Raw genomic sequence first — 56,287 nt, 5'->3', positions numbered from 1 at the left:
CCCGGCCATCTCCCCGGCGTCCGCCGCCGCGGCGGTGACCACCCGGATCTCCCCGCCCACCGGGCAGGCCGCCGCCGCCCAGCCGGGCGGGGCCACCGGATGGTGCAGTCCGGCGGCCAGGGCCACCGCCGCGGCGAGCCCGGCGGCCCCGGTGGCCCCGGCGACCGCCCGGGGCCGGGCCAGGAAGGCCGCGAAGGCGGCGCAGACGGCCAGGGCCCCGGTGAGGCCGCCGCCGGCGCCGCCGCCGGCCAGGTCGGCGGCGGCCCCGCCGATGGCGTGCACCCACCAGGCGAAGGGCGCGGCCAGCCACACCAGCACCGTCGCCGGCCAGGTGGCGTGCACCCCCACCAGGGCGGCGGCGGCCATGCCGAACACGGTCACCGGGGCCACCGCCGGGGCGGCGAGCAGGTTCGCCGCGACCGCGATCTGCGGCACCCGGCCCACGGTGGCGGCGAGCACCGGGGCGGTGGTGACGTGCGCGGTGAGCGCCACCGCCACCGCCCGCACCGCCGGGGCCGGCCAGCGGGCCACGGTGGGCAACGTGACCAGCCGGGCGGCCACCGGCTCGGCGAGCAGTACCAGCCCGGCGGTGGCCGCCACGGAGAGCATGAACCCCGGCGCGACCGCCAGATCCGGGGCCGCCACGAGCAGGACCACCACCCCGAAGGCGAGGGCGGGCACCGCCTGGCCGCGCCGCCCGAGCAGCACCGCGAGCAGGCCCACCACCCCGGTGACCATGGCGCGCAGCACACTGGGCTCGGTGCCGACCACGGCGGGGAACCCGGCCAGGGCCACCATCCCGGCGGCCACCCGGGCCCGGGGCCCGGCGCCGCCGGCGGCCCAGGCCGCGGCCCCGGCGACCAGGGCCACGTTCGCCCCGGAGACCGCGGTGAGGTGGGCCAGGCCCGAATCGGCCATCATCCGCCGGTAGCCGGGGCCGAAACCGCGCTCGTCGCCGAGCACCATCGCCGGCACCAGGGCATCGGGGCCGGCGGGCAGCCCCGCGGCGATGTCCGCCAGGCCCTCGCGCACCCGGGCGGCGAAACCCGCCGGCGGCGCCGTCCAGGCCGGCTCCCCGCGCAGGGTGAGCGCCAGCCCGTTCACCGAGTCCCGGGCGCCCTCCCGGACGGCGACGAGGGCGCCCATCCGGGTGCCCTGGTCGTGGGCGAGCAGCCCGGCGTCGCCGAAGAGCGGCACCCGCCCGGGCAGGCCGGGCACGGCCGCCTCGGCGGCGGCGCCGTGCTCGGTGGCCCGGGGCGCCCCGGTGAGCTCCAGGGTGAGCCGCGCCAGGCCCCCGGCCCGGCCGGTGAGCGGATGCCGGGCGGCGGCCCATTGGCGCAGCCCCGTCGAGGCCGCGCCCGCGGCGGCGGTGACCGCCGCCATCGCCGCGGACAGCCGCGCCGCCGCCCCGCGGCGCATCCGGATCACCCGGCCCACCCGGCCGGCGGCGCCCCGTCGCCGGGGCCGCAGGCGCAGCAGCGCCCACGCCACCCCGGCGAGCAGCGCCGCCGACGCCAGGGAGGGCACCGCGCCCCCATGCGGTGCGGCCGGTCCCCCGGCGCGCACCAGGGCGGCGACCAGCGCCCAGGTGGCGGCGGCGGCCGGCACCAGGCGCAGGTCCAGGCCCGGCACCGGGGCGCGTTCGGCCGGCGGGGCGCTCATGTGCGCACCCGCTCCCGCAGGCCCGCGTAGGTGGCCGGGCCGATCCCGGGGACCTCCTGCAGCTCCGCCGGGTCCCGGAAGGGGCCGTTGGCCTCCCGGTGCGCGATGATCTTCGCCGCGGTGGCCGGGCCCACCCCGGGCAGGGTCTCCAGGGCGGCCGCGTCGGCGGCGTTGATGTCCACCACCGCGCCGGCGCCCGCCCCGCCGTCCGCGCCGCCGGGGGCGGCCGCGGGGGCGGGGGCGTCGCCGACGAGGATCTGCTGGCCGTCGGCGACCTTCGCGGCGAGGTTCACGCTCGCCGGGTCCGCCTCGGGCAGCATCCCGCCGGCCGCGGAGATCGCGTCGGCCACCCGGGCCCCCGGCGGCAGCCGGACCAGCCCGGGGGCGTGCACCAGGCCCACCACGGCGACGACCAGCTCCGCGGGTGCGGCGGCCGGGGTTTCGGTGGGCTCCCCGGCCCCCGGGGTGGCCCCGGTGACCGCCACCGGCGGGGCGGGGGCGGGGTCGGGCAGCGCGGCGGTGGGGGTGCGCGCCCACCAGGCGGCCAGGGCGAGGAGGGTCAGCGCCGCGGCGGCGGCGACGGCCCCGATCGCCCGGCGCGAGGGCGCCCAGCGGCGGGCGCGGAAGTCCACCGGCATCGCCTGCTCGGCCGGGATCGGCGCGAGCAGGTCCCCGAGTCGCCCCCGCAGCCTGTCCACGCCCCGCAGGCTAGGGCCGGGCGCGGGCCCGCGATGGCGCCCGCCGCCCGGGGCGGGCCCCGGTGTGGAGCGTCCCCGGACGGTGGATTACCGGGCGTCGCCGCCGGTGGCCTCGCCGGCGTCCGCCCCGGGCGGCGTCCGGCCCGGGTCGGCGGGGCGCGTGTCGCCGGCGTCGCGGTCGGCCTCGGCGGCCTCCCACTTGGCCTGGGCGCCCCAGCGCGCGGCCTCCGGGTCGGAGCGGTCCCGGCGGGCCAGTTCCGCGATCGCCCGGGCCAGGGCGTCGGCGCGCTCCTTGGCGGCGCGGCGGTTGCGCGACCAGGTGGGCAGGGCGCCGTCCACGGTGGTCACCAGGGGGCCGTCCCCGGTCTGCGCGGCCGGGTCCGCGGCGGCGTCATCGCCGTCCCCGCCGGCCGCGGGGGCCTCCTCCCAGTCCGCGGCCGGCTCCCCCGCCGCGGCGGCCCCGCCGTCCTGCCCGGCGTCATCGACCGCGGCCCCGGCGTCGGCCCCGGCGTCGGCCCCGGCGTCGGCGGCGACCGGGTCGGCGACCCCGGAGCAGCACACCACGGTGACGAAGCAGGCCCGGGGCCCGGTGTGCGCGATGAGCGCCGGGGGCAGCTCCACGCGGCGCACCGTGGACCCGGCGGGCATCCGCTCCTCCAGCGCCCCGGCGAGCTCCCCGGCCATCGGGGAGTCCCCGGCGGTCTGGATGACGCAGTCGGCCGCTCCCCCGCCGGCGGTGTCCACGCAGCGGCCCACCAGGGTCTCCAGCAGCTTCGCCTCGGTGCGGCATTTCGCCGCCACCTTCAGCTGGCCCCCCTCCAGCCCGATCAGCGGCTTCATCGCCAGGGCGGTGGACAGCACCGCCTGCCCGGCGGAGATCCGCCCGCCCCGGCGCATCGCCTCCAGCCGGGGCACATGCCCCCACAGCCGGGTCCGGGCCAGGGTCTCCCGGGCGACGGCGGCCACCGCCGCGAGGTCCCCGCCCCCTGCGGCGGCGCGGGCGGCGGCCACCGCGGCCACCCCGATCCCGGCGCCGACCTGGGCGGTGTCGATGACCTCGACGCCCCCCACCGCCTCGGCGGCGGTGCGCGCATTGGCGAGGGTGGACGACAGCGCCGAGCCCAGGTGCAGCGCGACCACCCCGGCGTCGCCGCCGCGCTCCTGGGCGCGGGCGTAGGCGGCGCACAGCGGCAGCGGCTGGATGGCGCTGGTGCGCGGCTCCCCGTCGTCGAAGTCCACCGGCAGCGGCAGCACCGTGATCCCGTGCGCGGCGGCGAGCTCCCGGGGCAGGCAGGCGGAGTCGTCGACGACCACCTGCACCCGCGCCGCCATCAGGGCTCCTCCCCGCCGGTGACCTGGGCGTTGAAGGCGCCGAGGTACCAGCCGAGCTCCCCGTCCGGGCGGGGTTTGCCGGTGAACTCCACCCAGGCGGTGTTCCGCATCCCGTTGAACATGGTGTAGTGGCTGACCGGCACATCGGTGAGCGAGGCGGTCAGCGCCGCGATCGCCCCGCCGTGGGCGACCAGCAGCACCGCGTTGCCCGGCCAGTCCGGGTAGCCGGCGAGCAGCTCGTCGACCACCGCGCGCATCCGGGCGGCGACCTCCACCCGGGTCTCCCCGCCGGGCGGGGCCCAGGTGGGGTCATGGCGCCAGCGGGCGCGCAGGCCGGGGTAATCGGCGTCGATTTCGGCGTGGGTGCGGCCCTGCCACACCCCCAGCCGGGTCTCCCGGAGCCGCGCATCGGGTTCCACGGGCACGCCCACGGCGGCGCCCACCGCCTCGGCGGTGTCCCGGGCCCGGGAGAGATCCGAGGAGAGGATCCGGGTGATGTCCGGGTTGGCGCGGCCGAAATGCGCGCCGACCGCGGCGGCCTGCCGGCGGCCCGCCGCGGACAGGGTGGTGTCCAGCTGGCCCTGCATCCGGCGGGTGGCGTTGTAGGTGGTCTGGCCGTGCCGCAGCAGCAGCAGCCGGCGGGGGGCGACGGTGGTGGGCGAGCCCCCGGCGTCCCAGCCCGCGCCGGCGGCCGGCTCGGCTCCCCCGGCGGGGGCGGCTGCGGCGGCCATGGCCTAGAGCTCCCCGGCGTCGGGGGCGGGCGCGGCCAGCGGCAGGTCCTCGATGGAGGCGGCCTCGCGGGCCCCGTCCGCCCCGGCGGGGGTGGCGGCGCCGGCGGCCTCGGCGGGGCTGCGCTGGGCGACGCCCTCGACCTCGATCCGGGGGCAGTCCCCCCAGAGCCGGTCCAGGCCGTAGAACTCGCGCTCCTCATGGCGGAACACGTGCACCACCACCATGCCGTAGTCCAGCAGCGCCCAGCGGCCCTCCCGGACGCCCTCCCGGCGCACGGGGCGCGCGCCGGCGGCACGCAGGTCATCCTCGACCTCGTCCACGATCGCGGCGACCAGCCGCTCGTTGTCGGCGCTGACCAGCACGAAGGCGTCGGTGATGACCAGCGGTCCGGAGACGTCGAGGACCTGGATGTCCTCGCCCTTCATCCGGTCGGCGGCTTTCGCGGCGATGGCGGCCAATTCGGCCGGGGTGCGGGTGTCGGTCACGATGGTTGCTTCAGCTCCTGGGTCGGGGTGCCCCGGCGGATGCCGCGGGCGCGCGTCGGCGGCCGGCGACCGGGGCGCGCCCCGGCGACCGCCACCCCCGATCTTCGGATACCCGCCCCCGCCGGGTCAATCCCGGGGCGGATAGGGGGCGACGCCCTGGTACAGCCCGCGCTTGGCGATGTACTGCACCACCCCGTCGGGCACCAGGTACCACACCGGCCGGCCGGCGGCGGCGCGGCGCCGGCAGTCGGTGGAGGAGATGGCCATCGCCGGGATCTCCACCAGGTGCAGCCGGGAGCGGTCCACGTCCGGCAGATCGTCCTCGGCGAGGACGAACCCGGGCCGGTTCACGCCCACGAAGGTGGCCTGGTCGAACATCTCCTCCCAGTCCCGCCAGGTGACGATGCGGCGCAGCGCGTCCGCGCCGGTGATGAAGAAGAACTCCACCTCCGGGCCGTACTGCACCCGCAGATCGTGCAGGGTGTCCACGGTGTAGGTGGGCCCGGCCCGGTCGATGTCCACCCGGGAGACGGTGAACCGCGGGTTGGCGGCGGTGGCGATGACCGTCATCAGATAGCGGTCCTCGCTGTGCGTGACCCTGCGGCCGCGCTTCTGCCAGGGCTCCCCGGTGGGCACGAACACCACCTGGTCGAGGTCGAAGAGATCGGCGACCTCGCTGGCGGCCACCAGGTGGCCGTGGTGGATGGGGTCGAAGGTGCCGCCCATCACGCCGATGCGGCGGGGGCGTTCGGGGGCCGGGGTGCCGGACATGGGTGTTGAGCCTAGTCGGGGCGGGCGGCGCGGCGGAACACCGCCCGGCCGCCGGATGCGGCGCACCCCCGCCGGGGCCGCGGGCGCGGCCCCGGCGGGGGTGGGCCGGTCCGCGCCGAGGGGCGCGGCCTCGGCGGGGTCAGCCGACCCGGGCCTCCACGCGGGAGATGGCCTCCTTGGCGACCTGCTCCTGGATGCCCATGTCCAGCTCCGAGGTGAAGCCGACGCAGGAGCAGTTGATCTCGCCGAGGACGTAGGTGTCCTTGCCGTCCGGGCCGTCGTCGAGCATGAAGTCGGCGGTCCAGATGAGCGGGATGTCGTCCCCGCCGAGCTTCTCCGCGATCACCGGGCGGGCGTCGGCGAAGATGTCCACCAGCTCCTGCCAGTCCTCCGGCTTGTCGTAGGAGTACTTCGCCCCGGAGAACAGGGTGGCGGAGAAGTTGTCCCCGCCGGCGGCCGGCTTCTTGTGCACCACGAACACCGGGGTGGGCCCGACGAGCAGGATGCGGATCTCGCCCTCGACGATGCGCGGCATGAAGCGCATGTCCACCAGCATCCCGTTGTCGCCGATGATGTACTGGTCGCAGAAGTCCATGAACTCGCCGAGCTCGCGGATCTCGGTGTGGTTGTCCACCGCCTCGGTGCACTTGAGCTTGGTGTCCAGGGGCAGCGCGGTGCCGGGCTCGACGGAGGCGGCGAGCTCCTTGTCCGCCAGCTGCACCCGCCAGATGCCCTCGCCGGTGGAGCCGCGGTTCTGCTTGAGCACCCGCTCCCCGTAGGACACCGAGGTCGGGAAGGTGTCGTGGAAGGAGGCGACGTCGTAGTAGGCGGCGGTGTCGGTGGGCACCAGGTCGGTGTCCTTGAGCTTCACCAGCGCGTCCTTGGCCCCGTAGGCCATCATCTCCTCGGGGGTGGACATGCCGACCAGCCCGGCCTCGGAGAGCCGGGTGAGCAGGTCGAAGTAGCCCTTCTCGCCGCCGGGGATGCCGCCGGGGTTCACCCGGGAGATGTAGGCGTCGGCGTTGGCGGAGACGTACTCGAAGAGGTCCTCGGTCCACTCGGGGCGGTAGTAGAGCACCTCGGCGCCCCAGCCGGCGTCCTGGATGGCCCGGGCGATGGGCATGGTGTCGCGGCGGTGGCCGTCGATGTACTTGTCGGAGCCGCCCTCGATCTCGAAGATGACGATGTTCTTTTTCATGTGGCTGGCCTTTCCGCCGGCGGCCGGATGCCGCGCTGCGTTATGTCGGGTGGGGACCGCGCGCCGGCGCCGCCCCGGCATGGCCCGCGCCGGGCGCGGGCCGGGCCGGGGTCGCGTCGCCCCGTGGCTGATTTCCACGAAACAGCAGGTGGCCCGCCCCCGTGCGGGGAACGCGACGTGAGCTGGGTCACCGCCTGTGGAAGGGCCGCTGACCGGGGCCGATGGCGGCCCGTCCCGCCCCGCGAGATCTATCTCACGTGCGGGGGCGGGACCGGATCACCCCCGCCGGCGGACCCGCGCGCGAGCCCGCCCGGCCCCCCGGGGGCGGGTTCCGCGGGGCCGGCCGGCTACAGGGAGCCGCAGTCGTTCGCGGGCTCCTCGCCGGTGAAGGCGCCCACCAGGTAGTCCAGGGCCGCGGGCAGGCCCCGGACCATCGGGACCAGGTGGTTCAGGGAGGAACCGGGCAGCATCCGCGGGGTGTCGTCCTCCCCGTAGCCCACCGTGGCGCCCAGGTCGCAGTAGTCCCGGGCGAGCTGGCGCACCTGGCCGGTGGGGATGGCGTCGTCGTGCACCCCGGTGACGATCCGGATCGGGGCGTCGGGGGCGCGGTCGCCCAGCTTCTGGCGATCGATCACCTCGGCGATGGCGGGTTCGCGCTCCAGCACCGCGGCGAAGTCCGACCCGTCCCGGGTGAGCTCCGCGGTGCGGGTGCGGCCCCACATGAGCACCGAGTCGACCGCGCACTGTCCCCGGGTGGTCTCCAGGAAACGCACCCCGGCCTCGTTGAGGTTGCGGTCGATGAGCTCGTCGAGGTCGACGGCCTCATCCAGGTAGACCATCCAGGAGTTCAGGGCGTAGCCGATGGTGCCGACGATCATGTTGCCGTCGATGCCGGCGAGCACCTTGCGCAGATCCGCCGGCGGGGCGCCGGCGTAGGTGGCCGTGAGGTTCAGCTCCGGGGCGTAGGAGCCCGCCCGCTCCGCGGCCGCGGCCGCGGCGCCGCCGCCCTGGGAGTAGCCGAGCACCCCCACCGGGTCGGCCGGGTCGGCGCCGGCGGCGGCGAGGCCCGCCCGGGCCGCGTCGAGCACGGCATGGCCCTCGTCATCGGAGTTGACGTAGGTGTGCACCCCGGGCGTGCCCATCCCGATGTAGTCGGTGATCACCACCCGGATCCCGCGCCGCGCCGCGGCGTAGGCGTTGAGCAGCTCGTAGTTCACCGCGGTGGAGGGCCCGGCGGCGTCGATGTTCGCGAACAGCCCGTACCCGGTGGAGGGGGCGCACTGGTCACCCTGGCCCATGGTGCCCGGCGCGATCACCACCGTGGGCCGCGGCCCCTTCCCCTCCCACTCGACGGTGGGCTCGATGAGCACCCCGGTGACCGGGGTGCGCGCCCCGTTCTGCCGCGTGGAGGCGTACATGATCCTCGTCGCGGTCCCGGGCCAGTCCAGCCCGGCCAGCTGCAGCAGATGCGGTGCGGGCCGGGCCTTCAGCACCGTGCCGGGTGCGCCGAGCTCGGCGGGGATCTCGGCGTAGAAGGGGTCCGTGGCCGGATCCGCGGACCCGGTGGCGCCGGGGATGGCGGCCGAGCCGATGTCCCGGCCGGGCCCCTCCGGGGCTCCGGGGAGCGGATTGGACCCGGGGGCGGCGCCGGCGGGGCCGGAGGACGCGAGGGCGCAAACCAGGACGGCCGCCGCGAGCGCGGCGCGGCCCCGGTGGCGGGGGCGGGCGGGTGCTCTCATACCCGGATGATATCCACCGCAAACGGTTTTCGTCCCGGGAACGGCGGCGGCCGCGCGCCCCGGTGCCCCCGGGCCGCGCGGCCGTGGTCCCCGCCGCGGCGGCCGCGCTAGAAGGTGCCGCAGTCGTCGGCGAGCTCCTCGCCGTTGAAGGCGTCCATCAGGTACCGGATGGAGCCGGGCAGGCCCCGCAGCATCGGCGCCACGTGGTTGGCCCCGGTGCGCTCCAGGATGGTCGGGGTGTCGTCCTCGACGAAGGCGACGTTCGCGCCGCGGCCGCAGTAGGCCTGCGCGAGCTCCTTGACCTGGCCGGTGGGGATCGCGTCATCGTTGATTCCGGTGGCCAGGGTGATGTGCGCGTTCGGGGTGCGCCGGCCCAGCTGCTGGGCGTCGATGATCGCCGCGATCGTCGGCTCCTGCTCGAGCACCTCCTTGAAGTCGGCGCCGTCCTGGGTGAAGGTGCTGGTGTAGCGGGTGCCCCACATCGCGACCGAGTCCACGATGCACTGGGAGCGGGTGGTCTCCAGGAAGCGCCGGCCCTCCTCGTTGAGGATCCGATCCAGCACCTCCTCGGCGCGCTCCTCGTCCGGGAAGTACTCCAGGCCGGAGTTCAGGGCGTAGCCGATGGCGCCGACGATCATGTTGCCGTCGATCCGCTCGAGCACCTTGCGGAGGTTCGCCGGCGGGGCGCCGGCGTAGGTGCCCTTGAGGTTCAGCTCCGGGGCGTAGGAGCCCGCCCGCTCCGCGGCCGCGGCCGCGGCCCCGCCGCCCTGGGAGTAGCCGAGCAGCGCCACCGGGTCGGTCGGGTCCGCCCCGGCCAGGGCGAGGCCGGCCCGGGCGGCATCGAGTACGGCGTGGCCCTCGTCCTCGGAGTTGACGTAGGTGTGCACGCCCGGCGTGCCCAGCCCGATGTAGTCGGTGATCACCACGCGCATGCCCTGGGAGGAGGCCGCGTAGGCGTTGAGCAGTTCGTAGTTGACGCCCATCGAGGGGATCGCCGGGTCGATGTTGGCGAAGATGCCGTAGCCGGTGGAGGGGGCGCACTGGTCGCCCTGGCCCATGGTGCCCGGGGCGAGCACCACCGTGGGCCGCGACCCCTTCCCCCTCCACTCGACGGTGGGCTCGATGACCACGCCGGTGACCCCGGCGGGCTCCCCGGTCTGCCGGGTGGAGGTGTACATCATCTTCGTGGCGGTGCCCGGCCAGTCCAGCCCGGCCTTCTGCAGCAGATGCTGGGCGGGCCGGGTCTTCAGCACCGTGCCCGGTGCCCCGAGGGAGGCGGGGATGTCGGTGTAGAAGGGGTCGGCCGGATCCGAGGAGCCGGAGGCCCCGGGGATCGCCGCCGAACCGGTGTCCGAGCCGGGCGCCTGGTCGAAGGGGCCGGCCTGGCCCGGGTCGGCCTGCTTCGGCGCCGGGGCGGCCGCCCCCGCGTCGGGGTCGGCCTCGTCCGCCCCGGCCGGGGCGGCCGCCGGCGGGCGGAGCCGGTCCAGACCGGGCAGGTCGATGCCGTCGAGGCCGGGCAGGCCCGGGGCGGCGCCGGCGGTGGCGGTGAGGGTGGTGGTGGTCAGCAGCGCGGCGGCGCCCATGAGGAGCGCGCGGGGAAGATGCTTCATGTGAGGGGACTGTATCGGGGACGAACAGCCCCCGTGGGGAAAATCACATCTTTTCCGAGATAAATCCGTAACGAACCCGGTCCCGCCGCCGAACGGGCGTGCGTCGCGCATCCGCCGCCCTCGGGTGCCGCCCTAGAAGTCGCCGCAGTCCTCGGGCAGCTCCTCCCCGCGGAAGGCCGCCTCCAGATACTCCACGGCCTTCGGGATGTTCAGCTCCATCGGCACGATGTGGTTCAGGGAGGTGCCCGGGATGAGCGGCGGGGTGCGGTCCACGAAGAAGGCCAGGTGCGCCCCGCCGGCGCAGTAGCGCCGGGCCAGATCCCGGGCCTGGCCGAACTCCACCGCGTCGTCGTTCGGGGAGGCCTCGATCATGATCGGCCGCGGCGGGGCGGTGCCGCCCAGGGACTGCCGCTCGATGATCTCGGCCAGCTCCGGCTCGTCGCCGACCAGCTCCGCGAAGGAGCGGCCGTCCACGGTGAACTCGCTGGTCTTCCGCAGCCCCCAGTGCGCGAGGATGTCCAGGGTGCACTGCCCGGCGGTCTCCGCCACGAAGCGGCGGCCCTCCTCGTTGAGCCGGGCGTCCATGCGCTCGGCGAACCCGGGTGAGGCGTACACGGCGAAGGAGTTCAGCCCGAAGCCGATGGCGCCGACCAGGCCGGTGCCGTCGAGGTACTCCAGCAGTTCCCCGATCCGGGCCGGCACCGCCCCCGCGTAGGTGGCCCGGAGGTTGAGTTCCGGGGCGTAGCCGGCGGCGCGCTCGGCGGCCGCGGCGGCCGCTCCCCCGCCCTGCGAGTAGCCGGTGATGCCCACCGGGTCCCCCGGGTCGGCCCCGGCGACGGCGAGGCCGGCGCGCAACCCGTCGAGGACCGCGTGGGCCTGGTCATCGGCATTGCCGTAGGTGTGCATGCCGGGTGTGCCCAGGCCGATGTAGTCGGTGAGCACCACCCGGATGCCCTTCGCGGCGAAGGCGTACATCTTCGGCAGCTCGTAGTTCAGCGCCAGCGAGGGCCCCTCGGCGAGGTCCACCGCGAAACCGCGGCCCCGCGAGGGCGCGCACTGGTCGCCCACGCCCTGGGTTCCCGGGGCGATCACCACCGTCGGCCGCGGACCCGGGCCCTCCCATGCGGTCGTGGGCTCGATGACCACCCCGGTCACCCCGGTGCGCTCCCCGGTCTGCCGGGTGGAGGTGTACATGATCCTCGTCGCCGTGCCGGGCCAGTCGACCCCGGTCATCGCCAGCAGATGCTGGGCGGGCTGGGTCTTCAGCACCGTGCCGGGGGCCCCGAGTTCCGCGGGGATCTCGTCGTAGAAGGGATCCGGGGCGGCGGTGCCGGGACCGGAGGATCCCGGGGCCCCGGCGGAGCCGGCGGGCAGCGGCAGGCCGGCGGAGCCCGGCCGGCCGTCCCCCGCCCCGGACGGTGCGCCCGCGCCGGGCGGCGGGTTCGGGCCGGGTGGGGTCGGGGCCGCGGCGGCCGGGACGGCGGCGGCCAGCAGCGTCGTGGCGGCGAGGGCGGCGAGGATGCGGTGCGGTGCGCTCATGCCCGGGAGGTTACGTTCCCGATACGACATGGGTGGGCGAAACCGGCGAGCCCGCCGGATCCCACCCCGGGGCGGGGGCGCGCCGGGGCCGGCGCGGCCGCGCCCTCCTCAGGGCCGGGTCTGCCCCTCGCCGCGCACGATCCACTTCGCCGAGGTCAGCTCCGGCAGGCCCATCGGCCCGCGGGCGTGCAGCTTCTGGGTGGAGATGCCGATTTCGGCGCCCATCCCGTACTGCTCCCCGTCGGTGAAGGCGGTGGAGGCGTTGACGCTCACCGCCGCGGAGTCCACCGCCGCGGCGAAGCGCTCGCACACCCGCCAGTCCCGGGCGGCCACCGCGTCGGTGTGCCCGGAGCCGTACTCGTTGACGTGCGCGATGGCCGCCTCCACCCCGTCGACGACCCGGGCGAAGATGTCCATGGACAGGTACTCGTCGGTCCAGTCCTCCCCGGTGGCCTCCACCACCGCGTCGGCCAGCGCCGCGTCGATCTCCCCCAGGGGCAGGTTCGCCCGCTCCGCGTGCACGGTCACCCCGGCCTCGCGCAGCGCGGCGAGCACCCGCCCCACCCCCTCGGCGCCGAGGGCGGCGTCCAGCAGCACCGACTCGGTGGCGTTGCAGACCGAGCAGCGCCGGGTCTTGCCGTTGATGAGCAGCGCGATCGCCTCCTCCAGATCCGCCGAGGCGTCGATGTAGAGGTGGCAGTTGCCGGTGCCGGTCTCGATGGCGGGCACCGTCGCCCCCTCCACCACCGCGTTGATGAGCCCCGCCCCGCCGCGCGGGATCACCACGTCCACCAGCCCCCGGGCGGTGATCAGATCCTGCACCGAGCCGTGGGTCTCGCAGGGCAGCAGCTGCACCAGGTCCTCCGGGGCGCCCTGCTCCGCGAGCACCCGGCGCAGCACCGCCACCAGGGCGGCGTTGGTGCGCACCGCCGACTTCGAGCCGCGCAGCAGGGCCACGTTGCCGGATTTCAGGGCCAGGCCGAAGGCGTCCACGGTGACGTTGGGCCGGGCCTCGTAGACCATGCCCATCACCCCCAGCGGCACCCGCACCTGGGACAGCCGCAGCCCGTTGGGCAGGGTGGACCCGCGCAGCACCTCCCCCACCGGGTCCGGCAGCGCGGCGACCTGGCGCAGCCCGTCGGCGATCCCGGCGACCCGGTCGGCGCCCAGGCGCAGCCGGTCGATGAGCGCCTCGCTCATGCCGTGCTCCCGGCCGGCGGCGATGTCCTCCTCGTTGGCGGCGACCAGCTCCTCGGTCGCGGCGACCAGGGCGTCGGCGGCGGCGCGCAGGATCGCGTCCTTGCGGGCGGAGGGGTAGCCGGCGAGTTCGCCGGTGACCGCCTTCGCCCGGCGGGCGCGGTCCAGGATCTCCTCGCGCTCGGCGGCGCGCACTGCGGTGTCGTTCGTGGTATCGGCCATGGCCCAAGCATAGGGGCCCGGCCGCCGGCGGGGGCTCCCCCGGCGCGGCCGCGGGGAAACCGCGCCCGCGCCGGCTACACCGCCACGTCCATCCAGGGCAGGTGCACCGCCACCGCCGGGAACACGATGGTGAACAGCAGCCAGAGCACCGCCGCCAGCAGCGCCAGCGCCTCCAGCGCCTTCATCCAGGTCGGTCCGGGCAACGCCCGCCACAGGGCCGCGTACATGGGTCAGCTCCCTTCCTTGGTTTCGGTGCGTTCCAGGGCGGCGTGCACCACCATCCGGTTCGCGCTGGACCAGTGCGGGTGGCAGGTGGTCAGGGTGAGCAGGGCCACCGCCGGCTGCCCGCCCCGGCCGAGTGCGGCGTTGTCCGGGATGGGCGCGACCACCCCGTCCGCGCCCGGGTCGACGATCACCCGGCCGGCGATGCCGGCGTAGTCCGGGCCGGCCAGCGCCGCCCGGGTGGGCCCGGGCAGGCAGGGGGTCTCCCCGCCGGCGAGATCCAGCACCCGGTAGACGTGCCGGGCCGCGGCGGTCTCCACGATGATCTCGTCGCAGGCGGCCAGGGCGTCGAGCTCGGAGAAGTGCGCGGCGTTGCCGTCGCGGTGCGCGGCGAAGGCGACGTTGCCGATCTGCCCCGGGGCCGCGGAGGCCGGGTAATGGCCGGGGCCGTTGGCCAGCTCCGCCTGGCCCACGCCCTCGGAGAACACCGCGTCCAGGCCGATCCGGGGCACCGCCAGATAGCCCATCGCACCCCGGGCGGTCACCGGGGCCGGCCCGGCGCCGGGGTCGCCGGAGGCGGCCGCCGGCGGCGCCGCCCAGGCGCGCTCCAGCTCCTCGCGCAGCTCGGCCTGCGCCCGCTGGGTCTGCACCCCGGTCCACCACAGCTGGTGCACCACGAACAGGGCGAGCACCACCCCGGCGGTGAGCAGCAGCTCGCCCAGCACGCTCACCGGGGTGGCGCGCCGGCGTCTGCGGCGGCGGGCTCCCCCGGCGCCGGCATCTCGGGTACCGCGGGTGGCGTGCGCGCCCATCGGCGTGCCCCTTCCCCTCCCGTCAGGCCCGGGAGGCGTAGTTCGACAGGTAGTCGGCGTGGATCACCGGGCGCTTGTAGGCGTCCGGCAGCTCCGCCATGGTCCGGCCCAGCACCAGGGCCAGGTCCTCGGCGTCGAAGGACACCTCGCCGCGGCCGATGATCTCCCCGGCCGGGCCGACGATGTCCACGATATCCCCGGCGGCGAATTCGCCCTCGGCGTCGGTGATGCCCACCGGCAGCAGCGATTTGCGGCCCTCGGTGACCGCGCGCACCGCCCCGGCGTCGATGCGCAGCACCCCGGTGGCGTCGGCGGCGTAGAGCGCCCAGAACTTCCAGGAGGAGATCCGCTGCCCCCGCGGGGCGAAGGCGGTGCCCACGTCCGCGGCGCCGAGGGCGGCGGAGATCTCGTCGGCGGCGGCGAGCAGCACCGGCACCCCGCCCCGGGAGGCCAGCCGGGCGGCGGAGACCTTCGAGGCCATCCCCCCGGTGCCGAGGCCGCCGCCCTCCCCGGCGGCGACCCCCCGCAGGTCGTTGCCGCTCCACACCTCCGGGACGAAGGCCGCGCCCGGCTCCGCCGGGTTGCGGTCGTAGAGTCCGTCGACGTCGGAGAGCAGCACCAGCGCATCGCAGTAGGACAGGTGGCTGACGATCGCGGCGAGCCGGTCATTGTCCCCGAAGCGCATCTCCGAGGTGGCCACGGTGTCGTTCTCGTTGACGATCGGGATCGCGGAGAGCTGGCGCAGCCGGTCGATGGTGCGCTGGGCGTTGCGCGCCCGGGTCCGGTCGCCCGCGTCCGAGCTGGTCAACAGCAGCTGGGCGGTGGTGCGCCCGAAGCGGGCGAAGGAGCGGGCCCACTCCTGGGCCAGCCGCACCTGGCCGACCGCGGCCGCCGCCTGCTTGGTGGCGAGATCGGTGGGCCGGGCGTGCAGGCCCAGCGGGCCCATCCCGGAGGCCACCGCGCCGGAGGAGACCAGGATCAGGTCCGAGCCGCGGGCCATCCGGGCCTCCAGGGCCTCGGCGATGGCGTCGATCCGGGCCGGGTCGGTGCGCCCGTCCGGCCCGGTCAGCGAGGAGGAGCCGACCTTGACCACCAGGCGCTTGGCGCCGGCCACGGCGTCCCGGGTGGAGCTGCGCAGCCCCCGCGGCGCGCTCACTGGAACCGGTCCCGGTCGGCGACCTCGCCCTCGACCTCGAACTCGTCGATGAGCCCGCGGCGGGCCTGGGAGGCGCGCTTGCGCTCCTCGGCGGAGGCCCGGCGCACCTCGTCCAGGCGCCGGTCGGTGCCGCGCGCCGAGGGCGCCGGGGCGGCGGCGCCGGCGGCGGTGTGCGGCATCCACTCGAAGGTCACCCCGCCGATGGTGACCGGAGAGCCCTCCACCGCCCCGGCCTTGCCCAGGGCGTCCTCCACGCCGAGCTTGGCCAGCCGGTCGCCGAGGTAGCCGACGGCCTCGTCGTTCTCGAAGTCGGTCTGCAGGATCCAGCGCTCCGGGGTGCGGCCCAGCACGAGGAACCCGCCGGGGACCTCCGGGTCCGCCTCCACGGTGAAGTCCTGGCCGCGGCGGCGCCCGCCGACCCCCTTGGGCCGGATCACGGTCGCCCCGGCCCCGGCGGCGGTCGCCGGCGGATGCGCCGCCCGGTGCGCCTCGACGGCCTCCAGCAGGGCGTAGCGCAGCGCGTCCAGGCCCTCGTGGGTGGCCGCGGAGACCTCGAAGATCGGCCAGCCGAAGCCCTCCAGCTCGCCGCGCATCAGCTCCGCCATATCGCGGGCGTCCGGCACGTCCATCTTGTTGAGCACGATCACCCGCGGCCGGTCCCGCAGATCGCCCAGGCCCACGTCGGAGTCCAGGGCGGAGTCGTAGGCGGCGAGCTCCGCCTCCAGGGCGCGGATGTCGCTCACCGGGTCCCGGTCGGATTCGAAGGCGGCGCAGTCCACCACGTGGGCGAGCACCGCGCAGCGCTCGATATGCCGCAGGAAGTCCAGGCCCAGGCCGCGGCCCTCGGAGGCGCCGGGGATGAGCCCGGGCACGTCGGCGATGGTGAAGGCGTCGTGGCCGACCTGCACCACCCCCAGGTTCGGCTGCAGGGTGGTGAAGGGGTAGTCGCCGATCTTCGGCTTCGCCGCGCTCATCGCGGAGACCAGGGAGGACTTGCCCGCCGAGGGGAAGCCGAGCAGGCCCACGTCGGCCATCGACTTCAGCTCCAGGACCAGGTCCTTCTCCTCCCCGGGTTCGCCGAGCAGGGCGAAGCCGGGGGCGCGGCGGTGCCGGTTGGCCAGGGCGGCGTTGCCGAGCCCGCCGTAGCCGCCCTCGGCGGCGATGAAGCGGGTGCCCGCCCCGGTGAGATCGGCGAGGGTCTCCCCCTGCTCGGTCATCACCACGGTGCCCTCCGGGACCTTGAGCACCAGGTCCTCGCCGCGGGCGCCGTTGCGGTTGTCCCCGGCGCCGGGGCGGCCCTTGCCGGCCTTGAGATGCGGGCGGAAGTGGAAGTCCAGCAGGGTGTGCACCTGGGGGTCGACCTCCAGGATGATGTCCCCGCCGTGGCCGCCGTTGCCCCCGTCGGGGCCGCCCAGCGGCTTGAACTTCTCCCGGAGCACGGAGTTGCAGCCATGCCCGCCATCGCCGGCCTGCAGGTGCAGTACGACTCGATCGATGAAGCGTGACATGGGGGCCCTTTCCCGACGGCGGTGTTCAACCACGCATTGTCGCATGTCCCGGCCCGCGGCGGTAACGCGGTCGGGGCCCCGGCGGGCGGCGCCGGGCGCCCCCGCCCGGCCGGCGCCCGGCGCGTCCGGCGGTGTGCTCTGATGGGGGCATGGACGCCCGAGACGCCGACCCGACCCGCCCGGTGCCCCGCGAGGAGGCCGAGGGGCTGCTGCGCGGCCTCGCCGGGGACGCCGCCCGGCTGCGCGATGACCAGTGGCGGGCGATCGACGCCCTGGTCAACGACCGGGGCCGGCTGCTGGTGGTGCAGCGCACCGGCTGGGGCAAGTCCGCGGTGTACTTCATCGCCGCGAAGCTGCTGCGCCGGCGGGGCCGGGGCGCGGCGGTGATCATCTCCCCGCTGCTGGCCCTGATGCGCAACCAGGTCGACGCCGCCCGGGCGGCGGGCATCGCCGCGGAGACCGTGAACAGCGCCAACATGACCGAATGGGCCGAGATCCACTCCCGGATCGCGGCCGGGGCGGTGGATGTGCTGCTGGTCAGCCCGGAGCGGCTGAACAACCCGCGCTTCCGCGATGAGGTGCTCCCGGAGCTGGCCCGCGCCGCCGGGCTGGTGGTCGTCGACGAGGCGCACTGCATCTCCGACTGGGGCCACGACTTCCGGCCCGACTACCGGCGGATCCGGGATCTGCTCGCGGGCCTGGGGGCGGGCGTGCCGGTGCTGGCCACCACCGCCACCGCCAATGACCGGGTGGTGGAGGATGTGCGCGCCCAGCTCGGCGAGGGCACCGGGGTGCTGCGCGGCGGCCTGGACCGGGAGTCGCTGCACCTGTCCGTGGTGCGGCTGCCCGACACCACCGCCCGGCCGGCCTGGTTGGCCGAGCGGCTGGCCGAGCTGCCCGGCTCGGGGATCGTGTACTGCCTCACCGTCGCCGCCGCCGAGGATCTCGCCGGGGCCCTGGACGCCGCGGGGCATCCGGTGGCGGCCTACACCGGGCGCACCGACGCCGCGGAGCGGGAGCGCCTGGAGGCGGCGCTGCTGGCCAACGAGGTCAAGGCGCTGGTGGCGACCTCGGCGCTGGGCATGGGCTTCGACAAACCGGATCTGGGGTTCGTGGTGCACATGGGCGCGCCGGGGTCGCCGATCTCCTACTACCAGCAGATCGGCCGCGCCGGCCGGGCCACCGACCGGGCCGAGGTGATCCTGCTGCCCGGGGCGGAGGACCGGGACATCTGGGCCTACTTCGCCTCCCTGTCCTTCCCCCCGGAGGACACGGTGCGCGCCCTGCTCGCCGCCCTGGGCCCGGAGCCGCTGTCCACCCCGCGCCTGGAGGCGCTGGTGGATCTCTCCCGCAACCGCCTGGAGCAGGTGCTGAAGGTGCTCGACGTGGACGGGGCGGTGCGCCGGGTCGCCGGCGGCTGGGTGGCCACCGGCGCGGAGTGGTCCTATGACGCGGAGCGCTACGCGGGCCTGGCCCGGGCGCGCCGCGCCGAGCAGGAGGCGATGCTCGCCTACGAGGCCCTGGGCCCCGGCTCCGGGGATCCGGCCGCGCCGGACCCGGCGGCGTGCCGGATGCTCTTCCTGCGCCGCCAGCTCGACGACCCCACCGCGGCCGGCCCCTGCGGGCGCTGCGACAACTGCACCGGGGTGCACCGGGGCACCGGGGTGGATGCCGGCGCCGCCGCCGCGGTGTCCGCCCGGCTCACCGAACCCGGGGTGCGGTTGCCCGCCCGCCGGCAGTGGCCCACCGGCATGGACCGGGTGCGCGGGGCGGAGCGCGGCAGCCTCGGCGAGGCCGGGGTGCCGCTGCCGCCGAAGGGTCGGATCCACGGGGTCGGCCAGGGCCGGGCGCTGGGCCGGCTCAACGACATCGCCCGCGGCCCCGCGCTGGCGGAGCTGCTGGCGCAGGCCACCTGGCGGCCGGATCCGGCGGCCTGGCGCGAGGATCCCCGGCTGCGCGACGTGGTGCAGGTGCTCGCCGGCTGGGACTGGGCGCGGCGCCCGGTGGCGGTGGTGGCGCTGGCCGGCCACGGCCCCGACGCGGAGGCCCCCGGCCCGGCCCTGGACGAGATGGTCCTCGCGGTGGCGCGGGCGGTGGCCGCGATCGGCCGGATGCGCTTCGCCGGGACGCTGCCGCTGCGCCCCGGCGCCGGCGAGGTCACCGCGCAGAACTCCGCCTACCGGGTCGGCGGGCTCATCGACCGCTGGGATTTCGCCGCCCTGGCCGGCGCGGGCCTCGGCGAGGGGCCGATCCTGCTGGTCGCCGATGTGGTGGACACCGGCTGGTCGACGACCGTGGCCGCCGCCGGGCTGTCCGCCGCCACCGGGTGCGAGGTGCTGCCGCTGGCGCTGGCCGCCCGCGGCTGAGCCGGACCCGGCCCGCCCCCGCGGCCGGACCGGGCCGCTCCCCCGGATCGCGACGGCGCCCCGCACCACGACGGGTGCGGGGCGCCTGCTGCGCGGGGCGGTTAGGCCTCGGCGTTCTCCACGATGGAGACGGTGCGCTTGTTGCGCTTGGTGCCGAACTCGACGGCGCCGGACTTCAGCGCGAAGAGGGTGTCATCCCCGCCACGGCCGACGTTCTCGCCGGGGTGGAAGGAGGTGCCGCGCTGGCGGACGAGGATCTCGCCGGCCTTGACCTGCTGGCCGCCGAAGCGCTTGATGCCGAGGCGCTTGGCCTCGGAGTCGCGGCCGTTGTTGGTGCTGGACGCACCCTTCTTGGAAGCCATTGTTTAACTCCTGGTGACGTGGTGAGTGGGAGGGGTGCTAGGCCTTGATCCCGGTGACCTTGAGCACGGTCAGCGGCTGGCGGTGGCCCCAGCGGCGCTTGTACCGGGTCTTGTTCTTGTAGTGCATGCCGCGGATCTTCGGACCCTTGACCTGCTCCACGATCTCGGCGTTGACGGTGGCATCGGCCAGCTTGTCGCCGGAGGTGACGTCGGCGCCGTCGACGAGCAGAACCGGGGCGAGAGCCACGGCGGAACCGGTCTCTCCCTCGATCTTCTCGACCTTGACGAGGTCACCTTCGGCAACCTTGTACTGCTTGCCGCCGGTCTTGACGATCGCGTACATAGGAGGGCTACCCCTTTTTCTTGGTTTACTCGTTCAGGCCATGACGGCCCGACTGGACAATTGCGTTTGCGTCCGGCGGCGGCCCCGTGACCCGGTGGGGTCTCCGGCCGCCTGCGGGCGTGCGTGGGCACGCCGGTCCGCATCCGAACAGCGACTGGTCAAGACTAGCCAATCGGCGGCCCGAATGACAAACCGGCGCCGGCCCCCGCCGTGGCGGGCGGACCGGCGCCGGTGCCGTCCCGGCCCGGGTCAGCTGCTCAGCTTGCGGGTCACCCGGCGGCGGCCCCGCCGCCGCGGCCGGCCGGACTCGGCGGCGGCCCGGGCGGGCCGCTCCGCGGACTCGGCGGGCTCGGCCTGGGCGGGCTCCGCCTCGGGCTCGGCCTTCGGCGTCGTCTTCTTCGCGGACGGCGCCGGGGCGGCGTCGTCCCGGTCGATGCCGGAGGTGCGCACCGCGACCCGGCGGCGGCCGCGGCGGCGCCGCGGCTTCTCCGCAGGCTCCGCGGCCGGGGCCTCGGCGGCGGGCTCGGCCTGGGCGGGCTTCGCCTCGGGAGCCTCCGGTTCGGGGGCCGGCTGCGCGGCCTGCTCCCGGATCCGCTTCGGCGCGGCCGAGGCCGGCAGACCGTAGTCCTCCGGGTCCGGCGCGTGATCGGAGCGGGACCGGCCCCGGGTGGGGCGCTTGCGGCGCGGGGAGGCCTCGAAGGCGGCCAGGGCGGCCTCGTAGGCGGCGCGGCCCCGGGTGGGCTTCTCCGCCCCGTCCTTCGCGGGCGCGTCCCCGGGGGCCTCGTCCCGGGTGGGCTCGGCCTTCTTCGTGGGCTGCTCCCGCTTCGGCTGATCCTTCTTCGCGGGCCGCTCCCGGGTCGGCTGATCCTTCTTCGCGGGCCGCTCCCGGGTCGGCTCCCCCTTCGCGCGGTCCTCGCCCTTGGGCTTGTCCCGCTTCGGCTCGGCCTCGGCGGGCAGCTCCCCGCGCTGGGCGGCGCGGACCACGCGGCGCCGGCGGCGGCGCCGGGCGGAGGCGGAGACGTAGCGGTCGTCCGAGGGCTCCTCCGGGTCCTTGTCCCGGGCCTCCGCGGTGGCCGCGGCGGCCACCTCGGCGATCCGGTCCACCGAGGGGGCCTGCTCCGGCCGCTCGGCGTCCCCGCGGGCGTCGTCGCCCCGGGCGTCCCGCCCGGCGCGCTCCCGCCGGGCGCGGCGCTCCTCGCGGGCGTCCCGCTCGGCGCGATCATCGCGGCGGCCGCGATCCTCGCGGCGGGCGTAGTCGTCGCGGCGACCCTCCGCGGAGCCGTCCGCCTCGGCGTCGGCGTCCTCGGCGCGCGGCTCCCGCGGCTCCTGGCCGGCCTCGGCGGCCCCGCCGCGGCGGGAGCCCCGCCGGGAGCGGCGCCGGCGACGGGACCGGGTCGGCCGCTCGGCGCCCTCGTCCTCGCGGGCCGGGGCGTCGCCGGAGCGCTCCCCGGACTCGGCGGCGTCGGCCTTCGCCTCCTGCGCGCCCGCGTCCTCCTTGGCCTTGGCCCGGTCCGCGTCCGTGGCGGCGTCCTTGCCGGACGCCTTGGGCTCGTCCTTGTGCAGGGCCAGCGCCGCCGGGTGCTTCGCCGGGTCGGCGACCTTGCGGGAGCGCCGGGAGCGCGGCTTCTCCGGCTCCTGCTCGACCGGGTCGACGTGCAGGATGAGGCCCCGGCCGGCGCAGTTCGGGCATTCCGTGGAGAAGGTCTCCAGCAGCCCGGTGCCCAGCCGCTTGCGGGTCATCTGCACCAGGCCCAGCGAGGTGACCTCGCTGACCTCGTGCCGGGTGCGGTCCCGGCCGAGGGCCTCCTTGAGCCGGCGCAGCACCAGGTCCTGGTTCTCCGGCAGCACCATGTCGATGAAGTCGACGACGATCATGCCGCCGAGATCGCGCAGCCGCATCTGGCGCACGATCTCCTCGGCGGCCTCGAGGTTGTTGCGGGTGACCGTCTCCTCCAGGTTGCCGCCGGCGCCGGTGAACTTGCCGGTGTTGACGTCGACGACGGTCATCGCCTCGGTGCGCTCGATGATGAGCGTGCCCCCGGAGGGCAGCCACACCTTGCGGTCCAGGGCCTTGGTGAGCTGCTCGTCGATCCGGTGCGTGGCGAAGGCGTCCCTGCCGTCGTGCTCGGCGGCGTCGTAGCGGTGCACCCGGTCCATCAGGTCCGGGGCGACCTCGGAGATGTAGCCGCGCACGGTGCGCCAGGAGTCCTCGCCGTCCACCACCAGGGTGTCGAAGTCCTCGTTGAACAGGTCCCGAACCACCTTGACCAGCATGTTCGGTTCCTCGTACATGGTCTCCGGCTTGGAGCCCTTCTTGGCCTTGGCCTTCTCCGCGCGCTTGGCGATCCCCTGCCACTTGGCCTCCAGGCGGTCCACGTCCCCGCGGATCGCCTCCTTGCCGACGCCCTCGGCGGCGGTGCGGATGATGGTGCCGGAGCCCTCCGGGGTGACCTCCTTGAGGATCTCCTTCAGCCGCTTGCGCTCGGATTCCGGCAGCTTGCGGGAGATGCCCGCGGAATGCCCGCCGGGCACGTAGACCAGGTAGCGCCCGGCCAGGGAAATCTGCATGGACAGCCGCGGGCCCTTGTGGCCCACCGGGTCCTTGGTGACCTGCACCAGGATCTGGTCGCCGCTGCGCAGCGCCTGCTCGATCCGGCGGCCCCGGCCGCCCAGGCCCAGCTGGCGCCAGTTCAGGTCGGCGGAGTACACCACCCCGTTGCGGTCGGTGCCGATGTCGATGAAGGCCGCCTCCATGGAGGGCAGCACGTTCTGCACCCGGCCCAGGTAGATGTTGCCGATCATGGAGGTCTGGGTGTCGGAGGTGACGAAGTGCTCCACGAGCAGGTCGTCCTCCAGCACCCCGACCTGGGTGACGGTGCCGGGGTGATCGGTGCGGCGGCGCTCGCGCACCACCATCTCCCGCTTCACCGACTCCCGCCGGGCGAGGAACTCCGCCTCGGAGATCACGGGCCGGCGGCGGGACTGCTCGCGGCGGTCGGCGCGGCGGCGGCGCTGCGCCTCCAGCCGGGTGGAGCCCTTGATCGCGGCGGGCTCGTCGATGACCGGCACCTCCTCGGCCTCGGGCTTGTCCTGCCCACCGCGGCCGCCGCCCTGGCCGTTCTGCCCGCCGGCGCCGCGGCCGCGGCCCCGGCGGCGCCGCCGGGGCTGCCGGCCGCCGTCGGCGTCGGCGCCGGAGTCGGCGTCCGCGGCGTCATCCGCCCGGTCCTCGGCGGCGTCGTCCTCCCCGGCGGGCCGCTCCGCGGCGGGCACCGCCTTAGGGGCCATGAACACCGGCACCTCGAAGGAGGGCTCCTCCGGGGCGGGGGTCACCGGGGGCACCACCTCGGTGAGGCCCTCCTCGGCGGGTTCGGCGAACACGGAGGCGATGGTCGGCTCGACGACCTCGACGGGCGCGTCCTCGGCGGGCGCGGCGGCCTGGCGGCGCACCGCGCGGCGGGAGCGGGTGCGGGTGCTCTTCTTCGGCGCGGGGGCCCGCCCCGCCTCCGCCGCGTCCTCCGCGGCGGCGGGCGCGCCGGCCTCCTCCGCGGCGGGCTCGGCCTCGACCGTCTCGGTCGGGTTGGCGACGACGACCTTGCGGCGGCGCCGGGCGCGGCGCTGCGCGGAGGCCGAGGGGCCGGTCTGCACGCCCGCGTCCGCGGTCTCCGCGCCGGTCGCCTCGGCGGCCTGCTCCCCGGCGTCCTCCGGGGTCTTCGCCGTCGGCGCGGCCTTCTTCCGGGTCTTCTGCGCCGCCTTCTTCTTCGCCGGGGCCTTCGCGGGCTCCTCGGCGGCCTCGGCGTCCTTCCCGGTCTGCTCCGGGGCGGCCTTCTTCTTCGGGTCGGCCTTCTTCTTCGCGGCGGCCTTCTTCTTCGCCGCGGGCTTCTTCTTCGCCGGCGCCTCCTCCGCGTCCCCGTCGGGGGCGTCGGCCTTCTTCTTCGGCGCGGCCTTCGTGGCCGGCTTCTTCGCGGCCTTCTTCGGCTCCGCGTCCTTGGCCTTGGCCTTGGACTTGTCCTTGGCCTTGGCCTGCTCCTGCTTGGCGGAGCCGGCGGAGCCGATCAGGGTGTCCAGCACCCGGTTGCGGTCGGCGGCCTCGACCGTGGAGGCCGCGCGTTTGCCGGCCACCCCCAGCCCGTCGAGGATCCCGATGACCTCCTTGGAGGTCAACCCGATCGCCTTGGCGAGCGCGTGCACGCGCATCCGCTCCGGGGCGCCGGCGCGATCGAAGTCGCGGGCGAGGGCGATATTTTCCTGGCTGTACTCTGCCACGGTTATGCGGTTCTCCTTGGGGCCGCCCCGGCCTCACGCCCACCCGTCGAAGGTGGCGGGGCCCGTCGGTTCATGCCAGGCGGCCATCGATGTGTGCAAGTCTGTTGTGCGCGGTGTCCAGCGGTCGACGACGCAATCGCGGAGCGAACACCGCCGCCATTGTCGCATACATCGCGCCCGGGCTAGGGCGGGATGGCCCGCGGGGCGGGTCGGGCCGGTCCCCGGCCCCCGCCGGCCGGGGACGCGCGCGGCCCCGCCGCACCCGGGGTGGCCGGGGCGGCGGGGCCGTGCGGCGGGGCCTCGAGGGGCCCTACAGGTTCGGGAACCAGATGCCGATCTCGCGCTCGGCGGACTCCGGGGAATCCGAGCCGTGCACGACGTTCTCGGCGACCTCCAGGGCGAAGTCGCCGCGGATGGAGCCGGGGGTGGCGGCCTCGACGGGGTTGGTGCCGCCGGCGAGCTGCCGCCAGGCGGCGATCGCGTTGGGGCCCTCGATGACGCCGGCGACCAGCGGGGCGGAGGTGATGAAGTCCACCAGCTCCCCGTAGAAGGGGCGCTCGCGGTGCTCGGCGTAGTGCTCCTCGGCGGTGGCCTTGTCGGCGACGCGGAGGTCCAGGGCCACCAGCGTCAGGCCCTTGCGCTCGATACGGGAGAGGACCTCGCCGACGAGGCCGCGGGCCACGCCGTCGGGCTTGATCAGGATCAGGGTGCGTTCGGTCATGCCCGGAAGTCTACGTGCCGCCGGCGCCGGCCCGGGCGCGGGCCGGGGGCGGCGGGGGCGGCGCCGGGGCCTCAGGTGTGCTGGGTGGTCAGCAGCCCGCGGCGCATCCGCTCCAGCAGGTTCTTGCGCAGGTGCAGGATGTAGGCCCACACCAGGGCGAAGAGCACCCCGACCAGGCCCAGGGACCAGTGCGCGAAGAAGGTGAGGAGGGCGAGCACCTGCAGCGCCAGGTTGCCCCGGAGCGCCCAGGGGCGCTTCTGCAGGAAGGCCATCGCCACCATGGCCACGCCCAGGGCGGTGACGAAGCCCATCGCCCCCGGGGTGGCGTGCGCGCCCCCGTCCACCCGGGCGAGCACGGTGAGCCCGAGCAGCACCGAGATCGCCTGCATGATGAGGGTGCCGGCCATCACCCCGCGCAGCCCGGCCAGGGGGTCCTTCTCCGGGGTGCGGCCCGGCCCGAGCGGGCCGTACTCGGTCGCCTCGGCGCGCTCGGCGCGGGCCTCGCGCGGGTCGCGGGGGTCCTCGGGCGTGGTCATTGCGGTTCCTTTCCGAACAGGGTGCGGGCCTCGCCGGCGGTGACCACCGAACCGGTGATCACCACGCCGGCGCCGGAGACGATGCCGTCGCCGGAGTCGGTCTCCTCGGCCAGGGCGATGGCCAGCTCCACCGCCGAGGGCAGGTCCGCGATGGCGTGCACCCGCTCCTCCCCGACGATGGCGCGGGCGGTCTCGGCGAGCTCCCCGACGGGCAGCGCCCGCGGCGAGGAGTTCTCGGTGACCACGATCTCCTCGGCGAAGCCGGCGAGCTCGCGGAGGATCCCGGCGGCGTCCTTGTCGCCGAGCACCGCCACCACGGCGACCACCCGGCGGAAGTCGAAGGCGGCCTCGATGCCGGCGTGCAGCGCCGCGGCGCCATGCGGGTTGTGCGCGGCGTCGACGAGCACCGCGGGCGCGGAGCGCACCCGCTCCAGCCGGCCCGGGGAGCTCACCGCGGCGAAGCCCTCCCGGATCGCGTCGGCGTCCAGCATCCGGCCGGGCCCGGCGCCGAAGAAGGCCTCCACCGCGGCGAGCGCGGTGGCGGCGTTGCGGCCCTGGTGCGCCCCGTGCAGGGGCAGGAAGATGTCCCGGTACACCCCGGCCAGGCCGCGCAGGGTGAGGGTCTGCCCGCCGACGGCGATGGCCTGCTCGGCCACCGCGTACTCGGCGCCGGCCCGGGCCACCGCGGCGTCCACCGCCACGGCGCGCTCGAGCAGCACCCGCAGCGCCTCCGGGTCCTGCTCGCCGATCACGGCGACGTTGTCCGGGGGCGCCAGCAGGTCCCCGGCGTCCCAGCGGGACTTGATGATCCCGGCCTTCTCCGCGGCGATCTCGGCGAGGGTGTCGCCCAGGTAGTCGACGTGGTCGAGGCCGATGGGGGTCACCACGGCGACGTCGGCCTCGGCGACGTTGGTGGCGTCCCAGGTGCCGCCCATGCCGGTCTCCACCACGGCGACGTCGACGGGGGCGTCGGCGAAGGCGGCGTAGGCCATGGCGGTGAGCACCTCGAATTTGCTCATCGCGGGACCGCCGGCGGCCTGCGATTCGGCGTCCACCATCTCCACGAAGGGCCGGATCTCCGCCCAGATCCGCACGTAGTCGCGGGGGTGGAGGGGTTCGCCGTCGATGGCGATGCGCTCGGTGACCAGCTGCAGATGCGGGCTGGTGGTGCGCCCGGTGCGCCGGCCGAGCGCGCGCACCAGCGACTCGATCATGCGCACCGTGGAGGTTTTGCCGTTGGTGCCGGCGACGTGGATGACCGGGCAGGACCGCTCGGGGTGGCCGAGCAGGTCCATCAGCCGGGCGATCCGGTCCAGGCTGGGCTCGATTTTCGTCTCCGGCCAGCGCAGGTCCAGCTCCGCCTCGGTTTCCGCCAGGGCGGCGAGGTCGGCGGCGGTGATCTTCCGCGGGGCGGGGGCGGCGGTCTTCTCCGCCAGGGGCAGCGACAGCCCCCCGCCGTCGAGGGAGAGCCGGCCGAAGATACCGCCGGTGACCGGGGCGTCCGGGTCCGGGTCGAGCTCCGGGTCGGCGGCCAGGGCGGCGAGCTCGGCCTCCGGGGCGCCGGAGTAGTCCTCCTCCCCCTCGCCCTCGGCCAGGGCGGCGAGGTAGCCGTCGTCGGGCAGCTCCGCCGGCGCCGCGCCCGGGCCGGGCGCGGCGTCCCCCGCGGCCCCGGCGTCCTCCCCGGCCGCGTCGCCGGCCTCGGCGGCGGCGTCGTCGTCCAGGCCGAGGCGCTCGGCGACCTCGCCCATGGTCACCTCGAACAGGCCGTCATCGGCCCCGGCGGCCGGGTCCTCCCGGCGCGGCTGCTCCTGCCCGCTCATGCCTCCGGCAGCCCCTCCAGCCGGGCGGTGAGCCGGGCGATCTCCTCCTCGGCGACCGCGTGCCGGGCCCGGATCTTCGCCACCACCTGCTCCGGGGCCTTGGCCAGGAAGGCCTCGTTGCCGAGCTTCCCGCCGGTGCCGGCGAGCTCCTTCTCCGCGGCGCGCAGATCCTTCTCCAGGCGCTTGCGCTCCGCGGCGAGATCCACCGCGTCGGAGGTGTCCAGTTCCACGGTGATGGTGGCCCGGGACAGCCGCACCTCGATGCTGGCGGTGGCGGTGAAGTCCTCCCCCGGGGCCTCCAGGCGCACCAGGGAGCGCACCGCCGGCTCCTGGGCGGCGAGATCCGCCGCGGCCAGGCCCATCCGGGCGGGCACCCGCTGGCCGGGTTTCACGCCCTGGTCGGAGCGGAACCGGCGCACCTCGGTGACCAGCTTCATCACGTCGTCCATGCGGCGGGCGGCGTCGGCGTCGGCCTCCCCGGCGGCCGCGGCCGCCCCCGGGGCGGGCCAGGCCGCGGTGACCAGGGTGTCGCCCAGGCCGGCGCCGGCGGTGAGCGCGGTCCACAGCACCTCGGTGACGAAGGGCATGGTCGGGTGCAGCAGCCGCAGCAGCACGTCGAGCACCCGGCCGAGCACCGCCCGGGTGGCCGCCATCCGCGCCGCCTGCGCCGCGGTGGGCTCCTCGCCCTCCGCCAGCCGGGGGAAGTCCACCTTGGCCATCTCCAGGTACCAGTCGCAGAACTCGTCCCAGGCGAAGTGGTAGAGCGCCTCATTGGCCTTGGCGAACTCGTAGGCGTCGTAGGCGGCGTCGACGGTGCCGCGGACCTGCTCCAGCCGGTCCAGGATCCACCGGTCGGCGTCGGTGAGCGCCTCCCGATCCGGCAGCTCGGCGACCTCGGCGCCGTTGAGCAGCGCGAAGCGGGTGGCGTTGAACAGCTTGGTGGCGAAGTTGCGGCTGGCCTGGGCGGCGTCATCGCCCACCGGCAGGTCCGCGCCCGGGTTGGCGCCGCGGGCCAGGGTGAAGCGCAGCGCGTCCGCGCCGTAGTCGCGCACCCAGTCCAGCGGGTCGATCCCGTTGCCCAGGGACTTCGACATCTTCCGGCCGTGCTCGTCGCGGACCAGCCCGTGCAGGAACACGTCGGTGAAGGGCACCTGGGGCCGGCCCCCGGCGCCGGCGCCGAGGGGCGAGTCCGGCAGGGTGGCGGCGAAGGTGGCGAACATCATCATCCGGGCCACCCAGAAGAAGAGGATGTCGTAGCCGGTGACCAGCACCGAGGTGGGGTAGAACTTCGCCAGCTCCGGGGTGGCCTCCGGCCAGCCCATGGTGGAGAAGGGCCACAGCGCGGAGGAGAACCAGGTGTCCAGCACGTCCGGGTCCTGGGTCCAGCCCTCCCCGGCCGGCGGCTCCTCGTCGGGGCCGACGCAGACCACCTCGCCGGCGGGGCCGTACCAGATGGGGATCCGGTGGCCCCACCACAGCTGCCGGGAGATGCACCAGTCGTGCATGTCGTCGACCCAGTCGAACCAGCGCGGCTCCTGGCTGGCCGGGTGGATCACGGTGTCCCCGTGCCGCACCGCGTCCCCGGACATCCGGGCGAGGTCGGCGACCTTGACGAACCACTGCTCGCTCAGCCGCGGTTCGATGGCCTCCTTGGTGCGCTCGGAGTGGCCCACCGAGTGCACGTAGGGGCGCACCTCCTCGACGATCCGGCCCTGCTCGCGCAGCGCCTCCCGGATCGCCTCCCGGGCCGCGAAGCGGTCCATGCCGTCGAAGCGGGTGCCGGTGCCCTCGATCACGCCGACGGCGTTGATCACCTCCGGCATGTCCAGGCCGTGCCGGGTGCCCATGGCGAAGTCGTTGGGGTCGTGCGCCGGGGTGATCTTCACCGCGCCGGTGCCGAACTCCGGGTCCACGTAGTCGTCGGCGATGATGGTGAGGCTGAGGTCCTCGCGGAAGGGGTGCGCCAGGGTGCGCCCGACCAGGTGCCGGTAGCGGTCGTCGTCGGGGTGCACCGCGACGGCGACGTCGCCGAGCATGGTCTCCACCCGGGTGGTGGCCACCACGATGGCGTCCGCGCCCTCGCCGTAGCGGAAGCTGACCAGCTCGCCGGGGACGTCCTCGTACTTGACCTCGATATCGGAGATGGCGGTCTGCAGCACCGGCGACCAGTTCACCATCCGCTTCGCGCGGTAGATGAGGCCCCGGTCGTAGAGCTCCTTGAAGATGGTGGCCACGGCCCGGGAGAGGCCCTCGTCGAGGGTGAAGCGCTCCCGGGACCAGTCCAGGGAGTCGCCGATGGCGCGCATCTGGCCGCCGATCCGGCCGCCGTAGTCGCGCTTCCACTCCCACACCCGGGAGACGAACTCCTCCCGGCCGTAGTCGAAGCGGTCCCGGCCCTCGGTCTCCTTCAGCAGCGCCTCCACCTTGGTCTGGGTGGCGATGCCGGCGTGGTCCATGCCGGGCAGCCACAGCACCTCGTAGCCCTGCATCCGCTTGCGGCGGGCCAGGGCGTCCATCAGGGTGTGGTCCAGGGCGTGGCCCATGTGCAGCTGGCCGGTGACGTTCGGCGGGGGCAGCACGATGGAGTAGCCGGGCTTGTCGGAGGCGGGGTCGGCGGTGAAGTACCCGGCGTCGACCCAGCCCCGGTAGAGCCGGTCCTCCACCTCGGCGGGGTTCCAGCTCCGCGGCAGCCGCGCGGCGCGGTCGGCGGCCTCGGCGGGCTGGTCGGGTCGGCGGGGGGCTTCGCTGCTGGTGTTCGTCACGAGGCACAGTGTAGAGGGTGCCCGGGCGCCCCCGGGGCCGGGGCCGCGCGCCGGCGGCGGTGCCCCGCCCGGGCCGGGGCCGCGGGCGGATCGGGGCCCGGCTGCGGCGAGCCCGCCGCGCGCGGGGCGCGGCGGGCGGGGGTTCCGGGGCCCCGCGGCGGGGTCAGCCGATCAGGTCGGCGACGGCGTCGCGCTCCTCGCGCAGTTCGGCGACGTTGGCGTCGATCCGGGCGCGCTGCGCCGCGGTGAGCTCCAGGCCCTCGACGATCTCCCAGGCGCCGTCCCGGGCGATGCAGGGGAAGCCGCAGACCAGGCCCTCGTCGACCCCGTAGGAGCCGTCGGAGGGCAGCGCCACGGAGACCCAGTCGCCCTCGGCGGTGCCGTGCACCCAGTCGCGCATGTGGTCGATGCCGGCGGAGGCGGCGGAGGCGGCGGAGGACTTGCCGCGCACCTCGATGATCTCGGCGCCGCGCTTGGCGACCCGGGGGATGAACTCCTCCTCGACCCAGGCGTCGTCGACCAGGTCGGCGACCCGCTCCCCGCCGACGGTGGCGTAGCCGACGTCCGGGAACTGGGTGGCGGAGTGGTTGCCCCACACGGTCATCCGGCGGATGTCCGCGCTGCGCCGGCCGAGCTTGGCGGCCAGCTGGGACAGGGACCGGTTGTGGTCCAGGCGCATCATCGCGGTGAACCGGTCGGCGGGGATGTCCGGGGCGTGCCGGCGGGTGATCAGGGTGTTCGTGTTCGCCGGGTTGCCGATGATGAGCACCCGGACGTCCTCGGCGGCGTGCGCGTTGAGGGCCTCGCCCTGGGGGCCGAAGATCCTGCCGTTGGAGGCCAGCAGCGCGGAGCGCTCCTCGCCCTTGCCGCGCGGCTTCGCGCCGACCAGGAAGGCCGCGGAGACGCCGTCGAAGGCGACGTTGGCGTCGTCGGTGATGTTCACCCCGGCGAGCAGCGGGAAGGCGGAGTCGTCCAGCTCCATGGCGACGCCCTCCGCGGCGTGCACGGCGGCGGGGATCTCCAGCAGGTTCAGCTCGACGGGCACGTCGGGGCCGAAGACGTCCCCGTGCGCCAGTCGGAACAGCAGGGAGTAGGAGATCTGGCCGGCGGCGCCGGTGACGGCGACCTTCACGGGGGACTGCGTCATGGGGGTCCTTTCGGGGACTTGCGGGTAGTGCACCGACCACGATAGTGGGCCGGCGGCGCCCGCGCAGAACCGGCCCGTCCGGGGAAACCCCAGGTGATCCGGGGTGCGCCCGCCGACCACCCCCCTGGTGCGGGCAAAGCCACGCGCACCACCCCCGCCCCGCCCGAAACGGCGTTACCCTGTTGTCGACGGTGAATGTCGGAATACCGGTGGATTTCCCCGCTGACCTGCGCGGGCGCACGTGGGGCGGTCCCGGGCCCGGTGGGGGCCGGGGGTGAACTCCCGCGGTTCCGGCGGGCAACGGGGCTACCATTGCCCTGAACGACGCCGTCGTCCACCCAGCGCCCGCGCACCACCGCCGCGACGGGCGCTGATTCCGACCCAGCCAGTCACGAGGAGGGCGCATGAAACCCGCCGGACACGAGGAGATCCCGGACCGGGAGGTGCTCCAGGCCGCCCTGAAGCTCTTCGTCCGGAAGGGCTTCGCGGACACCCGCATGGACGAGATCGCGGCCGCGGCCGGGGTCACCAAACGGCAGCTGACCTACCACTACGGGGACAAGACCGGCGTCTACCGGGAGACCCTGCGCTACGGGCTGAGCCGGCTGCACCTGACCAACGAGGAGCTGCGGCCCACCTCGGATGTGCCGGTGGTGGCGATGCGGGAGGTGCTCGGCCGGGTCTTCGACGCCTACTTCTCCTCCCCGGACTCGATCCGCCTCATCACCGCGGAGAACCTGCACCCGGTGCTGCCCCCGGGCGAATCCGGCGGGCTGGTCGCCCAGCACCCGGCGGTGCAGGAGTACGACCGGATCCTGCTGCTGGGCCGGGATCTGGGGGCCTTCCGCACCGACGTCTCCGCCCTGGACATCCACTTCATCATGGCCTCCATGGGCTGCTTCCCCACCCTGGGCGACCCGGCCTTCCACGGCATCTACGCGATGCGGCTCACCGACGAGGCGCTCCGGGAGAACACCAAGGCCCTGGTCACGGACACCATCATCGGCTTCCTCACCTCCTCCACGGGCGGTTCGGGGGGCAACTCCTACACCGGGGTGGAGCCGGCGCCGACGGAGGCGAAGATGGACGTCAAGCTCGCCGACGAGGTCTACGGCGACGATGACACCGCCCTCGTCGACGAGGAGGTCACCCCCGACTACGCCGACATCTACGAGGAGTAGCCGGCCCGCCCGGCGCACTACGCCGACGCCGCCCGCCCCGGGAGGGGGCGGGCGGCGTCGGCGTCTACCCGGCGGCCGGGGCCTAGGCGGAGCGCTCCCCCGCCTCGGCGGTGATGAGCTCCGGTTCGGCCTCCCCGGCGACGCAGGCGGCGCCGATCCGCACCGCGGTGACGTCATCGCGCTCGGGCACCTCGAACATCACCGGCATGAGGATCTCCTCCATGATCCCGCGCAGCCCGCGGGCGCCGGTGTTGCGCGCGATCGCCTTCTCCGCGATGGCGTGCAGCGCCTCCTCGTCGATGGACAGCTCCACCCCGTCCATGGCGAACAGCCGCTGGTACTGCTTGACCAGGGAGTTCTTCGGCTCGGTGAGCACGCGCACCAGGTCAGCCTCGTCGAGGTTGGTCACCGAGGCGAGCACCGGCAGCCGGCCGATGAACTCGGGGATGATGCCGAAGCGGATCAGGTCCTCGGGCAGCACCTGGCCGAAGGGATCGGCCTCGGCGGCGTCGACGGGGCGCACCTCGGCGCCGAAGCCCAGGCCCTTGCGGCCCACCCGCTCCTGGATCACCTTCTCCAGGCCGGCGAAGGCCCCGGCGACGATGAAGAGCACGTTGGAGGTGTCGAACTGGATGAACTCCTGGTTGGGGTGCTTGCGCCCGCCCTGCGGCGGCACCGAGGCCACGGTGCCCTCCAGGATCTTCAGCAGCGCCTGCTGCACGCCCTCCCCGGAGACGTCCCGGGTGATGGAGGGGTTCTCCGATTTGCGGGAGATCTTGTCCACCTCGTCGACGTAGATGATCCCGCGCTGGGCCCGGGCGACGTCGAAGTCGGCGGCCTGCAGCAGCTTGAGCAGGATGTTCTCCACGTCCTCGCCGACGTAGCCGGCCTCGGTGAGGCTGGTCGCGTCCGCGATCGCGAAGGGCACGTCGAGTTTGCGGGCCAGGGTCTGCGCCAGGTAGGTCTTGCCGCAGCCGGTGGGGCCGAGCAGCAGGATGTTGGACTTGGCCAGCTCCACGTCGTCGCCGGCGGCCTCCCCGGCGTTGATCCGCTTGTAGTGGTTGTAGACCGCCACCGCGAGGGTGCGCTTGGCGGCGTCCTGCCCGATGACGTACTGGTCCAGGAAGTCCCGGATCTCGGAGGGGCGGGGCAGCCGGTCCTCGGCCTCGGCCTCGGCCCCGGCGGCGCTGAGCTCCTCCTCGATGATCTCGTTGCACAGCTCGATGCACTCATCGCAGATGTAGACCCCCGGTCCCGCGATGAGCTTCTTGACCTGCTTCTGGGTTTTGCCGCAGAAGGAGCATTTCAGGAGATCGGAGCTTTCCTGCATGCGCGCCATAGGGCGACCACTTCCTCGTGCCTCGGCGACGGTTGACCCCACAACCCTACCGCGAGCCCGGGCGCGCGGCGCCGACCGCGGGGGCCTCCGGCGTGGCCCGCGGGGGTGCCCGGCGGCGCCGGGGCCTCGCCCCGATGCCGCACCACCAGTAACATAGGCACCATCAGTCACATCCATCACAGCCGGGGGCGCCATCGGCCTCCCCGGCGGGCGAAAGGAACGACGACCATGATCCGCCATCGGGGCCGCCGCGCGGCCATCGCCGCCCTCGCCGCGACCGCCCTGCTCGCCCCGCCCGCCGCCGCCGCGCCCGCGGCGCCGGCCGCACCGGACGCCGCCGGCTCCGCGGCGATCATCGAGGAGCTGCTGCCGGAGGCCATGGCCGCCCCCGGCGGGATCCCGCTGGAGGACCTGGAGCGCCTCGTCGGGGCGCTCGGCGCCCGCGCCGAGGCCGCGCTGCGCGAGCTGCTGGAGCAGGCCCGGTCCCCGCGCACCGAGAAGCTCACCGCCGACTACGGCTCCGACGCCGCCGACCCGGCCGGCCCCTTCGCCGAGCAGCCCGAGCCCGAGCGCACCGCGGAATTCGGCGACCGCACCGAGAAATCCGACTTCTGGTTCCCCGCCGCCACCGCCGGCTGCGGGGTGGGCGATGCGCCGGGCACCGTGGCGAAGGCCACCGTGCAGCCCGGGCCGAACTTCGGGGCCGGGCCAATCCTCGGCAAGGGCAACCTGATCGCGCCCTACATCCCCGCCGGGCACGCCTTCTTCCACATCTTCGTCGGCTCCGACCAGCTGGTGCCCGTGGTGCAGGGCACCGACATGAAGGTGCTCTGGCTGAACCTCAGCACCGCCCGCGGCGGCATCGCCGATCTGGACGACACCGTGCTCGGCGCCGGGCTGCTCGCGCAGACCTCCCGGCTGGTGGACACCGGAGAGGGCGGGGTCATCGCCGCCATCTACGGCAGCACCGCCTACGCCAACGGCGACGTCTGCCGGGTCTCCCCCACCCTCGGCGGCACCAGGGTGGGCGGCCAGTCCGAGAAGATCGGCGCCGGCTCCAGCTGACCCGAATCCCCACCGGGGCCGCGTCGAGGCCTGGCGACCGGGTGCGGCTCAGCTGCGCGGGTTGAGCTTGCGGTACTCGAAGACCTGGTCCACGATGCCGTAGTCCTTGGCCTCCTCGGCGGTGAGGATCTTGTCCCGGTCGGTGTCCTGGCGGATCCGCTCCGCGCTCTGCCCGGTGTGCTCGGCGAGGGTGCGCTCCATCAGGGTGCGCATCCGCTCGATCTCCTTGGCCTGGATCTCCAGGTCGGAGACCTGGCCCTGGATGCCCTGGGTGGCGGGCTGGTGGATCAGCACCCGGGCGTTGGGCAGCGCGGCGCGCTTGCCCGGGGCGCCGGCGGCGAGCAGCACCGCCGCCGCGGAGGCGGCCTGGCCCAGGCACACCGTCTGCACGTCCGGGCGGACGTACTGCATGGTGTCGTAGATGGCCATCAGGGAGGTGAAGGAGCCGCCCGGGGAGTTGATGTACATGGTGATGTCCCGGTCCGGGTCCAGGCCCTCGAGGACCAGCAGCTGCGCCATGATGTCGTTGGCGGCGGTGTCGTCGACCTGGGAGCCCAGGAAGATGATCCGCTCCTCGAAGAGCTTGTTGTACGGGTTGGACTCCTTCGCGCCGAAGCTGGAGTGCTCGACGAAGGAGGGCAGGACGTAGCGCGACTGGGGCATCTGCATGGCCGGGTTCATCTCCATGGTGTGGTCGGTGGTTCGGTTCGCCTCGGGCATCGGCTACTTCCCCTCCCCCTCGGCGGTGTCGCCGGTGTCCTTCAGGGAGGTCACCACGTGGTCGACGAAGCCGTAGTCCTTGGCCTCGGCGGCGGTGAACCAGCGATCCCGGTCGGAGTCGGCCTCGATCCGCTCCAGCGGCTGGCCGGTGTGCTCGGCGATGAGCCGGGCCATCTCCTTCTTGGTCAGGGCGAACTGCTCGGCCTGGATGGTGATGTCGGAGGCGGTGCCGCCGATGCCCGCGGAGGGCTGGTGCATCATGATCCGGGCGTGCGGCAGCGCGTAGCGCTTGCCGCGGGCGCCGGCGGAGAGCAGGAACTGGCCCATCGAGGCGGCCAGGCCCATCCCGTAGGTGGCGACGTCGCAGGGCACGAACTGCATGGTGTCGTAGATGGCCATGCCCGCGGTGACGGAGCCGCCCGGGGAGTTGATGTACAGGGCGATGTCGCGCTCCGGGTCCTCGGCGGCCAGCAGCAGCATCTGGGCGCACAGCCGGTTGGCGATGTCGTCGTCGACCTGGTCGCCCAACCAGAGGATCCGCTCCTTGAGCAGTTTGTCGAACACCGAGTTCTCCGCGAGGGGGGTCTGGTCGCTCATGCTTCGGGGTCCACCTTCCTTGTCGCCTCGCCCGCGGTCGCCGGCGGGCACTTCCACTAGAGGGTAACGAACCGGCGCCGGCGGGGCTTCCCCGCCGGCGCCGTGTTCGCTGAGGGCGTTGCGGCGGGGGCGCCCCGCCGGCGGCCGGGCCTACTCGTCCCCGGTCTCGGCCTCGGCCTCGGTCTCGGACTCGGCCTCGGGGGCCTCCTCCGGCTCGGCCTCGCCGAAGTACTCGGCGACGTCGACGGCGTTGCCCTCGGTGTCGGTGACGGTGGCCTCCAGGATGGACACCGCCAGCGCCTTGCCGCGGCGCACGTCGGCGAAGAGGTTGCCGATCTGGCCGGAGGCCTGGATCTGCTGGATGAACTGGTTCGGGTCCATCCCGTAGGACTGCGCGGTGAACAGGATGTGGTCGGTGAGCTCCTGCTGGGAGACCTGCGGCTCCACCTTCTCGGCCAGGGCGTCGAGGAAGAGCTGGGTGCGCACCGCCTCCTCGGCGGACTTGCGGGAGTCGGCGTCGAACTCCTCGCGGGTGGTGCCCTGCGCCTGGAGCATCTTGTCCAGGGTGGCCTCGTCCCCGCCGAACTGGCCGAGCAGCTGCTGCAGCTGGCCCTCGACCTGCTCGGCGACCACGGACTCCGGCAGCGGCACCTCGGTGGCCTCCAGGGCCGCGGCGAGCACCTTGTCCCGGATCTGGGAGGCCTGCTCGCCCTTCTTGGTCTGCTCCACCTGCTTGGCGAGATCCTCGCGCAGCTCCGCCATGGTGTCGAACTCGGAGGCCATCTGCGCGAAGTCGTCGTCGGCCTCGGGCAGCTCGCGCACCTTCACCGAGCGCACGGTGACGGTGACCTGGGCGTCCTCGCCCTCGTGCTCCCCGGCGACCAGGGTGGTGGCGAACTCCTTGGACTCGTCCTTGGCCAGGCCCACGAGGGCCTCGTCCAGGCCGTCGATGAGCTCCCCGGAGCCGACCTCGTAGGACAGCCCCTCGGTGGCGGCCTCCTCCAGCTCCTCCCCGTCGACGGTGGCGGAGAGGTCGATGGAGACGAAGTCCCCGTCCTCGACGGCGCGGTCCACGCCGGTGAGCGAGCCGAAGCGGGCCAGCAGGTTGCCGAGCTCCTTCTCCACCGCGTCCTCGTCGGCGGCCACCGGCTCGACCTCCACGGAGATCCCGGAGAAGTCGGGCAGGTCGATCTCGGGCCGGACGTCGACGTCGGCGGTGAACTCCACCACCTCGCCGTCCTCCAGCTTGGCGATGTCCACCTCCGGCTGGCCGATCGGCTTGAGCTCATGCTCGCGCACGGCCTCCTCGTAGCGGGAGGGGATCATCTCGTTGAGGACCTGCTCCAGGATGGGGCCGCGGCCGATGCGCGCCTCGAGCAGCTTCGCGGGGGCCTTGCCCTTGCGGAAGCCCGGGATGGTGACCTGCTGGGCGAGGGCCTGGTAGGCCTGGTCGAACTCCGGGGTGAGCTCGTCGAAGGGAACCTCGACGGTCAACCGGACTCGGGTCTCGCTCTGCTTCTCGACGGAGCTCTTCACTGCCTTAACACTCCTGTTTGTTGATGGTGAGTGGGGGATGGGTCCACAGTCCACGGGAGTGCCCGTGCTGCTGGTCGGGGTAGCGGGATTTGAACCCACGGCCCCCTGCTCCCAAAGCAGGTGCGCTACCAAGCTGCGCCATACCCCGTGACTTGTGGCAGTGTACGTGCCCCCGCCGCCGCGGTTAAGCACCGCCCCGCCCTAAGCGCCCCCGCACCCGCCGCGGCGTGCGCCGACCGGCGGCGATCGGCGCGGCCCCGCCCGCCGCGCGCCCCGCCGGCCCGGCCGCGCCGGGGGCGGCCGGGCCGGCCGGGATTTCCGGGCCGGGCCCGCGGTGCGCTAGGCTTGCGGGCGCCGTTTTCCGCCGCGCCAGCCGCGCCGGGGACCGCGCGGGGACGTCGTATAGTGGCTAATACCTCAGCCTTCCAAGCTGAAGACGCGGGTTCGATTCCCGTCGTCCCCTCCACCGCCCCCGATACCCGGATCCCCGGGGATCGGGGGTTTTCCCGTGCCCGCGGCCGCGGCCGTAGCCTGGGCGCCATGGACCCGCGCATCATCGACCAGGACACCGGCGAGGAGCTGTGGACGGCCGCCCAGTGCGCCGAGCACTCCGGCACCGCCCGCGGCACCTTCACCAGCTACGCCGGCCGGGGCCGGGCCCCGGAGCCGGTGGCCCGGCTGCACGGGCTGACCCTGTGGCGCGCCGCCGAGGTGCGCGACTGGCACGCCGGCCGCGCCCGGCGCTGACCGGGCCGGGGCCGCCGCGCCGTCACGGCACCCCGCGCACCCGGGTCACCGCCGCCGCGCCGAGGGCGGTCACCGCCCCGGCGAAGAGGTAGAGCCCCGGGTAGCCGCCGAAGGCGCCCAGCGCCGCCGCGGCGAGCAGCGGGGCCAGGGTGTTCGGCCCGGCCACGGCCAGGTTCATCACCCCGACATCGCGGCCGCGGCGCGCCGCGGAGGGCAGCACCTCGTTGATCAGGGCCTGGTCCACCGCCATGAACACGCCCCAGGACAGCCCCAGCAGCACCGCCGCGGCCAGCACCACGGGGAAATCCCCCGCGGCGGCCATCACCGCGCAGGCCACCGCCACCCCGGCGGAGGAGGCGGCGACGTAGCCGCGGCGGCGCCCGGAACGGTCCGAGACCACCCCGGCGGCGACCGCGGTGGCCACCACGCAGGCGGCGTAGATCCCGGTGAGCACGAGCACCCCGCCATCCGGGTCGGCCAGCCCGATCCGGTCCCGGAGGAAGTAGAAGAGGTAGAACAGCGCCACGTAATTGCCGGTGGTGACCAGGAAGCGGGCCACGAAGACCCAGCCGAAGTCCCGGTAGCCGGCCGCGGGGCGGTCGGCCCGCCCCGGCGCCGGGTCGGGGTCCGGGTCCGGCGCCTCCCGCGGCGCGGCGGCCGGGGCGACCCCCGCGGTGGGATCCCGGAAGCCGAGCAGGAACTGGGCGGTGGCCGCCAGCAGCAGCGTCGCGGCGACCAGGTAGGCGGGGCCGGTGCCCAGCAGCGCGGCCACGGCGGTGCCGGCGACCAGGCCCAGGGTGTAGGTCAGCCCGAGCACCCCGGAGACGGTGCCGTACTGGTGCCGGGGCACCCCGTCCGGGGCGACCGCCTGGGCCGAGTTGATCGCCGCGGCGATGAACAGCTGGAACACCGTCCATGCCGCGGTGAGGGCCCAGAACCCGGGTGCGGCGGCCATCGCGGCCAGGCAGCCGGCGGAGACCGCGGCCCCGACCAGGATCCACGGGGCGCGCCGGCCCCGGCGGCCCCCGGTGGCGTCGGAGAGCCAGCCGGCCAGGGGATGGCCGACCAGGGAGGCCACCCCGCCGATGGCCATCAGCAGCGCCAGCCGGGCCTCCTTGTCCCCGGGATGCCAGACCAGGATCTGCCGGGCCAGGAGCAGCTGCGCGGGCGCCGCCCAGGCGAGGTTCTGGCCGAGGTAGAGCAGCCCGTAGCGGGTGATCCAGCCGCGGCTGACCTCCGGGCGAGCCCCCGGGTCCAACCGCGCGGCCCCGGCGGCGGGGGCGCTCATCGACGCCACCCGGGGACGCGGATCCGCCGCGGCGGCGCCGGCGGGGCCATCGGGTAGACCTGCCCGGCGGTGTGCCGCCGGTACAGATCCGGGGTGATCCGGCCGGTGGCGGCGAGTTCGCCGAGCAGCCGGGCCGAGGGCCGCGGGCGGCGCCGCTGGGTCTCGTAGTCCAGGGCGACGATGCCGAAGCGGGGGCCCTCGCCGAGCCGCCATTCCCAGTTGTCCACGAAGCACCAGTGGTAGTAGCGCTCGATGGGCAGCCCGGAGCCGGCGATGGCCAGCAGATGGTCCAGGATGAACCGGCGGCGGAAGCGCTCGGCCACCCCGGCGGCCGGGTCGCCGGCGTCGGCGGTGCCGTTCTCGGTCACCCACACCGGGGCGTCGTAGCGCGCCACCAGCTCCGCGGCGCAGTCCACCAGCCCGGCCGGGTGCACCTCCCAGCCCAGGTCGTTGACCGGCACCCCGGGGAGGGTGCCGTCGCGCAGGCCCGCCACCGCGGTCCGGGAGTAGTAGTTCAGGCCCAGGTAGTCGTAGTACCTCCCCGGGGCGACCCCGGTGCCGCGGTTGCCGCCGAGCAGCGGGTGGAAGCGACCGGCCAGCGCCGCCTCGGCGATGATCCCCTGGAACAGGTGCCGCGCCACCGGGACGGTGGCCCGGTGCACCGGGTTGGCGGAGTCGCGCGGGGTGAAGGCGCGGGCGTGGTGGGCGATGCCCACCCGGGCGGCATCACCCTGCAGTTCGTGGATGAGCCGGTGGCCGCGGACATGGGCGATGGCCATGTTGCGCAGCACCCGCAGGGTCGCCCGCCAGGAGCGCCGGGCCGGCGGGGCCTCGTCGAAGAGGTGCGCGGCGGTGGCGTAGACGTTGGGCTCGTTGACGGTGACCCAGTCGGTCACCAGATCGCCCAGCGCCCCCACCGCGACCCGGGCGTAGTCGGCGAAGGCCGCCGCGGAGCCGGCGGCGGTGAACCCGCCGCGGTCGGCGAACCAGATCGGGTTGACGAAATGGTGCAGGGTGACCAGGGGCGCGATGCCGCGGTCGACGAGATCGCCGATCTCCTCCCGGTACCGGTCCAGCACGGCGTGGTCGACGCGGCCCGGGGCGGGCTGGATCCGGGACCACTCCAGGCCGATCCGGGCGGCGCGCAGACCGAGATCCGCCATCAGCGCATTGTCCTGGCGCCAGCGCCGCCAGTGGTCGGTGGCGCGCAGCGGGGTGGAGCCGTCGGCGATGGTGCCCGGCCCGGCCGCCCAGCGCACCCAGTCGTTGCCCCGATCGCCGCCCTCGATCTGCAGGGCCGCCGAGGCGGTGCCGATGAGCAGGCCGCCGAGGTCGACCTCGTGCTCCGGCGGGGCGGGGAACCCCCGGATGGGCCGCTCCCCCGGTCCCGCACCTGCTTTTCCGTGGTGAACATCCATGTCGCGATGGTAGGCGCCCGTGCTCCGGCGCGGGGCCGCTTTCCGCGGGCGCGGCCGCGCCGGCCCGCCCGGGCCCGCACGAGACGCCCCCCCGGTTGAACGGCCCTCATCATCGTTCCCTACGGTGGGAGATATATCGTTCACCAATCGGAAGGATGACCACGTGCCGCCCGACTACACGCCCTTCAGCCTGTTGACCGACGTGGGGTGGATATCCCTGCTGCTGGTCATCGGCAACCTCGCCCGCCGGTTCATCCCGGTCTTCCAGACCCTCATGATCCCCGCCCCGATGACCGCCGGCCTGCTGGGCCTGGCGCTCGGCCCGCACGGGGCCGGGATCATCGGCTTCTCCGACCAGCTGTCCACCTACGCCGGGATCCTGATCGCCATCGTCTTCGGCGCCCTGCCCTACGGCATGGAGTTCGGCGGCCACCTGGCCAAGGGCGCGCGCACCATGTGGTCCTACTCGGTGGGCATGTACATGGGCCAGTGGGGCCTGCTCATCCTCTTCGGGGTGCTGCTGCTCACCCCGCTGTTCGGCACCCCGGACTGGTTCGGGATGATGCTGCCGGTCGGCTTCGTCGGCGGTTTCGGGGTGGCCGCCGCGGTCGGCGCCTCGCTCACCGACGCCGGGGCGGAGGCCGCGATGACCCTGGGCTTCACCTCCGCCGCGGTGGGCACCATCGTCGCCATCATCGGCGGCCTGGCGCTGTCCAAATGGGGCTCGGTGACCGGGCGCACCAGCCAGCTGCCGGAGTTCCGCAAGCTCCCCGAGGACCTGCGCACCGGGCTCATCTCGCTTCCCGGCCAGCGGCCCTCGGTGGGCCGGGCCACCACCAACCCCTCCTCCATCGAGCCGATTGCCCTGCACGGGGCGGTCATCATCCTCACCGTCTTCGCCGCGCACGTGATCACCGGCGCCGTCGCCGAGGCGGTGCCCTGGCTGGACATCCCCCTCTTCGCCGCCGCCTTCGTGCTGGGGCTGGCCGCCGTCGGCGTGCTGCACCTGGTGAAGGCCCCGCACTACGTGGACAAGGAGCTGTCCTCGTCCATCTCCGGGGCGGCCACCGACTTCCTGGTCGCCTTCGGCGTGGCCTCCATCGTGCCCAGCGTGGTCGCCGAGTACATCACCCCGCTGCTCATCCTCTTCGCCGCGGGCCTGGCCTACTGCCTCATCGTCTTCTTCCTGCTCTCCCCGGCGATGTTCCGGCGGGACTGGCTGGAGCGCGGCATCTTCGGCTGGGGCTGGGCCACCGCCTCGGTGGCGATGGGCATCGCGCTGCTGAAGATCGTGGACCCCAAGCTGAAGAGCGGCACCATGGAGGAGTTCGGCATCGCCTACGTCGGCTTCGCCCCCTTCGAGATCGCGATGGCGATCCTCGCCCCCATCGTGGTGCTCGCCGGGGTGACCGCCTGGTTCGGCGCCGGGGCGACCCTCGCCGCGGCGGTGATCATCGGCATGGCCTTCGTCTTCAAGTGGGTCGGCGACACCGCCACCGCGCAGGAGGCCGCCGCGGCGCGCGAATAGGCGCCGCGCCGAACGCGAGCGCGCCGCCGCCCCATCCGGGGCGGCGGCGCGCTCGTGCCCGTGGCCGGGGGCGGCTCAGGCCTCCGGCAGGGCCGGGGCGATCCCGGTCTTCTCGTAGTCGGCGAGGATGTCGATCCGGCGCTGGTGGCGCTCCTCGTTGCTCCACGGCTGGGCCACGAAGGCGTCCACGATGGCCAGCGCCTCCTCCTCGGAGTGCATCCGGCCGCCGATGCCGATCAGCTGGGCGTTGTTGTGCTCCCGGGCGAGCTTGGCGGTCTCCGTCGACCAGGCCAGGGCGCAGCGGGCGCCCTTGACCTTGTTCGCGGCGATCTGCTCGCCGTTGCCGGAGCCGCCGAGCACGATGCCCAGCGACCCCGGGTCGTTGACCGTCCGGGAGGCGGCCTCGATGCAGTAGGCCGGGTAGTCGTCCGCGGCGTCGTACTCCAGGGCGCCGCAGTCCACCACCTCATGGCCGGCGTCCTCCAGATGGGCCTTGATGATGTTCTTCATGTCGAAACCGGCATGGTCCGCGCCGAGGTAGATTCGCATGCGCACCAGCATAGCGGCCCCCGCCGCGGCCACCCGCCGCCGCGCCCGGCGCCCTCCCGCGCACGGGGCCCGAACCCGCGTTCGCCCCCGCCCCCGTTCCGCCTCCCCCGCGTCCGCCCGGCGGGCATCATGGGTGCCGTGGCGGGACCGCCCCGCCGCCGCAGACCGAGGAGCCGCGCAATGGGCAACCGCGAATACGACCTCACCGCCCCGGGCAACCGGGGCACCGTCGACGTGGTCTCCACCCGCCGGGAGCGCGCCGCGATGTCCTTCGGCATGGTGCAGGGCGAGCGCGACGACCGCGGCCGGCTGCGCGGCCGCGTCGCGCTGCGCCCGGTCCCCGGCGCCGCCGGGGACCCGGCGGTGGAGGTGCTCTGGGAGGGCCGCCGGATCGGGACGCTGCCCGGGGACCGGGCCCGGGCGCACTGGGCGGAGCTCACCCGGATCGTCGACTCCGGGTTCACCCCGGTGGCCCGGGCCGTGCTGGACACCGGGGACGTGCTCGCCGTGGCCCGGATCTCCCTCGCCGACCCGGGCACCGTGGTGCCCCGCAACACCCCGCCGGAGAGGCCCTGGGCGCTGCTGCCGAAGGGCCCGAAGATCCAGGTCACCGGGGAGGGGGAGCAGTTCGGGCGGCTGCGCCGCTACATCAGCCCCGATGGCCCCGCGCTGCTGCTGGTCAGCCTGCACCCGGTGGCCCGCGGCAGCCGCACCCCGTGGACCGGGGTGGAGGTGCGCCTGGACGGCCACCGGATCGGCGAGCTCGGCAAAACCTCGGCAGGCCGGATGCTCGCCGCGGTGCGCTACTACGAGGGCCGGGGGCTGATCCCGGTGTCCCGAGCGGTGCTCACCGGTTCCGCGCTGGCCGCCGAGGTGCACCTGGAATGCGCCCGCGCCCATGAGCTCTCCGCCGAGGATCTGGAACCGGACGTCTACCCGATTCCCCGGCTGCGCCCGCTGCCCGGGCTGGCCGCCGATGACGCGGAGCCGGCGGCCGCCGCCCCGGCACCCGAACCCGCCGATCCGCCGGCCGCCGCGGCCGAGCCGGACCCGGTGCCCGAGCCGGAGCCGGAGCCGGAGCCGCCGGCCGCGATGGCCCCGCAGGCCCCGGCCGCCCCCGCGGCGGCACCGGCGCCGGCGGTGGGCGAGGCCACCGCGGCCGAGGAGCTCTGGCCGGATCCGTGGCCGGATCCCTGGTTGGCCGCCGCCCCCGCGCCCGCCCCGGCGCCGCACGGCTCCACCCCGCTCTCCCCCACCGGCCCGGCCGGCGGGGTCGGCGCGGGCGTCCCGGAGGCGCCCGCCGAACCGGGCCTCGGCGTCGACGCGCTGCTCTGGATCGTCCTCGGCCACGCCCTGCTGGTCTTCCTCGCCGGCTGGTTCCCGGTGGAGAACGCCGGCACCCTGATCGGCTCCTCGCTCGCCGGGATCGGCATCGGCCTGCCGCCGGCGATCCTGCTGCGGCTGCGCACCGGCGACCGGCGCCGGATCCGCGCCTGGCGGGAGGCGGAGGCCTCCCGGGTGCGCTCCCTGGCCATGCTCGGCCCCGACGACGAGCTCGTCGCCCGGCCGCTGCGGGTGCCGTACCCGACGCCCGAGACCGCGCCGCGGCATCTCGGCCGGTGGTCGCTCATCGCCCTCGGCCTGTTCTTCGTGGGGCTGGTGCTGATCGGCAGCTTCGCCCCGTAGCCGGGGGTGGGCCGGTACGCGGGTACGGTCGGGGGTGACGCCATTCGCCGGCGCCGCACCCATGACCGACGCCCAACCAGCCAGGAGGGCCAGCGTGTCCCACGCGCCCGCGGTCCGCACGGTCCGCCACGACATCAACACCAAGCCGTTCATCGTGATCTGGGAGGTCACCCGCGCCTGCGCCCTGGTGTGCAAGCACTGCCGGGCCGACGCACAGCATGAGCCGCACCCGGATCAGCTGACCACCGCCGAGGGCAGGACGCTCATCGACCAGCTCGCCGCCTACGAGCGGCCGAAGCCGCTGGTGGTCTTCACCGGCGGGGACCCCTTCGAGCGCGAGGATCTGGAGGAGCTCGTAGCCTACGCCACCGACCGGGGCCTGAGCGTCTCCCTGTCGCCCTCGGTGACCCCGAAGCTCACCCGGGAGCGGATCTTCGCCCTGCACGAGGCCGGCGGCAAGGCGATGTCGATGTCCCTGGACGGGGCCACCGCCGCCACCCACGACGCCTTCCGCGGGTTCTCCGGCACCTTCGACAAGACCCTGCAGATGGCCCCGCACATCAACGAGGCCGGTTTCCGGCTGCAGATCAACTCCACGCTCACCCGGGGCAACATCCGGGAGGCCCCGGCGCTGCTGAAGACGGTGCTTGGGATGGGCGCGAAGATGTGGTACGTCTTCTTCCTCGTGCCCACCGGCCGCGGCGCCGACCTCAACGCCCTGGATCCGCAGCAGCGCGAGGACGTGCTGCACTGGCTGGCGGACGTGGGCACCCGGATCGCGGTGAAGACCACCGAGGCGCCCCAGTACCGGCGGGTGGTGCTGCAGCGCCGCGCCGCCCGGGAGGCCGGGAAGGAGCCCTACCGGGGCGGGGAGCTCTACGACTACCTCACCGCGGAGACCGCCCGGCTGCTCGGCGAGGAGCCGGCGAAGCCGCGCCGGCCGCGGCCGCCGATGGCGGTGAACTCCGGCTCCGGCTTCGCCTTCATCGACCATGTCGGCGACGTCTACCCCAACGGGTTCCTGCCGATGCACTGCGGAAACGTCAAGGAGAGCGACTTCAAAGACATCTACACCGACTCCCCGGTGTTCCGGCAGCTGCGCGACCCGGACAACTGGCACGGCAAATGCTCGGTGTGCGAGTTCCACACCGTCTGCGGCGGGTCGCGCTCCACCGCCTTCGCGGTCACCGGCGACTACCGGGCCTCGGATCCGACCTGCGCCTACGTGCCGGAGTCGATGCGGGAGGTCACCAAGCACCGGGCCGATGCCGTCGCCGCCGGGGATCCCGCCGTCGCGGCCCCGGCCGCGGAGTAGCCCGGCACCGCTTCCCGGCCTGTCCCGCCAATCCAGAATCCGCCGCTGCCGGTTGACGACCGCCAACCGCGTGATCCGGACCGTGCGATCCAGGAGAGGCAGGGGCGGAAAGACCAGATGCACGGCCCGCTCCCCTCGATCCGCCCCCTGCTGTTGCAACAGGGACCCGGAGCTGGCTCATCTTCTTAGGCCTGGTTCGGCAGCACATCCGGCTGCAGGCCCGGAAGCCGGTATGGTCAGACCTAGCAACAGGACCGCCGACTACCTCACCTTAGTTATGCCGGCAGGTCAGATGAGAGGTCTAAGGGTTATGAAAGTTACTGGGCCGGGAAAGTACCGACAGGATATCGAGGGAGAGTCCCGAGCTTTTGAAGAGCTCCGGGATATGGCGGTGGATGCCGGGGCGGACCCCGGTAAGAGCTTCTTCGACCGTGTCAGACTCGTGGAGGATTTGGGGACGGTTTCCGCCGAGCATGACATATATGGCAACCTTGGCGACCTTCCAATAGAGGACAACCTATCGTGGTCCCACCTAATCAGGTACATAGATTCCGTATTCCTGGAAGATCTGGAAGTCGCTGCCCGCATCTGGACCTGCCGGGACTGGGAGGAAGACTTCTACGCTTCCGTTCGGCTTGATCTTCCCACGCCCGAGGATGCTCTTGAACAGGTCCGAGATGCGTCTGGGATGACACCGGAGGAGGAGGCTGAGCACGCCGGGGACCAGACGCCCTTCCCCTCGGAAGATGACCTGGAGGAGTTCATTAACGGCCACCCCGAACCGGAGGCACCGATGACTCCGGAGCGGATCGCCGAAATCTACCGACATGCTGACGAACTCCTTGCAGAATCCAATGATCCCGAAATATCCACTGCCGCCAGACAACGTTTGGAAGAGGGCATCTATCCGCCCTATCCCCGCCAAAATACAGAACCTTCACCCGCGCCGGCCGTAGCCCGTGCCCATTCAGTTGCCGTAGACGACACACCGTGGGAGAGACTTCTGGCTCCGGATGGAACAGCGCGGGCTACTCCGTTCCAACGAGGCTACGTCCGCGGTAAGATTGCTCGCCATTTCCCGAAGAAGCGAGCACCGAGGTTGGATTTCATGACCATCGGTCAGGCACACAAGATATGCGTTCACTTCGACGTTGACCCGGAGCCGCTCACCAAGGGCGGCCGGGGATCGATGGGCCTATTCGTCACCTTGGTCATTGTCTTCAATCTCCTGGCGCTATTACTGAGCGTCGTCGGAGTGGGTGTCGTACTGCTGATTTGGGAAAGCTGGTTCGTGCCATGGTACTTCATAACGCGCCACCGGCTTAAGCCCCCTTTCTCTCGGCAGCCCGGTCAGTGACCCCCGCAAACACCAAGGGCGAGGTTAAGTGCCAACTCTGGCCGACCCCTACCAGAAACCCGGCCATCCTGTGTCCGGGCATCGGTTCAGCACCGGGGTCAGACAGCTGTCGGGCAACGAATGGCCAATTCGATCCCAATTCACCCAGAGCTAACCAGAGCCGGAATCCATGGCCCGCCTTGAGCTCGCCTGACAGCTAATGAGCTGCCGGGACTATGCTGGGCGCGAACCCGGATTTCAGTCGAACTCCGGCCGCTCGGTGCGGGAGCGCTTCAGCTCGAAGAAGTGCGGGTAGCCGGCGAGCAGCAGCGCCCCGTCGAAGACCCGCCCGGCCTCCTCCCCGCGCGGGATCCGGGTGAGCACCGGGCCGAAGAAGGCGGTATCGCCCATCTTCACCACGGGGGTGCCGACCTCGTCGCCGACCGCGGCCATCGCCTCGGCGTGGAACTCCCGCAGCCGGTCGTCGTAGGCGTCCGTGCCCGCGGCCGCGGCGCGCTCGGCGGGCAGCCCCGCCGCGGCCAGCGCCTCGGCGAAGAGCCCGGGGTAGTCGTCGATGTGCTCCAGGCCGCCGCGGCCCTGGTCGTGGATGCGGGTGCCCAGCTCGGTGTAGAGCGCGCCCAGCCGGTCCAGGCCGTCCTCCACGGCGACGGCGGCGAAGACCCGGGCCGGGCCCCAGTTGGCGCCCATCAGCCGGCGGTAGTCCTCGGGCAGCTCCCGGCCCTCGTTGAGCACCGACAGGCTCATCGGCCGCCATTCGACCTCGATGTCGCGGACCCGCTCGACCTCCCGGATCCAGCGGGAGGTGATCCAGGCGAAGGGGCAGGACACGTCGAACCAGAAGGTGACCTTGTCGGCCATGGGGGTCTCCAATGCGTGTGGGGGATGAATCACCCGGCACAACCACCGCCGCCGCCGGCGCATTCCCGCCCGTCGACTACCAGGGCACCGACCCCCCGGCGGCGCGCGCCCGGCCGGCCGCGCCGGCGCCGTGGCCGCCGGCGAGCCGGTCGGCGACGTCGGCGAGGTAGCCGGCCCAGTCCGGGTACGGCAGCAGCCGGGGGCCGACCTCGTGATCCATGTCCAGCAGCCGCCCGGTGGCCGCGTCCACGCAGAGGCTGTTGCCGCCGCCGTCGGCGGCCACCGGGATCCAGCGCGGATCCCACCAGGCGCGACCGGCACCGGCATCGGCCGCGGGGGCGCGGTCGGCGAAAACGCCCTCGGCGGCGAGATCGGTCCAGATCCCCCATTCGGCGCGGATCCCCGCGGGGTCCAGCAGCTCCCCGCCGGGCCAGTCCGGGCAGCCGGCGTGCCGGGCCAGGGAGGCGCGCAGCTGGGCCGGCAGCGGCCGGCCCAGCCGCGCGGCGAGCCGGTCCAGCTCCGCGGCCTCGGCGGGCCCGGCGGGGTCGAGATGGCCGACGATGACGGCCCAGGCGCGGTCGATGTCGCTGCTCATGGCCTCATCATCGCCCCGCGCGGCGCCCGGCGCGACGGGAATAGTCCCCGCGGGCCTACCCTGGTGGGACGACGAACCCCGACAGCGAAGGAGAACCACCGGTGAGCTCAGTGAACCTGACCCGCGAGGAGGCCCGCGCCCGCGCGGAGCTGCTGGACGTGACCCATTACGACGTGGCCCTGGACCTCACCGACGGCGGCGCGACCTTCCGCTCCACCACGGTGGTGGAGTTCACCGCCCGCGCCGCCGGGGAGACCTTCATCGACCTGCGCGACGCCGCCATCCGCGGGGTCACCCTCGACGGGGCGGATATCACCGACGCCGCCTGCGGCGGCGACCGCGCCGGCTACGACTCAGATGCGGGCCTGGCGCTCCGGCTCACCGCCGGCGGGCACACCCTGATCGTGGACGCGGACTGCCGCTACACCACCACCGGCCAGGGCCTGCACCGGTTCACCGACCCCGCCGACGGGGAGACCTACATGTACACCCAGTTCGAGACCGCGGACGCCAAGCGGGTGTTCGCCTGCTTCGACCAGCCGGATCTCAAGGCCACCTGGACGATGCGGGTCACCGCCCCGGAGAAGTGGACCGTGGTGTCGAACTCCGCGCCGGAGGTGCGCGCCGCCGGCGCCGGGGCCCGGCTGCACTCCTTCGAGGTGCCGGTGCCGTTGTCGACCTACCTCATCGCCTTCTGCGTCGGCGACTGGCACGAGGTGCACGACACCTGGCGGGGCACCGTCGCCGCGCATCCGGAGACCCCCGCCGAGCACCGCGGCAGCGGCGAGCTGGAGATCCCGCTGGGCCTGTTCTGCCGCCGCTCCCTGGCCGAGCACCTCGACGCCGAGCGGCTGCTGCGGGAGACGAAGGAGGGCTTCGACTTCTACGCGGCGAACTTCGGGGAGCCCTACCCCTTCGGCAAGTACGACCAGATCTTCTGCCCCGAGTACAACATGGGCGCGATGGAGAACGCCGGGGCGGTGACCATCCGCGACGAGTACGTGTTCCGCTCCCGCACCACCGGCTACCGCTACGAGCGGCGCAACGAGACCATCCTGCACGAGATGGCGCATATGTGGTTCGGGGATCTGGTGACCATGCGCTGGTGGGATGACCTGTGGCTCAACGAGTCCTTCGCCACCTGGTCGGCCTGCGCCGCCCAGGCGGCGGTCTCCGAGTACGACACGGCGTGGACCACCTTCGCGAACGTGGAGAAGTCCTGGGCCTACCAGCAGGACGCGCTGCCCACGACGCACCCGATCGCCGCGGACGCCCGAGACATCGAGACCGTGGAGCAGAACTTCGACGGGATCACCTACGCCAAGGGCGCCAGCGTGCTCAAGCAGCTGGCCGCCTACGTCGGCGAGGAGGCCTTCCTCGCCGGGGCCCGCCTGCACTTCGCCCGGCACCGCTTCGGCAACGCCACCTTCGACGATCTGCTGGCCGCGATGGGCGAGACCTCCGGCCGGGATCTCTCCGGCTGGGCGGGCCAGTGGCTGACCACCACCGGGATGACCACCCTGGCCCCGGACTACGAGCTGGCCGCCGACGGCACCTTCGCCGCCTTCCGGATCCGGCAGACCGGGGCCGAACCGGGCGCCGGGGAGCTGCGCGACCACCGGGTGGCGGTGGGCGTCTACGCCCTCGAGGGCGAGGGCGAGGCGGCGCGGCTGACCCGGATCCGCCGGGTGGAGCTCGACGTGCGCGGGGAATCCACCGAGGTCCCGGAGCTGGCCGGCGCCCCAGCCGGGGACCTGGTGCTGGTCAACGACGATGATCTGACCTACACCATGCTGGAGCTCGACGAGCGCTCCCTGGCCACCGCGGTGACCCGGATCGGCGCCTTCGCGGATCCGATGCCGCGCACCCTGTGCTGGTCGGCGACCTGGCAGATGGTGCGCTCCGGGCGGATGCGGGCCCGCGACTTCGTCTCCCTGGTGCTCGCCGGGGCCGCCGCGGAGGACCAGATCGCGGTACTGGAGCGGGTGCTCGCCCAGGCGGTGACCGCGGTGACCCGCTACGCCGATCCGCGGTGGGCCCGGGAGGAGGGCGTCCGGAGGCTCGCCGAGGGCCTGCTCGCCGGGGCCCGGGCCGCCGAACCCGGCTCGGATGCGCAGCTGGCGCAGGTCAACGCCGCGGCGCAGCTGCCCGCGGCGCAGGCCGGGCCGGCGCTCACCGAGGCCTTCGCCGCAATCCGCCGCGGGGAGCCGGCGGCGGCGGGCCTGGCCGGCCTGGTCGTCGACGAGGACATGCGCTGGCGGGCGCTGCAGGTGCTGGTCGCCGCCGGGGCGCTCGGCGACGCCGAGGCCGCGGAGGCGGAGATCGCCGCCCTGGCGGCGGAGGACCGCTCCGCACTCGGCGAGCAGCAGGCGATCGCCGCGCGCGCGGCGGTGCCCGTCACCGCGGCGAAGGCCCGCGCCTGGGAGGAGATGACCGCCCTCGGCGAGGAGGCGCCGTCGAACCTGGCGCTGCGGCACCTGATCCTGGGCTTCACCGCCCCGGGGGCGGGCGAGCTGCTCACCGCCGAGGGCTACCCGGACCGCTTCTTCGCCGCCGCGGCCGGCTGGTGGTCGGCGTACTCCTCGGACACCGCGCTGCGCATGCTGGAGGGCCTGTACCCGGCCTGGGAGATCTCGGAGTCCGCGGTGGCCGCCGCGGACGCGGTGCTGGCCGACCCGGCCACCCCGGAGCCGGTGCGCCGGGTGCTCGCCGAGGGCCGGGATCATGTGCGCCGGGCGCTGGCCGCCCGCGCCGTCGACGCCGGGGCGTAGCCGGCGGCGGCCGCGGCGGGGCCGGCCCCGCCGCGGCCGCTACCCTGGGGGCCATGGCGAACCCCAACCAGCCCACCGTCTACGAGCACCTCGGCCCGGAGGTCTTCGACCGGATCGTCGCCGGGTTCTACCGGCGGGTGGCCGATGACGACATCCTGGGCCCGATGTACCCCGCCGAGGACATGGCCGGCGCGGAGGCGCGGCTGCGCATGTTCCTGGAGCAGTACTGGGGCGGGCCCGACGCCTACTCCCGGGAGCGGGGCCACCCGCGGCTGCGGATGCGGCACCACCCCTTCGCCATCGACGGCGCCGCCGCGGATCGCTGGCTGGAGCTGATGGCCGCCTCCCTGTCGGAGATCCCGGCCGCCGAGCTCGACGACGCCGCCCGCGTCGCGATCTGGGATCACATGGTGCGGGTGGCGGACATGCTGATCAACACCCCCGGCTGAGCCGCCGGCCGCGGGGCTACAGGGCGATCACGTCGAAGCCGGCGCGGCTGAACACGGTGCCGAAGCGCCCGTCCAGCCGGGTCCACCGGCCCCGGGCGGAGACCCGCACCGGCTCCCCGGCCGGCGGTTCGGCGGGGATGAAGCCCAGCCGGGTGAGCGCCAGGATCTCGCGCACCCGCACCCCGGCGCGCAGCCCCCGGTCCCCGTCGGCGACCTCGAGCACCTCCTGGTCCAGCAGGGAGGCCGGCGGGCCCAGCGGGGTGGGGGTGTCCCGGGTGACCGCCCGGGCCTTCTCGTCGAGGTCGAGCAGCACCGGGGCGGGCACCACGTCGATGAGCTCGAACCCGGTCTCCGGGGGCAGCGCCCCCGGCCAGGAGGCGTCCGCCGCGGCCCCGCAGTCCAGGGTCACCGGCCCGCCGCCCGGGTCCGGGCCCGCCGCGGCGGCTGCCTCCGCGGCCGCGGCGACCGCGTCGGCGCGCACCACCATCGACTCCCGACCCGGCGCCGCGGCGATGGAGCGGCAGCCCAGCGGGCCGAAGGGGGTGGTCACGAACACCCGGGCCAGGCCCGCCGGCTCCCCGGCGCGGGGCCGCACCCGCAGGAGCGCGGTGCCGTCCAGGCCGGCGGCCCGGCGGGCCAGGATGCCCAGGTCGCGCAGCGCCGGCGGGTGCACGGCGAGGGTCTCGGCCATCAGGCCCGCTCCCCCGGCGCGTCCTCCCCGCCGCCGCGGGTGAGCTCCGGGGCGGCGTAGGCCATGAGCATCCGCCGGGCGGAGTCGGTGACCTGGGTGGGTCGGTGCGTGGCGGTGTCCATGAGCACCAGCACCGTGGCCACCTCGGCGACGATGTCCGTCGCCGAGGTGCGGATGGTCTGCTGCATCGAGTACGAGGTGGTGCCCAGGCCGGTGATCGCGGTGTCCACGATCACCTCCGCGGTACCGGGCAGGATCGGGCGCAGGAAGTCCACGGCCACCGAGCGGACCCGGGGCAGCGGCAGCCCGGCGGCGGCCATCGCGTCGCGGAACCAACGGTGCCGGGCCTCCTGGGCGTAGTCCAGGTAGGTCGAGTCGTTGACGTGGCCGCGCCGGTCCACGTCGGACCAGCGCACCGGGATCCGGGTGGAATGCGGGCGGGCGACGCGATCATCGGGCATCGGGTGGACCTCCTGGGCGAAACGGGCTGCGCGGCGGCGGCCGCGGGGACGACTGGGCCCCCGGCCCCGCCGGCGCGTGGTGTGCGCGTCGGGGACCGGGGGCCGCCTGGGGCCAGCCTAGCGCGTGAGCTTGCGGTGGGTCACCCGCGAGGGCCGGGCCGCATCGGGGCCGAGCCGCTCCACCTTGTTCTTCTCGTAGCCCTCGAAGTTGCCCTCGAACCAGAACCACTGGCCCTCGGCGACATTGCCCTCCCAGGCGAGGATGTGGGTGCAGGTGCGGTCCAGGAACCAGCGGTCGTGGGAGATCACCACGGCGCAGCCGGGGAAGTTCTGCAGCGCGTTCTCCAGGGAGGACAGGGTCTCCACGTCCAGGTCATTGGTCGGCTCGTCGAGCAGGATCAGGTTGCCGCCCTGCTTGAGGGTCAGCGCCAGGTTCAGCCGGTTGCGCTCGCCGCCGGAGAGCACCTTGGCCGGCTTCTGCTGATCGGCGCCCTTGAAGCCGAAGGCGGAGAGGTAGGCCCGGGAGGGCATCTCGTTCTGGCCGACCTGGATGAAGTCCAGCCCGTCGGAGACCACCTCCCACACGGTCTTCTCCCCGTCGATGTTCTCCCGGCCCTGGTCGACGTAGGACAGCTGCACGGTCTGGCCCACGGTGACGGTGCCCGAATCCGGCTCCTCCAGGCCCACGATGGTCTTGAACAGGGTGGACTTGCCCACCCCGTTGGGGCCGATCACGCCGACGATGCCGTTGCGGGGCAGGGTGAAGGAGAGGTCCTTGATGAGCGTCCGGCCGTCGAAGCCCTTGGTGAGGTCCTTGACGTCGACGACCTGGTTGCCCAGCCGCGGCGGGGTGGGGATCTGGATCTCCTCGAAGTCGAGCTTCTTGTACTGCTCGGCCTCCTCCACCATCTGCTCGTAGCGCTCCAGGCGGGCCTTGTTCTTCGCCTGCCGGGCCTTCTGCCCGGAGCGCACCCAGGCCAGCTCGTCCTTGAGCCGCTTCTGCAGCTTGGCGTCCTTCTTGCCGGCGACCTCGAGGCGCTCGGCCTTCTTCTCCAGGTAGGTGGAGTAGTTGCCCTCGTAGGGGTAGAGCTTGCCGCGGTCGACCTCGCAGATCCAGCCGGCGACGTGGTCCAGGAAGTACCGGTCGTGGGTCACCGCGAGCACGGCGCCGGGGTAGTCCTGCAGATGCCGCTCCAGCCACAGCACGCTCTCGGCGTCGAGGTGGTTGGTGGGCTCGTCGAGCAGCAGCAGATCCGGCTCCGAGAGCAGCAGCTTGGCCAGCGCCACCCGGCGGCGCTCGCCGCCGGAGAGGTGGGTGACCGGCTCATCGCCGGGCGGGCAGCGCAGCGCGTCCATGGCCTGCTCGATCTTGGAGTCGATCTCCCAGGCGTCGGCGGCGTCGAGCTCCTCCTGGAGCTTGCCCATCTCCTCCATCAGCTCATCGGTGTAGTTGGTGGCCATCTCCTCGGCGATGGCCTCGAAGCGCTGCTTCTTCTCGAAGATCTCGCCGAGGCCCTCCTCCACGTTGCCGCGGACGGTCTTGTCCTCGTTGAGCGGGGGCTCCTGCAGCAGGATGCCGACGGTGGCGCCGGGCTCCAGGTAGGCCTCCCCGTTGGAGGGCTGGTCCAGCCCCGCCATGATCTTCAGGATCGAGGACTTGCCGGCGCCGTTGGGCCCGACCACGCCGATCTTGGCGCCCGGGTAGAACGCCATGGTCACGTTGTCGAGGATGACCTTGTCCCCGTGGGCCTTGCGCACGCCCTTCATCTGGTAGATGAATTCCGCCATGCTGATGAATACCCCTCTTTCACGGTGAGTCAATCCCCCCAGACACTACGCACCGGCCCCGGTTCCGACAACGCGGCCCACCCGCCGCCCGGCCCGGGGCCGGGGCCCAGGTGGGGCCGGGGCGCGGCCGGCGCCGGCGGGCCGGTTCAGAACGGCGCCGCGGCGGGTTCGCCGGCCCCGGCCGGGTCCGCCGCGGCCTCCTCCCCCGCGGCGGCGGGCGGTTCCGCGCCCCCGGGGCGGGCCGCCGCCGCGGCCCCGGCGCCGGGGGCCTCGTACTCGGTGCGCACGGTGCGCGCCATCCGCCCGGAGACCCGGCGCAGATCCGGGCCCACCGCCAGGGCGTGCACCCGGGTCTTCGCCCGGTCCTCGCCCTCCGGGGTCTTCCAGCGGCTGGTCTCCAGCCGGCCGTGCACCACCACGGCCATGCCGAGGGCCAGGGTGGCCATGACGTTCTGCGCCATCGGCTCCCAGCAGTCCACGTCGAGGTAGGTGGTCTCCCCGCTCACCCAGGCGCCCTCGACGAGCCGGCTGCGCGAGGAGGCCACCGGGAAGGTCGCCACCTGGCGGCCGGTGCCGGTGGTGCGCAGGATCGGGCCGGCGGCGAGGTTGCCCAGGATGGTGATGGTCGAATCGGACATGGGCGCAGCGCCCCCCTTCTTCCGCGGCGCCGGGATCAGCGGCCGGGCCGCGGGGGCCGCGGGCCCCGCCCGGCGCGCCCAGCATCACCCCCGCCGGGCCGCGGCGCGGGCGCCGGCGCGGCCGGCGCCGGGCCGGGTGTGGACAACGCGGGAAACCGCCGCGGGATTGTCCACCGCCGCCCCGGCCGGCTAGCGGTTGAGCCGGCGCACCGTCTCGGAGCTCACCGGGTTGTCGAAGTGCATCTCGTGCTCCCCGCCGACCTCCCCGGTGAAGTAGGGGTCGTCGGCGCGCGGGCCGCCGGTCTCGCCCATCTCCGCGAGCATCGCGTTGTAGGCGTTCAGCTCCGCGTCATGATCCCGCTCCGCCTTGCGGTCGTAGCGCTTGGCCTCGCGGGCGTCGGAGTTGCGCCACTGCACGAACAGGGCGCCCATCACGATGAACAGGGGCACCTCGCCCAGGGCCCAGGCGATTGCGCCGCCGATGCCCTGGTCCTCGAGCAAGTCCAC

The 56,287-nt window shown here is 74.4% G+C and carries 47 protein-coding genes and 2 tRNA genes (2 of these 49 running past the window's edge); 11 read left to right on the top strand and 38 right to left on the bottom strand.

Annotated elements, in window-relative coordinates; translation table 11 throughout:
- The 15 genes from CSPHI_RS03330 to obgE all read right to left on the bottom strand — a co-directional run.
- Window positions 1–1,662: the 5' portion of a ComEC/Rec2 family competence protein gene (locus CSPHI_RS03330; protein WP_084210216.1), read on the bottom strand. The gene continues 270 nt to the left of window position 1, outside the view; only the first 1,662 of its 1,932 coding nucleotides appear in the window; the start codon lies at window positions 1,660–1,662; its stop codon lies off the left edge, out of view.
- Window positions 1,659–2,360: a ComEA family DNA-binding protein gene (locus tag CSPHI_RS03325; protein ID WP_245803342.1), complete on the bottom strand. Its 702-nt coding sequence runs from the start codon at window positions 2,358–2,360 to the stop codon at window positions 1,659–1,661. Before CSPHI_RS03325 ends, CSPHI_RS03330 begins: the two co-directional genes overlap by 4 nt.
- Before the next feature lie 87 nt (window positions 2,361–2,447).
- Window positions 2,448–3,692 carry a DegV family protein gene (locus CSPHI_RS03320; RefSeq protein WP_075691488.1) on the bottom strand — a complete coding sequence of 415 codons (1,245 nt, stop codon included), beginning with the start codon at window positions 3,690–3,692 and terminating at the stop codon, window positions 2,448–2,450.
- Complete coding sequence (locus CSPHI_RS03315; RefSeq protein ID WP_084210215.1) at window positions 3,692–4,423, bottom strand: histidine phosphatase family protein; 732 nt, start codon at window positions 4,421–4,423, stop codon at window positions 3,692–3,694. Before CSPHI_RS03315 ends, CSPHI_RS03320 begins: the two co-directional genes overlap by 1 nt.
- Before the next feature lie 3 nt (window positions 4,424–4,426).
- Window positions 4,427–4,849 carry a ribosome silencing factor gene (gene rsfS, locus CSPHI_RS03310; RefSeq protein ID WP_157118563.1) on the bottom strand — a complete coding sequence of 141 codons (423 nt, stop codon included), beginning with the start codon at window positions 4,847–4,849 and terminating at the stop codon, window positions 4,427–4,429.
- A 186-nt stretch (window positions 4,850–5,035) separates the two neighbouring features.
- Entirely contained in the window at window positions 5,036–5,680 is a 645-nt protein-coding gene (nadD, locus tag CSPHI_RS03305; RefSeq protein ID WP_075691486.1) for a nicotinate-nucleotide adenylyltransferase, read from the bottom strand.
- Between the two features lie 139 nt (window positions 5,681–5,819).
- The gene (locus tag CSPHI_RS03300) at window positions 5,820–6,878 is read right to left on the bottom strand and encodes a Cj0069 family protein (RefSeq protein ID WP_075691485.1); all 1,059 of its coding nucleotides are present in this window, start codon (window positions 6,876–6,878) and stop codon (window positions 5,820–5,822) included.
- Window positions 6,879–7,225: 347 nt separating this feature from the next.
- Window positions 7,226–8,617, bottom strand: a complete 1,392-nt coding sequence (locus CSPHI_RS03295; RefSeq protein ID WP_084210214.1) for a lipase family protein — start codon at window positions 8,615–8,617, stop codon at window positions 7,226–7,228.
- 107 nt (window positions 8,618–8,724) lie between these two features.
- A complete protein-coding gene (locus CSPHI_RS03290; protein ID WP_157118465.1) occupies window positions 8,725–10,227 on the bottom strand; it encodes a lipase family protein in 1,503 nt (500 codons plus the stop codon).
- 132 nt (window positions 10,228–10,359) lie between these two features.
- The gene (locus tag CSPHI_RS12615; RefSeq protein WP_075691484.1) at window positions 10,360–11,766 is read right to left on the bottom strand and encodes a lipase family protein; all 1,407 of its coding nucleotides are present in this window, start codon (window positions 11,764–11,766) and stop codon (window positions 10,360–10,362) included.
- 108 nt (window positions 11,767–11,874) lie between these two features.
- Complete coding sequence (locus CSPHI_RS03280; RefSeq protein ID WP_075691483.1) at window positions 11,875–13,185, bottom strand: glutamate-5-semialdehyde dehydrogenase; 1,311 nt, start codon at window positions 13,183–13,185, stop codon at window positions 11,875–11,877.
- A 74-nt stretch (window positions 13,186–13,259) separates the two neighbouring features.
- Window positions 13,260–13,412, bottom strand: coding sequence for a hypothetical protein (locus tag CSPHI_RS12140; protein ID WP_169840393.1), 153 nt, complete (start codon window positions 13,410–13,412; stop codon window positions 13,260–13,262).
- 3 nt (window positions 13,413–13,415) lie between these two features.
- A complete protein-coding gene (locus CSPHI_RS03275) occupies window positions 13,416–14,219 on the bottom strand; it encodes a class E sortase (RefSeq protein WP_084210211.1) in 804 nt (267 codons plus the stop codon).
- 22 nt (window positions 14,220–14,241) lie between these two features.
- A complete protein-coding gene (gene proB, locus CSPHI_RS03270) occupies window positions 14,242–15,375 on the bottom strand; it encodes a glutamate 5-kinase (RefSeq protein ID WP_084210210.1) in 1,134 nt (377 codons plus the stop codon).
- A complete protein-coding gene (obgE, locus tag CSPHI_RS03265; protein ID WP_075691481.1) occupies window positions 15,372–16,883 on the bottom strand; it encodes a GTPase ObgE in 1,512 nt (503 codons plus the stop codon). Before obgE ends, proB begins: the two co-directional genes overlap by 4 nt.
- A gap of 149 nt (window positions 16,884–17,032) precedes the next feature.
- On the opposite strand from obgE, the gene CSPHI_RS03260 reads away from it, so the two are divergent.
- Entirely contained in the window at window positions 17,033–19,249 is a 2,217-nt protein-coding gene (locus CSPHI_RS03260) for a RecQ family ATP-dependent DNA helicase (RefSeq protein WP_075691480.1), read from the top strand.
- A 101-nt stretch (window positions 19,250–19,350) separates the two neighbouring features.
- Here CSPHI_RS03260 and rpmA read toward each other — a convergent pair whose 3' ends face one another.
- The 8 genes from rpmA to CSPHI_RS03220 form a co-directional block, all read right to left on the bottom strand.
- Window positions 19,351–19,611 carry a 50S ribosomal protein L27 gene (gene rpmA, locus CSPHI_RS03255; RefSeq protein WP_075691479.1) on the bottom strand — a complete coding sequence of 87 codons (261 nt, stop codon included), beginning with the start codon at window positions 19,609–19,611 and terminating at the stop codon, window positions 19,351–19,353.
- 37 nt (window positions 19,612–19,648) lie between these two features.
- Entirely contained in the window at window positions 19,649–19,954 is a 306-nt protein-coding gene (gene rplU, locus CSPHI_RS03250) for a 50S ribosomal protein L21 (protein ID WP_075691478.1), read from the bottom strand.
- 249 nt (window positions 19,955–20,203) lie between these two features.
- Window positions 20,204–24,217 carry a translation initiation factor IF-2 N-terminal domain-containing protein gene (locus CSPHI_RS03245; protein ID WP_157118464.1) on the bottom strand — a complete coding sequence of 1,338 codons (4,014 nt, stop codon included), beginning with the start codon at window positions 24,215–24,217 and terminating at the stop codon, window positions 20,204–20,206.
- A 310-nt stretch (window positions 24,218–24,527) separates the two neighbouring features.
- Window positions 24,528–24,938, bottom strand: coding sequence for a nucleoside-diphosphate kinase (gene ndk / locus CSPHI_RS03240; protein ID WP_075691476.1), 411 nt, complete (start codon window positions 24,936–24,938; stop codon window positions 24,528–24,530).
- Between the two features lie 71 nt (window positions 24,939–25,009).
- Window positions 25,010–25,474: a DUF4233 domain-containing protein gene (locus CSPHI_RS03235; protein ID WP_075691475.1), complete on the bottom strand. Its 465-nt coding sequence runs from the start codon at window positions 25,472–25,474 to the stop codon at window positions 25,010–25,012.
- Window positions 25,471–27,222, bottom strand: a complete 1,752-nt coding sequence (folC, locus tag CSPHI_RS03230) for a bifunctional tetrahydrofolate synthase/dihydrofolate synthase (RefSeq protein WP_084210428.1) — start codon at window positions 27,220–27,222, stop codon at window positions 25,471–25,473. Before folC ends, CSPHI_RS03235 begins: the two co-directional genes overlap by 4 nt.
- Window positions 27,223–27,290: 68 nt before the next feature.
- Entirely contained in the window at window positions 27,291–30,056 is a 2,766-nt protein-coding gene (locus tag CSPHI_RS03225) for a valine--tRNA ligase (protein WP_075691474.1), read from the bottom strand.
- Window positions 30,057–30,219: 163 nt separating this feature from the next.
- Window positions 30,220–31,203: a malate dehydrogenase gene (locus CSPHI_RS03220; protein WP_075691473.1), complete on the bottom strand. Its 984-nt coding sequence runs from the start codon at window positions 31,201–31,203 to the stop codon at window positions 30,220–30,222.
- Window positions 31,204–31,607: 404 nt separating this feature from the next.
- Here CSPHI_RS03220 and CSPHI_RS03215 point away from each other — a divergent pair, with 404 nt between their 5' ends.
- Window positions 31,608–32,384 (top strand): TetR/AcrR family transcriptional regulator, encoded by a 777-nt coding sequence (locus CSPHI_RS03215; protein ID WP_075691472.1) that lies wholly within the window; start codon window positions 31,608–31,610, stop codon window positions 32,382–32,384.
- A gap of 82 nt (window positions 32,385–32,466) precedes the next feature.
- Here CSPHI_RS03215 and clpX read toward each other — a convergent pair whose 3' ends face one another.
- Entirely contained in the window at window positions 32,467–33,723 is a 1,257-nt protein-coding gene (gene clpX / locus CSPHI_RS03210; RefSeq protein WP_075691471.1) for an ATP-dependent Clp protease ATP-binding subunit ClpX, read from the bottom strand.
- A gap of 228 nt (window positions 33,724–33,951) precedes the next feature.
- Between clpX and CSPHI_RS03205 the strand changes: the two genes are divergently transcribed.
- Window positions 33,952–34,788: a CHAD domain-containing protein gene (locus CSPHI_RS03205; protein ID WP_075691470.1), complete on the top strand. Its 837-nt coding sequence runs from the start codon at window positions 33,952–33,954 to the stop codon at window positions 34,786–34,788.
- A 48-nt stretch (window positions 34,789–34,836) separates the two neighbouring features.
- Here the strand turns inward: CSPHI_RS03205 and CSPHI_RS03200 are convergent, their stop codons facing one another.
- From CSPHI_RS03200 to CSPHI_RS03185, 4 genes are all read right to left on the bottom strand, one after another.
- On the bottom strand, window positions 34,837–35,457 hold the full coding sequence (locus CSPHI_RS03200) for an ATP-dependent Clp protease proteolytic subunit (protein WP_075693676.1): 621 nt from the start codon (window positions 35,455–35,457) through the stop codon (window positions 34,837–34,839).
- Window positions 35,458–35,511: 54 nt separating this feature from the next.
- On the bottom strand, window positions 35,512–36,105 hold the full coding sequence (locus tag CSPHI_RS03195; protein ID WP_075691469.1) for an ATP-dependent Clp protease proteolytic subunit: 594 nt from the start codon (window positions 36,103–36,105) through the stop codon (window positions 35,512–35,514).
- Window positions 36,106–36,255: 150 nt separating this feature from the next.
- The gene (tig, locus tag CSPHI_RS03190; RefSeq protein ID WP_075691468.1) at window positions 36,256–37,641 is read right to left on the bottom strand and encodes a trigger factor; all 1,386 of its coding nucleotides are present in this window, start codon (window positions 37,639–37,641) and stop codon (window positions 36,256–36,258) included.
- 71 nt (window positions 37,642–37,712) lie between these two features.
- Window positions 37,713–37,789: transfer RNA gene (locus CSPHI_RS03185), tRNA-Pro, on the bottom strand.
- Between the two features lie 243 nt (window positions 37,790–38,032).
- Here CSPHI_RS03185 and CSPHI_RS03180 point away from each other — a divergent pair.
- A tRNA-Gly gene (locus tag CSPHI_RS03180) sits at window positions 38,033–38,107 on the top strand.
- 74 nt (window positions 38,108–38,181) lie between these two features.
- Window positions 38,182–38,388, top strand: a complete 207-nt coding sequence (locus tag CSPHI_RS03175) for a hypothetical protein (protein WP_075691467.1) — start codon at window positions 38,182–38,184, stop codon at window positions 38,386–38,388.
- Between the two features lie 22 nt (window positions 38,389–38,410).
- Here CSPHI_RS03175 and CSPHI_RS03170 read toward each other — a convergent pair whose 3' ends face one another.
- Both CSPHI_RS03170 and CSPHI_RS03165 read right to left on the bottom strand, forming a co-directional pair.
- Window positions 38,411–39,676 carry an MFS transporter gene (locus tag CSPHI_RS03170; protein ID WP_075691466.1) on the bottom strand — a complete coding sequence of 422 codons (1,266 nt, stop codon included), beginning with the start codon at window positions 39,674–39,676 and terminating at the stop codon, window positions 38,411–38,413.
- The gene (locus tag CSPHI_RS03165; RefSeq protein WP_084210207.1) at window positions 39,673–41,094 is read right to left on the bottom strand and encodes a glycoside hydrolase family 1 protein; all 1,422 of its coding nucleotides are present in this window, start codon (window positions 41,092–41,094) and stop codon (window positions 39,673–39,675) included. The genes CSPHI_RS03170 and CSPHI_RS03165 overlap by 4 nt, the downstream gene beginning before the upstream one ends.
- A gap of 163 nt (window positions 41,095–41,257) precedes the next feature.
- On the opposite strand from CSPHI_RS03165, the gene CSPHI_RS03160 reads away from it, so the two are divergent.
- The gene (locus tag CSPHI_RS03160; RefSeq protein WP_075691465.1) at window positions 41,258–42,622 is read left to right on the top strand and encodes a sodium/glutamate symporter; all 1,365 of its coding nucleotides are present in this window, start codon (window positions 41,258–41,260) and stop codon (window positions 42,620–42,622) included.
- A gap of 75 nt (window positions 42,623–42,697) precedes the next feature.
- Here CSPHI_RS03160 and CSPHI_RS03155 read toward each other — a convergent pair whose 3' ends face one another.
- Window positions 42,698–43,171 (bottom strand): ribose-5-phosphate isomerase, encoded by a 474-nt coding sequence (locus CSPHI_RS03155; RefSeq protein WP_075691464.1) that lies wholly within the window; start codon window positions 43,169–43,171, stop codon window positions 42,698–42,700.
- A gap of 180 nt (window positions 43,172–43,351) precedes the next feature.
- Between CSPHI_RS03155 and CSPHI_RS03150 the strand changes: the two genes are divergently transcribed.
- The 3 genes from CSPHI_RS03150 to CSPHI_RS11985 all read left to right on the top strand — a co-directional run bounded on the left by CSPHI_RS03150 (window position 43,352) and on the right by CSPHI_RS11985 (window position 47,529).
- Complete coding sequence (locus tag CSPHI_RS03150; protein WP_075691463.1) at window positions 43,352–44,857, top strand: hypothetical protein; 1,506 nt, start codon at window positions 43,352–43,354, stop codon at window positions 44,855–44,857.
- Window positions 44,858–44,918: 61 nt separating this feature from the next.
- Window positions 44,919–46,172, top strand: a complete 1,254-nt coding sequence (locus tag CSPHI_RS03145) for a TIGR04053 family radical SAM/SPASM domain-containing protein (RefSeq protein ID WP_084210206.1) — start codon at window positions 44,919–44,921, stop codon at window positions 46,170–46,172.
- 232 nt (window positions 46,173–46,404) lie between these two features.
- Window positions 46,405–47,529 carry a hypothetical protein gene (locus CSPHI_RS11985; protein ID WP_157118463.1) on the top strand — a complete coding sequence of 375 codons (1,125 nt, stop codon included), beginning with the start codon at window positions 46,405–46,407 and terminating at the stop codon, window positions 47,527–47,529.
- Between the two features lie 237 nt (window positions 47,530–47,766).
- Here the strand turns inward: CSPHI_RS11985 and CSPHI_RS03130 are convergent, their stop codons facing one another.
- Both CSPHI_RS03130 and CSPHI_RS03125 read right to left on the bottom strand, forming a co-directional pair.
- Window positions 47,767–48,387 carry a mycothiol-dependent nitroreductase Rv2466c family protein gene (locus CSPHI_RS03130; RefSeq protein WP_075691460.1) on the bottom strand — a complete coding sequence of 207 codons (621 nt, stop codon included), beginning with the start codon at window positions 48,385–48,387 and terminating at the stop codon, window positions 47,767–47,769.
- A 76-nt stretch (window positions 48,388–48,463) separates the two neighbouring features.
- The gene (locus tag CSPHI_RS03125) at window positions 48,464–48,982 is read right to left on the bottom strand and encodes an SMI1/KNR4 family protein (RefSeq protein WP_075691459.1); all 519 of its coding nucleotides are present in this window, start codon (window positions 48,980–48,982) and stop codon (window positions 48,464–48,466) included.
- 101 nt (window positions 48,983–49,083) lie between these two features.
- On the opposite strand from CSPHI_RS03125, the gene pepN reads away from it, so the two are divergent.
- Both pepN and CSPHI_RS03115 read left to right on the top strand, forming a co-directional pair.
- Window positions 49,084–51,753, top strand: a complete 2,670-nt coding sequence (gene pepN / locus CSPHI_RS03120; protein ID WP_075691458.1) for an aminopeptidase N — start codon at window positions 49,084–49,086, stop codon at window positions 51,751–51,753.
- 53 nt (window positions 51,754–51,806) lie between these two features.
- Window positions 51,807–52,202, top strand: coding sequence for a globin (locus tag CSPHI_RS03115; protein ID WP_075691457.1), 396 nt, complete (start codon window positions 51,807–51,809; stop codon window positions 52,200–52,202).
- A 16-nt stretch (window positions 52,203–52,218) separates the two neighbouring features.
- Here CSPHI_RS03115 and CSPHI_RS03110 read toward each other — a convergent pair whose 3' ends face one another.
- From CSPHI_RS03110 to CSPHI_RS03090, 5 genes are all read right to left on the bottom strand, one after another.
- Complete coding sequence (locus CSPHI_RS03110) at window positions 52,219–52,893, bottom strand: DUF8185 domain-containing protein (protein WP_075691456.1); 675 nt, start codon at window positions 52,891–52,893, stop codon at window positions 52,219–52,221.
- The gene (locus CSPHI_RS03105) at window positions 52,893–53,354 is read right to left on the bottom strand and encodes an acyl-CoA thioesterase (RefSeq protein ID WP_075691455.1); all 462 of its coding nucleotides are present in this window, start codon (window positions 53,352–53,354) and stop codon (window positions 52,893–52,895) included. The genes CSPHI_RS03110 and CSPHI_RS03105 overlap by 1 nt, the downstream gene beginning before the upstream one ends.
- A 117-nt stretch (window positions 53,355–53,471) precedes the next feature.
- Entirely contained in the window at window positions 53,472–55,142 is a 1,671-nt protein-coding gene (ettA, locus tag CSPHI_RS03100) for an energy-dependent translational throttle protein EttA (RefSeq protein ID WP_075691454.1), read from the bottom strand.
- 146 nt (window positions 55,143–55,288) lie between these two features.
- Entirely contained in the window at window positions 55,289–55,780 is a 492-nt protein-coding gene (ssb, locus tag CSPHI_RS03095; RefSeq protein ID WP_075691453.1) for a single-stranded DNA-binding protein, read from the bottom strand.
- A 189-nt stretch (window positions 55,781–55,969) separates the two neighbouring features.
- Window positions 55,970–56,287, bottom strand: the end of a protein-coding gene (locus CSPHI_RS03090) for a bifunctional copper resistance protein CopD/cytochrome c oxidase assembly protein (protein ID WP_075691452.1). 1,842 nt of this gene lie beyond the right edge of the window; only the last 318 of its 2,160 coding nucleotides appear in the window; the start codon falls outside the window, past its right edge; its stop codon occupies window positions 55,970–55,972.

Origin of the sequence: Corynebacterium sphenisci DSM 44792 (assembly GCF_001941505.1) — a bacterium.
Taxonomy (GTDB): domain Bacteria; phylum Actinomycetota; class Actinomycetes; order Mycobacteriales; family Mycobacteriaceae; genus Corynebacterium; species Corynebacterium sphenisci.
Note: the sequence above shows the minus strand (reverse complement) of the source record. Positions and strands in the feature narration are given on the sequence as shown.

Excerpts from the sequence above, each read along its gene's own strand:
- CSPHI_RS03145 (WP_084210206.1), top strand. The coding sequence starts at position 44,919 with ATGACCGACGCCCAACCAGCCAGGAGGGCCAGCGTGTCCCACGCGCCC.
- CSPHI_RS03200 (WP_075693676.1), bottom strand. The coding sequence starts at position 35,457 with ATGCAGATGCCCCAGTCGCGCTACGTCCTGCCCTCCTTCGTCGAGCAC.
- CSPHI_RS03320 (WP_075691488.1), bottom strand. The coding sequence starts at position 3,692 with ATGGCGGCGCGGGTGCAGGTGGTCGTCGACGACTCCGCCTGCCTGCCC.
- CSPHI_RS03295 (WP_084210214.1), bottom strand. The coding sequence starts at position 8,617 with ATGAGAGCACCCGCCCGCCCCCGCCACCGGGGCCGCGCCGCGCTCGCG.
- CSPHI_RS12140 (WP_169840393.1), bottom strand. The coding sequence starts at position 13,412 with ATGTACGCGGCCCTGTGGCGGGCGTTGCCCGGACCGACCTGGATGAAG.
- rsfS (WP_157118563.1), bottom strand. The coding sequence starts at position 4,849 with ATGAAGGGCGAGGACATCCAGGTCCTCGACGTCTCCGGACCGCTGGTC.
- CSPHI_RS03125 (WP_075691459.1), bottom strand. The coding sequence starts at position 48,982 with ATGAGCAGCGACATCGACCGCGCCTGGGCCGTCATCGTCGGCCATCTC.
- CSPHI_RS03155 (WP_075691464.1), bottom strand. The coding sequence starts at position 43,171 with ATGCGAATCTACCTCGGCGCGGACCATGCCGGTTTCGACATGAAGAAC.
- CSPHI_RS12615 (WP_075691484.1), bottom strand. The coding sequence starts at position 11,766 with ATGAGCGCACCGCACCGCATCCTCGCCGCCCTCGCCGCCACGACGCTG.
- CSPHI_RS03275 (WP_084210211.1), bottom strand. The coding sequence starts at position 14,219 with ATGGGCGCGCACGCCACCCGCGGTACCCGAGATGCCGGCGCCGGGGGA.
- nadD (WP_075691486.1), bottom strand. The coding sequence starts at position 5,680 with ATGTCCGGCACCCCGGCCCCCGAACGCCCCCGCCGCATCGGCGTGATG.
- obgE (WP_075691481.1), bottom strand. The coding sequence starts at position 16,883 with ATGTCACGCTTCATCGATCGAGTCGTACTGCACCTGCAGGCCGGCGAT.
- CSPHI_RS03220 (WP_075691473.1), bottom strand. The coding sequence starts at position 31,203 with ATGACGCAGTCCCCCGTGAAGGTCGCCGTCACCGGCGCCGCCGGCCAG.
- ettA (WP_075691454.1), bottom strand. The coding sequence starts at position 55,142 with ATGGCGGAATTCATCTACCAGATGAAGGGCGTGCGCAAGGCCCACGGG.
- CSPHI_RS03235 (WP_075691475.1), bottom strand. The coding sequence starts at position 25,474 with ATGACCACGCCCGAGGACCCCCGCGACCCGCGCGAGGCCCGCGCCGAG.
- ndk (WP_075691476.1), bottom strand. The coding sequence starts at position 24,938 with ATGACCGAACGCACCCTGATCCTGATCAAGCCCGACGGCGTGGCCCGC.
- CSPHI_RS03115 (WP_075691457.1), top strand. The coding sequence starts at position 51,807 with ATGGCGAACCCCAACCAGCCCACCGTCTACGAGCACCTCGGCCCGGAG.
- CSPHI_RS03260 (WP_075691480.1), top strand. The coding sequence starts at position 17,033 with ATGGACGCCCGAGACGCCGACCCGACCCGCCCGGTGCCCCGCGAGGAG.
- CSPHI_RS03130 (WP_075691460.1), bottom strand. The coding sequence starts at position 48,387 with ATGGCCGACAAGGTCACCTTCTGGTTCGACGTGTCCTGCCCCTTCGCC.
- CSPHI_RS03215 (WP_075691472.1), top strand. The coding sequence starts at position 31,608 with ATGAAACCCGCCGGACACGAGGAGATCCCGGACCGGGAGGTGCTCCAG.
- CSPHI_RS03290 (WP_157118465.1), bottom strand. The coding sequence starts at position 10,227 with ATGAAGCATCTTCCCCGCGCGCTCCTCATGGGCGCCGCCGCGCTGCTG.
- CSPHI_RS03150 (WP_075691463.1), top strand. The coding sequence starts at position 43,352 with ATGGGCAACCGCGAATACGACCTCACCGCCCCGGGCAACCGGGGCACC.
- folC (WP_084210428.1), bottom strand. The coding sequence starts at position 27,222 with ATGGGCGAGGTCGCCGAGCGCCTCGGCCTGGACGACGACGCCGCCGCC.
- CSPHI_RS03170 (WP_075691466.1), bottom strand. The coding sequence starts at position 39,676 with ATGAGCGCCCCCGCCGCCGGGGCCGCGCGGTTGGACCCGGGGGCTCGC.
- CSPHI_RS03315 (WP_084210215.1), bottom strand. The coding sequence starts at position 4,423 with ATGGCCGCCGCAGCCGCCCCCGCCGGGGGAGCCGAGCCGGCCGCCGGC.
- CSPHI_RS03110 (WP_075691456.1), bottom strand. The coding sequence starts at position 52,893 with ATGGCCGAGACCCTCGCCGTGCACCCGCCGGCGCTGCGCGACCTGGGC.
- CSPHI_RS03175 (WP_075691467.1), top strand. The coding sequence starts at position 38,182 with ATGGACCCGCGCATCATCGACCAGGACACCGGCGAGGAGCTGTGGACG.
- CSPHI_RS11985 (WP_157118463.1), top strand. The coding sequence starts at position 46,405 with ATGGTCAGACCTAGCAACAGGACCGCCGACTACCTCACCTTAGTTATG.
- rplU (WP_075691478.1), bottom strand. The coding sequence starts at position 19,954 with ATGTACGCGATCGTCAAGACCGGCGGCAAGCAGTACAAGGTTGCCGAA.
- rpmA (WP_075691479.1), bottom strand. The coding sequence starts at position 19,611 with ATGGCTTCCAAGAAGGGTGCGTCCAGCACCAACAACGGCCGCGACTCC.
- CSPHI_RS03300 (WP_075691485.1), bottom strand. The coding sequence starts at position 6,878 with ATGAAAAAGAACATCGTCATCTTCGAGATCGAGGGCGGCTCCGACAAG.
- clpX (WP_075691471.1), bottom strand. The coding sequence starts at position 33,723 with ATGGCGCGCATGCAGGAAAGCTCCGATCTCCTGAAATGCTCCTTCTGC.
- CSPHI_RS03195 (WP_075691469.1), bottom strand. The coding sequence starts at position 36,105 with ATGAGCGACCAGACCCCCCTCGCGGAGAACTCGGTGTTCGACAAACTG.
- ssb (WP_075691453.1), bottom strand. The coding sequence starts at position 55,780 with ATGTCCGATTCGACCATCACCATCCTGGGCAACCTCGCCGCCGGCCCG.
- CSPHI_RS03205 (WP_075691470.1), top strand. The coding sequence starts at position 33,952 with ATGATCCGCCATCGGGGCCGCCGCGCGGCCATCGCCGCCCTCGCCGCG.
- CSPHI_RS03165 (WP_084210207.1), bottom strand. The coding sequence starts at position 41,094 with ATGGATGTTCACCACGGAAAAGCAGGTGCGGGACCGGGGGAGCGGCCC.
- CSPHI_RS03280 (WP_075691483.1), bottom strand. The coding sequence starts at position 13,185 with ATGGCCGATACCACGAACGACACCGCAGTGCGCGCCGCCGAGCGCGAG.
- CSPHI_RS03105 (WP_075691455.1), bottom strand. The coding sequence starts at position 53,354 with ATGCCCGATGATCGCGTCGCCCGCCCGCATTCCACCCGGATCCCGGTG.